The sequence below is a fragment of the Anaerobacillus sp. 1_MG-2023 genome (genome assembly GCF_030547345.1).
Taxonomy (GTDB): Bacteria; Bacillota; Bacilli; order Bacillales; family Guptibacillaceae; genus Guptibacillus; species Guptibacillus hwajinpoensis_B.
In genome coordinates, this window is the sequence record NZ_JAUORD010000001.1 from 575,379 (window position 1) to 633,049 (window position 57,671).

At 40.2% G+C, this 57,671-nt stretch carries 58 protein-coding genes (2 of these 58 cut by a window edge); 18 read left to right on the plus strand and 40 right to left on the minus strand.

All coding sequences use genetic code 11. From position 1 onward, the window contains the following. On the minus strand, positions 1-302 hold the 5' portion of the coding sequence (locus Q4550_RS03060) for an NUDIX hydrolase (RefSeq protein WP_303530262.1). The gene continues 97 nt to the left of window position 1, outside the view; 302 of the gene's 399 nt are visible here — the first part of the coding sequence; it begins with the start codon at positions 300-302; its stop codon lies beyond the left edge, outside the window. Positions 303-761: 459 nt separating this feature from the next. Between Q4550_RS03060 and Q4550_RS03065 the strand changes: the two genes are divergently transcribed. Continuing rightward, positions 762-1,424: a DUF4396 domain-containing protein gene (locus Q4550_RS03065; RefSeq protein WP_303530264.1), complete on the plus strand. Its 663-nt coding sequence runs from the start codon at positions 762-764 to the stop codon at positions 1,422-1,424. A 17-nt stretch (positions 1,425-1,441) separates the two neighbouring features. On the opposite strand, the gene Q4550_RS03070 is transcribed toward Q4550_RS03065, so the two are convergent. After that, the gene (locus Q4550_RS03070) at positions 1,442-2,365 is read right to left on the minus strand and encodes an aminoglycoside phosphotransferase family protein (RefSeq protein ID WP_303530265.1); all 924 of its coding nucleotides are present in this window, start codon (positions 2,363-2,365) and stop codon (positions 1,442-1,444) included. Positions 2,366-2,645: 280 nt separating this feature from the next. On the opposite strand from Q4550_RS03070, the gene Q4550_RS03075 reads away from it, so the two are divergent. After that, positions 2,646-3,926, plus strand: coding sequence for a histidine--tRNA ligase (locus tag Q4550_RS03075; RefSeq protein ID WP_303530267.1), 1,281 nt, complete (start codon positions 2,646-2,648; stop codon positions 3,924-3,926). 54 nt (positions 3,927-3,980) lie between these two features. Here Q4550_RS03075 and Q4550_RS03080 read toward each other — a convergent pair whose 3' ends face one another. The 4 genes from Q4550_RS03080 to Q4550_RS03095 form a co-directional block, all read right to left on the minus strand. Beyond that, a complete protein-coding gene (locus tag Q4550_RS03080) occupies positions 3,981-4,397 on the minus strand; it encodes an NUDIX hydrolase (RefSeq protein ID WP_308809525.1) in 417 nt (138 codons plus the stop codon). Between the two features lie 103 nt (positions 4,398-4,500). Further along, a complete protein-coding gene (locus Q4550_RS03085) occupies positions 4,501-5,280 on the minus strand; it encodes a TerC family protein (protein ID WP_303530269.1) in 780 nt (259 codons plus the stop codon). Between the two features lie 266 nt (positions 5,281-5,546). After that, positions 5,547-6,272 carry a class I SAM-dependent DNA methyltransferase gene (locus tag Q4550_RS03090; protein WP_303530271.1) on the minus strand — a complete coding sequence of 242 codons (726 nt, stop codon included), beginning with the start codon at positions 6,270-6,272 and terminating at the stop codon, positions 5,547-5,549. Between the two features lie 33 nt (positions 6,273-6,305). Continuing rightward, the gene (locus Q4550_RS03095) at positions 6,306-7,085 is read right to left on the minus strand and encodes a class I SAM-dependent methyltransferase (RefSeq protein WP_303530489.1); all 780 of its coding nucleotides are present in this window, start codon (positions 7,083-7,085) and stop codon (positions 6,306-6,308) included. A 208-nt stretch (positions 7,086-7,293) separates the two neighbouring features. Between Q4550_RS03095 and Q4550_RS03100 the strand changes: the two genes are divergently transcribed. From Q4550_RS03100 to Q4550_RS03110, 3 genes are all read left to right on the plus strand, one after another. Then, the gene (locus Q4550_RS03100; RefSeq protein ID WP_303530273.1) at positions 7,294-7,833 is read left to right on the plus strand and encodes a hypothetical protein; all 540 of its coding nucleotides are present in this window, start codon (positions 7,294-7,296) and stop codon (positions 7,831-7,833) included. Between the two features lie 33 nt (positions 7,834-7,866). Beyond that, positions 7,867-8,325 (plus strand): spore coat protein, encoded by a 459-nt coding sequence (locus tag Q4550_RS03105; protein WP_303530275.1) that lies wholly within the window; start codon positions 7,867-7,869, stop codon positions 8,323-8,325. A gap of 269 nt (positions 8,326-8,594) precedes the next feature. Beyond that, entirely contained in the window at positions 8,595-9,221 is a 627-nt protein-coding gene (locus Q4550_RS03110) for a DUF2642 domain-containing protein (RefSeq protein WP_303530490.1), read from the plus strand. A gap of 105 nt (positions 9,222-9,326) precedes the next feature. Here Q4550_RS03110 and Q4550_RS03115 read toward each other — a convergent pair whose 3' ends face one another. Further along, complete coding sequence (locus tag Q4550_RS03115; RefSeq protein ID WP_303530277.1) at positions 9,327-9,647, minus strand: YnfA family protein; 321 nt, start codon at positions 9,645-9,647, stop codon at positions 9,327-9,329. Positions 9,648-9,679: 32 nt separating this feature from the next. Then, positions 9,680-10,246 carry a hypothetical protein gene (locus tag Q4550_RS03120; protein ID WP_303530279.1) on the minus strand — a complete coding sequence of 189 codons (567 nt, stop codon included), beginning with the start codon at positions 10,244-10,246 and terminating at the stop codon, positions 9,680-9,682. Between the two features lie 216 nt (positions 10,247-10,462). On the opposite strand from Q4550_RS03120, the gene Q4550_RS03125 reads away from it, so the two are divergent. Further along, a complete protein-coding gene (locus tag Q4550_RS03125; protein WP_303530281.1) occupies positions 10,463-12,055 on the plus strand; it encodes an ATP-binding protein in 1,593 nt (530 codons plus the stop codon). Between the two features lie 290 nt (positions 12,056-12,345). On the opposite strand, the gene pruA is transcribed toward Q4550_RS03125, so the two are convergent. The 4 genes from pruA to Q4550_RS03145 all read right to left on the minus strand — a co-directional run bounded on the left by pruA (position 12,346) and on the right by Q4550_RS03145 (position 17,896). Then, positions 12,346-13,893 (minus strand): L-glutamate gamma-semialdehyde dehydrogenase, encoded by a 1,548-nt coding sequence (pruA, locus tag Q4550_RS03130; protein WP_303530283.1) that lies wholly within the window; start codon positions 13,891-13,893, stop codon positions 12,346-12,348. 30 nt (positions 13,894-13,923) lie between these two features. Next, positions 13,924-14,841 (minus strand): proline dehydrogenase family protein, encoded by a 918-nt coding sequence (locus Q4550_RS03135; protein WP_303530492.1) that lies wholly within the window; start codon positions 14,839-14,841, stop codon positions 13,924-13,926. Positions 14,842-15,644: 803 nt separating this feature from the next. Next, positions 15,645-16,931 carry a PucR family transcriptional regulator gene (locus tag Q4550_RS03140; protein ID WP_303530285.1) on the minus strand — a complete coding sequence of 429 codons (1,287 nt, stop codon included), beginning with the start codon at positions 16,929-16,931 and terminating at the stop codon, positions 15,645-15,647. Positions 16,932-17,104: 173 nt separating this feature from the next. Next, positions 17,105-17,896 (minus strand): SDR family oxidoreductase, encoded by a 792-nt coding sequence (locus Q4550_RS03145; RefSeq protein ID WP_303530287.1) that lies wholly within the window; start codon positions 17,894-17,896, stop codon positions 17,105-17,107. A 173-nt stretch (positions 17,897-18,069) separates the two neighbouring features. Here Q4550_RS03145 and Q4550_RS03150 point away from each other — a divergent pair, with 173 nt between their 5' ends. From Q4550_RS03150 to Q4550_RS03160, 3 genes are read left to right on the plus strand one after another with little or no spacing between them, the layout of a single operon-like run. Beyond that, entirely contained in the window at positions 18,070-18,435 is a 366-nt protein-coding gene (locus tag Q4550_RS03150; RefSeq protein WP_303530289.1) for a hypothetical protein, read from the plus strand. After that, complete coding sequence (locus Q4550_RS03155) at positions 18,425-18,961, plus strand: RNA polymerase sigma factor (protein WP_303530291.1); 537 nt, start codon at positions 18,425-18,427, stop codon at positions 18,959-18,961. Before Q4550_RS03150 ends, Q4550_RS03155 begins: the two co-directional genes overlap by 11 nt. After that, positions 18,942-19,190 (plus strand): hypothetical protein, encoded by a 249-nt coding sequence (locus Q4550_RS03160; RefSeq protein ID WP_303530293.1) that lies wholly within the window; start codon positions 18,942-18,944, stop codon positions 19,188-19,190. The genes Q4550_RS03155 and Q4550_RS03160 overlap by 20 nt, the downstream gene beginning before the upstream one ends. A 99-nt stretch (positions 19,191-19,289) precedes the next feature. On the opposite strand, the gene Q4550_RS03165 is transcribed toward Q4550_RS03160, so the two are convergent. Further along, the gene (locus Q4550_RS03165) at positions 19,290-20,054 is read right to left on the minus strand and encodes an alpha/beta hydrolase (RefSeq protein ID WP_303530295.1); all 765 of its coding nucleotides are present in this window, start codon (positions 20,052-20,054) and stop codon (positions 19,290-19,292) included. 144 nt (positions 20,055-20,198) lie between these two features. Then, complete coding sequence (locus Q4550_RS03170; protein ID WP_303530297.1) at positions 20,199-20,801, minus strand: TetR/AcrR family transcriptional regulator; 603 nt, start codon at positions 20,799-20,801, stop codon at positions 20,199-20,201. 289 nt (positions 20,802-21,090) lie between these two features. Between Q4550_RS03170 and Q4550_RS03175 the strand changes: the two genes are divergently transcribed. Next, positions 21,091-22,254 (plus strand): MFS transporter, encoded by a 1,164-nt coding sequence (locus tag Q4550_RS03175; protein WP_303530299.1) that lies wholly within the window; start codon positions 21,091-21,093, stop codon positions 22,252-22,254. 40 nt (positions 22,255-22,294) lie between these two features. On the opposite strand, the gene Q4550_RS03180 is transcribed toward Q4550_RS03175, so the two are convergent. Beyond that, on the minus strand, positions 22,295-23,704 hold the full coding sequence (locus Q4550_RS03180; protein ID WP_303530301.1) for an MBL fold metallo-hydrolase: 1,410 nt from the start codon (positions 23,702-23,704) through the stop codon (positions 22,295-22,297). A 545-nt stretch (positions 23,705-24,249) separates the two neighbouring features. Between Q4550_RS03180 and Q4550_RS03185 the strand changes: the two genes are divergently transcribed. The 5 genes from Q4550_RS03185 to Q4550_RS03205 all read left to right on the plus strand — a co-directional run bounded on the left by Q4550_RS03185 (position 24,250) and on the right by Q4550_RS03205 (position 31,610). Further along, a complete protein-coding gene (locus tag Q4550_RS03185; protein WP_194220421.1) occupies positions 24,250-25,644 on the plus strand; it encodes a sodium:solute symporter family protein in 1,395 nt (464 codons plus the stop codon). A gap of 43 nt (positions 25,645-25,687) precedes the next feature. Beyond that, positions 25,688-26,788, plus strand: coding sequence for a M24 family metallopeptidase (locus Q4550_RS03190; protein ID WP_303530304.1), 1,101 nt, complete (start codon positions 25,688-25,690; stop codon positions 26,786-26,788). A 221-nt stretch (positions 26,789-27,009) separates the two neighbouring features. Then, a complete protein-coding gene (locus Q4550_RS03195; protein ID WP_303530305.1) occupies positions 27,010-27,489 on the plus strand; it encodes a site-2 protease family protein in 480 nt (159 codons plus the stop codon). Between the two features lie 307 nt (positions 27,490-27,796). Beyond that, the gene (locus Q4550_RS03200) at positions 27,797-28,369 is read left to right on the plus strand and encodes a TetR/AcrR family transcriptional regulator (protein ID WP_483298550.1); all 573 of its coding nucleotides are present in this window, start codon (positions 27,797-27,799) and stop codon (positions 28,367-28,369) included. 73 nt (positions 28,370-28,442) lie between these two features. Beyond that, entirely contained in the window at positions 28,443-31,610 is a 3,168-nt protein-coding gene (locus Q4550_RS03205) for a bifunctional cytochrome P450/NADPH--P450 reductase (RefSeq protein ID WP_303530307.1), read from the plus strand. Between the two features lie 55 nt (positions 31,611-31,665). Here the strand turns inward: Q4550_RS03205 and dhaM are convergent, their stop codons facing one another. From dhaM to Q4550_RS03230, 5 genes are all read right to left on the minus strand, one after another. Then, a complete protein-coding gene (dhaM, locus tag Q4550_RS03210) occupies positions 31,666-32,052 on the minus strand; it encodes a dihydroxyacetone kinase phosphoryl donor subunit DhaM (RefSeq protein ID WP_303530308.1) in 387 nt (128 codons plus the stop codon). Further along, entirely contained in the window at positions 32,052-32,672 is a 621-nt protein-coding gene (dhaL, locus tag Q4550_RS03215) for a dihydroxyacetone kinase subunit DhaL (protein ID WP_303530309.1), read from the minus strand. The genes dhaM and dhaL overlap by 1 nt, the downstream gene beginning before the upstream one ends. A 12-nt stretch (positions 32,673-32,684) precedes the next feature. After that, entirely contained in the window at positions 32,685-33,683 is a 999-nt protein-coding gene (dhaK, locus tag Q4550_RS03220) for a dihydroxyacetone kinase subunit DhaK (protein ID WP_303530310.1), read from the minus strand. 127 nt (positions 33,684-33,810) lie between these two features. Further along, positions 33,811-34,446, minus strand: coding sequence for a YczE/YyaS/YitT family protein (locus tag Q4550_RS03225; protein ID WP_303530311.1), 636 nt, complete (start codon positions 34,444-34,446; stop codon positions 33,811-33,813). A 322-nt stretch (positions 34,447-34,768) separates the two neighbouring features. Then, positions 34,769-35,581: an STAS domain-containing protein gene (locus Q4550_RS03230; protein ID WP_303530312.1), complete on the minus strand. Its 813-nt coding sequence runs from the start codon at positions 35,579-35,581 to the stop codon at positions 34,769-34,771. Between the two features lie 478 nt (positions 35,582-36,059). Between Q4550_RS03230 and Q4550_RS03235 the strand changes: the two genes are divergently transcribed. Then, positions 36,060-36,260 (plus strand): cold-shock protein, encoded by a 201-nt coding sequence (locus Q4550_RS03235; RefSeq protein WP_098442444.1) that lies wholly within the window; start codon positions 36,060-36,062, stop codon positions 36,258-36,260. A gap of 63 nt (positions 36,261-36,323) precedes the next feature. On the opposite strand, the gene Q4550_RS03240 is transcribed toward Q4550_RS03235, so the two are convergent. The 4 genes from Q4550_RS03240 to Q4550_RS03255 all read right to left on the minus strand — a co-directional run bounded on the left by Q4550_RS03240 (position 36,324) and on the right by Q4550_RS03255 (position 41,829). Next, positions 36,324-36,689 (minus strand): cupin domain-containing protein, encoded by a 366-nt coding sequence (locus Q4550_RS03240; RefSeq protein ID WP_303530316.1) that lies wholly within the window; start codon positions 36,687-36,689, stop codon positions 36,324-36,326. Positions 36,690-36,927: 238 nt separating this feature from the next. After that, positions 36,928-37,749, minus strand: a complete 822-nt coding sequence (locus tag Q4550_RS03245; RefSeq protein WP_303530318.1) for an MBL fold metallo-hydrolase — start codon at positions 37,747-37,749, stop codon at positions 36,928-36,930. A gap of 213 nt (positions 37,750-37,962) precedes the next feature. Beyond that, the gene (gene ltaS / locus Q4550_RS03250) at positions 37,963-39,921 is read right to left on the minus strand and encodes a lipoteichoic acid synthase (RefSeq protein ID WP_303530320.1); all 1,959 of its coding nucleotides are present in this window, start codon (positions 39,919-39,921) and stop codon (positions 37,963-37,965) included. Between the two features lie 435 nt (positions 39,922-40,356). Beyond that, entirely contained in the window at positions 40,357-41,829 is a 1,473-nt protein-coding gene (locus Q4550_RS03255) for an MDR family MFS transporter (RefSeq protein WP_303530322.1), read from the minus strand. A gap of 327 nt (positions 41,830-42,156) precedes the next feature. On the opposite strand from Q4550_RS03255, the gene Q4550_RS03260 reads away from it, so the two are divergent. Both Q4550_RS03260 and chrA read left to right on the plus strand, forming a co-directional pair. Then, positions 42,157-42,465 carry a PadR family transcriptional regulator gene (locus Q4550_RS03260; protein WP_303530323.1) on the plus strand — a complete coding sequence of 103 codons (309 nt, stop codon included), beginning with the start codon at positions 42,157-42,159 and terminating at the stop codon, positions 42,463-42,465. Between the two features lie 12 nt (positions 42,466-42,477). Then, complete coding sequence (gene chrA / locus Q4550_RS03265; protein WP_303530324.1) at positions 42,478-43,665, plus strand: chromate efflux transporter; 1,188 nt, start codon at positions 42,478-42,480, stop codon at positions 43,663-43,665. 67 nt (positions 43,666-43,732) lie between these two features. Here the strand turns inward: chrA and Q4550_RS03270 are convergent, their stop codons facing one another. The 16 genes from Q4550_RS03270 to Q4550_RS03345 all read right to left on the minus strand — a co-directional run. Beyond that, positions 43,733-44,947, minus strand: a complete 1,215-nt coding sequence (locus Q4550_RS03270) for an NUDIX domain-containing protein (RefSeq protein WP_303530325.1) — start codon at positions 44,945-44,947, stop codon at positions 43,733-43,735. 75 nt (positions 44,948-45,022) lie between these two features. Further along, positions 45,023-45,208 carry a hypothetical protein gene (locus Q4550_RS03275; RefSeq protein WP_194220403.1) on the minus strand — a complete coding sequence of 62 codons (186 nt, stop codon included), beginning with the start codon at positions 45,206-45,208 and terminating at the stop codon, positions 45,023-45,025. Between the two features lie 139 nt (positions 45,209-45,347). Beyond that, positions 45,348-46,037, minus strand: coding sequence for a Na-translocating system protein MpsC family protein (locus Q4550_RS03280; protein WP_303530326.1), 690 nt, complete (start codon positions 46,035-46,037; stop codon positions 45,348-45,350). A gap of 142 nt (positions 46,038-46,179) precedes the next feature. Continuing rightward, a complete protein-coding gene (locus Q4550_RS03285) occupies positions 46,180-46,605 on the minus strand; it encodes an NUDIX hydrolase (protein ID WP_303530327.1) in 426 nt (141 codons plus the stop codon). A 6-nt stretch (positions 46,606-46,611) separates the two neighbouring features. Then, the gene (locus Q4550_RS03290) at positions 46,612-46,803 is read right to left on the minus strand and encodes a hypothetical protein (protein WP_303530328.1); all 192 of its coding nucleotides are present in this window, start codon (positions 46,801-46,803) and stop codon (positions 46,612-46,614) included. A 131-nt stretch (positions 46,804-46,934) separates the two neighbouring features. After that, positions 46,935-47,870: an aldo/keto reductase gene (locus tag Q4550_RS03295; protein WP_303530329.1), complete on the minus strand. Its 936-nt coding sequence runs from the start codon at positions 47,868-47,870 to the stop codon at positions 46,935-46,937. 64 nt (positions 47,871-47,934) lie between these two features. Then, a complete protein-coding gene (locus Q4550_RS03300) occupies positions 47,935-48,954 on the minus strand; it encodes a phosphotransferase enzyme family protein (protein WP_303530330.1) in 1,020 nt (339 codons plus the stop codon). Positions 48,955-49,053: 99 nt separating this feature from the next. Next, positions 49,054-49,977 carry a ribose ABC transporter substrate-binding protein RbsB gene (rbsB, locus tag Q4550_RS03305; protein ID WP_303530332.1) on the minus strand — a complete coding sequence of 308 codons (924 nt, stop codon included), beginning with the start codon at positions 49,975-49,977 and terminating at the stop codon, positions 49,054-49,056. A gap of 10 nt (positions 49,978-49,987) precedes the next feature. Next, entirely contained in the window at positions 49,988-50,941 is a 954-nt protein-coding gene (gene rbsC / locus Q4550_RS03310; RefSeq protein ID WP_303530334.1) for a ribose ABC transporter permease RbsC, read from the minus strand. After that, positions 50,934-52,424, minus strand: coding sequence for a sugar ABC transporter ATP-binding protein (locus tag Q4550_RS03315; RefSeq protein ID WP_303530336.1), 1,491 nt, complete (start codon positions 52,422-52,424; stop codon positions 50,934-50,936). The genes rbsC and Q4550_RS03315 overlap by 8 nt, the downstream gene beginning before the upstream one ends. A 14-nt stretch (positions 52,425-52,438) precedes the next feature. Beyond that, positions 52,439-52,831, minus strand: coding sequence for a D-ribose pyranase (rbsD, locus tag Q4550_RS03320; RefSeq protein WP_303530338.1), 393 nt, complete (start codon positions 52,829-52,831; stop codon positions 52,439-52,441). Next, positions 52,828-53,718 carry a ribokinase gene (gene rbsK / locus Q4550_RS03325; protein WP_303530339.1) on the minus strand — a complete coding sequence of 297 codons (891 nt, stop codon included), beginning with the start codon at positions 53,716-53,718 and terminating at the stop codon, positions 52,828-52,830. The genes rbsD and rbsK overlap by 4 nt, the downstream gene beginning before the upstream one ends. Next, complete coding sequence (locus Q4550_RS03330) at positions 53,711-54,700, minus strand: LacI family DNA-binding transcriptional regulator (protein WP_303530340.1); 990 nt, start codon at positions 54,698-54,700, stop codon at positions 53,711-53,713. Before Q4550_RS03330 ends, rbsK begins: the two co-directional genes overlap by 8 nt. A gap of 79 nt (positions 54,701-54,779) precedes the next feature. Further along, a complete protein-coding gene (gene nei, locus Q4550_RS03335; RefSeq protein ID WP_303530341.1) occupies positions 54,780-55,604 on the minus strand; it encodes an endonuclease VIII in 825 nt (274 codons plus the stop codon). Positions 55,605-55,767: 163 nt separating this feature from the next. Next, entirely contained in the window at positions 55,768-57,240 is a 1,473-nt protein-coding gene (locus tag Q4550_RS03340) for a potassium/proton antiporter (protein WP_303530342.1), read from the minus strand. A gap of 15 nt (positions 57,241-57,255) precedes the next feature. Then, on the minus strand, positions 57,256-57,671 hold the 3' portion of the coding sequence (locus Q4550_RS03345) for a tyrosine-type recombinase/integrase (protein WP_303530344.1). It continues 142 nt past the right edge of the window; 416 of the gene's 558 nt are visible here — the last part of the coding sequence; the start codon falls outside the window, past its right edge — the gene reads right to left on this strand; its stop codon occupies positions 57,256-57,258.

Below are 57,671 nucleotides of genomic sequence, written 5' to 3' on the forward strand. Positions count from 1 at the left end.
ATTTCTTTCACATCTTCTTCAGAATCGTCAAGAGAAAGCATGCCGCCTACCACATTTACTTCGTAATAATAGGTCGTCACATTCATTCCATTCACATCCTGATCTTTAACGAACAAAGGTTTCTCAATGGCTACTTGATACCCCGTCTCTTCCATCACTTCACGAACACAGCACATCTCAGGCGTCTCTCCTTTCTCGATCTCACCAGAAGGAACGGCCCATTCGTCACTTTCATTACGAATCATTAGTAAATCTCCCTGGTCATTGATACATACAGCAGCTGCTCCAAACCATTCCTGCATTCTACTCATCCTTTAGCTTCCATTATGTATTTAGGGGCTCGTTTGACTTTTAACGTGTTCTGAACTAGAAACCTGATGATTTGTTTCTTCAGGTGCTTTCATTCCATATTTTTTTTGGATGATATAACCAATCATTAGAATCGAAGCGATCAAACCCTAGAAAATCCAACCGATTAACGTCAATTTGTCCCCTCCTCCATTAAACTCTCTGATTATTCTACGATTCACGGCGCCTTATTGTTTCAAATAGTTACTAAAAAGTGCCTATTTACTAGAAAAATTTATAAACTCTATAATGGGAAAGTTGTAGCTAAAATCGAACACGAATACCCCATTGAACTCGCTCTCTTTCAAAAAGTGCGAGTCTTTTTATGATCATGGATCATTGGAGTTATCCGTTTACCGTATACCCCCAGAGGGTAACGGATATGTACATACTTATTTTCGAGGTGAGATGATTTGACTACTTTACAGCTTATATCCATTCTTGCACTATCAATTGGACTTCTTTCTTCCATCGTCATTCTCATTGACATCATTCGTCATCCTCAAATGATGAAAATCATGAATGTGGTCTGGCCAATAAACGGATGGTTTCTTGGACCTTTCGCTATCTGGGCCTATTTTAAATGGGGCCGTTTGAAAGCGAGGAATTTGGATTATGAAGACAATCGCGGAAAGTCTGCCAAGGTGTTTATGTCCACAAGCCATTGCTCTGCCGGTTGTACACTTGGTGATGCGGTAGGCGTGCCGATCGTTGCCTTAACAAGTTTTGCGCTGCTTGGTTCCATTCTCTATACTCATTATCTTGTCGAGTTCATTCTTGCATACGGGTTTGGTATTCTATTTCAATTCTATGCCATTTACCCGATGAACAAAGAGAATGGTGCGTGGAATGCGATTAAAGAAGCTGCGAAAGCCGACACGCTTTCTTTGATCGCTTTTGAAGTTGGCATGTTTGGTTGGATGGCGATCGTTCATTTTGTTTTATTTACCGAGCCACCAAAACCCGACTCAGCTGTCTACTGGTTTATGATGCAAATTGCGATGATTCTTGGATTTGCGACAAGCTATCCTGCAAACTGGTGGTTAGTAAAGAAAGGTATAAAAGAAGCGATGTAACTGAAGAAAGCCAGGCCCTAGGCCTGGCTTCCTTCATACCATTTCGGAATTGTCCGCTCAAAGCCTTCATACATCTCCCATACATACTGAATGGCCTCTTTCGCTTGAGGAAGATCTTCTGGAAAGTAATCCGTTGCCCAATTCATATGGTAGATCAGAAGCTGAGCCATATGAACCGACCGGATTTTCCAAAACAGTTCAGGAACATGAACTTTGAAGTAACCATGAATAACCCCTTTTGAGAAAGGAATACTTAAACGACTTGAGAATAATTCTAGCTTATCAAACTCCGAATTGGCCGTATTTACACCGCATCGATTAAAATCAATCACCCCAGCATATTTATTCTTATGGATAATCAAATTCCCTGCATGAAAGTCATGATGAGCAAAGACGAGCCTGCTTTCACCGATAAGGTGGATATGGTTTCTTACATAGTCAATGATCTTTCTACCAAATGGGATTGGTATATCAAGTCTAGAATACCGTTCTACCGCTTTCTCAAATTTCCCTTGAATAAAGGCCACATGTTCAGGCATTGACGCTTCAATTCGAAGTTGGTGCATATAATCGAGATCTAATCCTGCTTCGTAACCAGCAGCATACTGTTCCTCCGTTGTTAATTTCGCTAAAGCAGCTTCGCTATCTTGCCCTTCAAGAAAAGAACAAATCGTATAGCAGAAGTTCTCTTCAGGAACTTCACCGAACGCATATACTTCCTGACAGCGGACTCCAAGTTTCTTAAAAGCCTTCATCTTCTCAACCTTCTCTTGAACCCGCTCACGTAAATCCACCTCATATAATCGAAGCAATACGTCCTTTCCATTCCACTTTGTTACGTATTTCAAATCAAAAGAATACCCCTTAGTAATCTTTCTTAATGTAACATTCGATAGTTCAGGAATATGCGATATGACTTCCTCTTCCGTAAGACTTCTCAAACAATTCCCCACCTTTCTATAGGAAATATTATCCTATTAAATCTTCAAAAAAAAAGAAATATTGCCGAAATAGTTTTCATGTGCTACCATATTTTGAAATAAGAGGTGAGCGATATGAGACAATTATTCATCGTACAACTTCATCATCACAGCTAGCCTTGCTATCCGATTGCAAAATGATCGCGAATAGGAAGGCTATTACTCGTAACCGTATGAATTGAGAAGAACATTTCTCCAGTTCATGCGGTTTTTTGTATTCAAAAACGAAAGGATGAGGACTATGAAAAAGCTGAAAGATCAGAATGTCAAAGGAACGATGGATTATTTACCTGAAGATGAAATCATACGGCGCAAAGTAAGAAGAACAATAGAAGACACATTTGTTCAATACAACTGTTCTCCACTTGAAACACCGATCCTTAACGATCGGAAATTGATGGCTTCAAAGTATGCGGGTGGCGATGAAATTTTAGAAGAAATGTACTCCCTCTCTGATCGTGGAGAGAGAGATCTCGCCCTTCGATACGATTTAACTATCCCATTCGCCAAAGTTGTTGCGATGAATCCAGCTTTACCTATGCCCTTCAAGCGTTATGAAATCGGAAAGGTGTTTCGAGATGGACCCGTTAAACCCGGGCGGTTTAGAGAATTCACTCAGTGCGATGTGGATATAACCGGCGTGAGTTCACAAATGGCCGAAGCAGAATTAATGGAGATGGCTCTCGATCTTTTCAATCAACTCGAACTTGATGTGACGATTCAGTATAACAACCGTAAACTGCTTGCAGGTATGCTAGAGTCGATCTCTATTCCTACACCTCGCTTAAATGATGTGATTCTCACGATGGATAAGCTCGAGAAAATTGGGATGGAAGGCGTTAAGCAAGAGCTCTTCCAAAAAGATATCTCCTCTAAAGCCATTAATAACGTTGAGCGCTATGCAAAAGAGTGGATCAATCAAGACCTCTCCTATTTTGAACAGTTCGCCTCTGTGAATTCAACTGTACGTGAGGGGTTAAATGAACTTAAAGAACTCACTTCTTACTTGGATGGACTTAACCTCGTTCAAAAATGTCAGTTCAATCCTTTCCTTGCAAGAGGGCTCGATATTTATACAGGGACGATTTATGAGATTTTCTTAAGTAACCAATCCATTACATCCAGCATTGGAAGCGGTGGTCGCTACGATAGTGCGATCGGAGGTTTACTCGGTAGTGAAGAGCCTTTTTCAACAGTTGGGATTTCATTCGGCCTAGATGTAATATTAACCGCATTGAAACAGAGTGGTACTTCACTTGTGACAAATGAAAAGCCTGAATATGTCATTATCCCTATTAGTGCCAAACGTGAAGCCTTGATCGTGGCGTCCGCTTATAGGAAATTAGGATGTCGGATCGAGGTGGATATGAGTGAGAAACGGATTGGTAAATCGATCGAACGCGCAAGTAAAAGAGGAATAGAAAAAGTGATTCTCGTTGGGGATAAGGAAGTTGAAAACAACGAAATTGTCGTAAAAATATTAGATCAAGGAACGGAGGAGCGTATTCCCTTCCAATTTTAAAACTGTTATAAATATAGCCTTAAGATCCCCCAAGGATCTTAAGGCTACTTGACATTATCCCTGTAAGACGTAAGGAATTGAAGTATGAAGTAAGCTCTCAATTCCCCCTTGATGATAAGGCATCCATTTGTCTGCTTCTTTTCTGTTCATCCACTTGACGTCCGCTATTGTTTCCGTATCTTGAATAGATAAATGTCCACGCGATATTTTTCCTTTAAATGTAAAGAAGTGGACATGGTAATTCGTCATAAACGCTTCATTAACACTCAATAAATTTTCTACTTCTACGGTTAATCCTGTTTCTTCTCTCATTTCGCGAATAGCAGCTTGTGCAAGGGTCTCTCCATCTTCCACCGACCCACCTGGTAATGACCAGTTATTATGTTTGATATTTTGAACCATTAACACTTGATCCTCTTTTTCGTTATAAAGTAGCGTATATACCACATCAACTCTTATTATTTTGAACACTCTCCCTTCTAATCAAAAATCAACAAAGCGCAAAACCATTTTTTACCTTTATAGTTTACCAGATCCCTTTCTCACAATGGGAAAAAGATTGAGATGCATGTTTTTACAGTGTTTCTCCCTTTAATGCTTCAGTTTTTTTCGAATTCGATAGAAACCAGCCACCGGCTGCAATCAAAAGTAACACCGTATAAAACGTTATTTTCCATCCTGGAGACTTAGCAAATGCTTCAGGGAGCACCCCTAAATCAGGATGCGAGAGTGTATATACTGATAGTTTAATTCCAACCCATCCTACAATCATAAACGCAGCAACCTCTAAACCTGGCCTTGCTTTTAATAGCTTCACGAAATAATTTGCTGCAAATCGCATTATGACTAATCCAATTAATCCACCAGCGAAAATAACAAGGAATTTCCCACCATCTATACCACCAATTTGCGGTAGAGGTGTATTCGGCAATGTGACGGCTAATGCAACGGCTGCTAAAATGGAATCTACGGCAAAAGCGATATCCGCTAGCTCTACCTTAAAAACAGTCCCCCAGAAGCCTGCCTTTTTCTTATTCTGTTTCTTTGGTGCTTCCTTACCTTTGTGAATCATCTGTTTTCGAACGATATGATTGATCGCAATAAACAAGAGGTAGAACGCACCGATCGCCTGAACTTGCCATACGTTGACTAGAAAAGAAATAGCAAATAATGAAGCAAATCGAAAAACAAATGCACCGGCAAGACCATAAAATAGAGCCTTTTGACGTTCCTCATCTGGTAAATGCTTCACCATAATCGCTAAGACAAGTGCATTATCTGCCGCAAGCAGCCCTTCAAGAGCAATCAGAAGCAGCAAAACCCATCCATATTCTAGTAACATTGAAGCATCCATCTATACATCCCCCTTTTTTCATCCATACTGCTTTGTTCTTCACAAAAAAACCTTTGCCTAATTGGCAAAGGTTTTTGATGCAAATAAAGACCTCTACCGTAAAAGTAAAGGTCTTGCTAACAACACGAATGTTGCCAACAAAGCCGAGAGCAGTGAAGCTCTGGAATGACGACTTTGCTGTAAAAGCTACTCCCCTTTAGGAGTTGCAGTATGAAATTTTTATTATTTGAAATGATCATAATCTAATATTCTATCACTGTCAATTATTATTTTATACAAGAAAGTAGAAGAAATAGCGGAATGCGCTGTCTTCGTTCATACTCATCCTGATGTTGAAAGTTTTCTCGTTGCGGCGTTCCCTCTCTAAGACCTTGAATCGTAAAACCAGCTCGCTGCAGAAGTAAGAAGTACTCCTCAATCGTGCGATGATATTTCACAACGCTCTCTCCAATCCAGGGCTCTATTCTTCTCCCCGTCTGGAAATAATCATCTACAATCCAATCGGTTCTTTTACCTGTCATACTTTTGAAAGAAGCTGTCATAACCGGATGCAATACGCTAAATACAAATTCTCCACCAGGCTTTAACGTCTCGTATACTTTCTTAACAATGTGATCAAGGTCTTCTATGTAATGAAGAACTAATTGTGAAACGACACAATCGAAAGTCTCTAATGGATAAGCATACGACTCTAGATTTGACTGGACAACGCTCCCCTTCGTTCCCTTTAACTTCAATTCTGCTTGGTGACACATGTTTTGTGAACCATCAATCCCGACATATCGCTCGCACTGCTGCTTTAGTAATTCTTCTCCGAGCGAAGCATCTCCACAACCAAGATCAAGAATGGTCTTCTCCCGAACATCGCCTAGTAATGTCATAAGAGCAGGATACTCGATGACTTTATTCGGGCTTTCTTCCCTATGTCGTCTAGCCATATAGTTCTCAAAAAAATCGTGATCATCATAAACCCGCGAACCGCTATATTCCATTTTCAGTATCTCCTTTATGAATAAGTGACTAGTTCAACCTGTATTTTTTATCGCCTTTGTTGCTATAAAGGTTTTAATATATTGATCGATTAGGCGACTCCCTCCAAAATCATCTTCATAAAAACCGTTAATGACAAATCCTGCATCAATCTGTCCCTGTATTTGATCTTCCAGCGTATGTCCGAACTCTAGGGCCAAGTTACTCTCTTTGTATTTCTGAAGTTCGTCTTTCGTTAACATTTCAAGAGGAGAGTATGGGATGCTATTCTTCACATCGAGAATTCCTTTCTCCTCTTGCTCATCATCAAAAAGATACAATAGTGGATTCGTAAATCCTGAAATAAGTGTGCCCCCTTCCTTCAGTACTCTTGCCGCCTCCTTCCAGACAGGTAATACATTTTCAACAAATACATTTGAAACAGGATGCACAATCACATCAAATGACTCATTTTCTAAAAAGGATAAATCCGTCATGTCTCCTTTAACAACAGTTAACTGAAAGTTATCCCTTTCAGTTACAAATCTGTCCTGTTCTAGCTGTTTCTCAGAAAGATCAACAACAGTCACTTCCGCCCCTGCTGCTGCAAGAATAGGACCTTGTTGACCCCCACCAGATGCTAAGCAGAGAATGCGCAAGCCCTTCAGATCAGCTGGAAACCAATGACGTGGAACAGCTTTCTCCGTCGTAACAGTAATACGCCAATTTCCTTCCTTACTTTCTCTGATCATTTCTTGAGTGACTGGCTTTGTATAAACGACTTGATCTTCAACCTTTTGATCCCAAACTTTACTGTTATACTCATTTGTTTTCATTCTTTCCCCCCACTTAACTAAAATCACTCTCGTTCTCCTATTCTGCTCAACTGGCAAAAAACCTGCTTCTTATTTTCCAATGTTTAGGCTTTTATCTAGGTGGACAAACACACATTTTCCAAATGATAGACAAATATACTGATCTTTGTCCCTCCGAGATACATACTATGCCATTACAAGCGTTTATATAAAAAGGAAGAAAGGATGCATGAATGTGCAAATGAACTTTTCACAACTTGAGAGCTATATCGGTAAGAATGTTCGAATTAACCGTGGAGGACCTGAAAGTCAGGAAGGAAAACTTCTTGAGCTTAAAGAGGATTTCTTAACATTGCTTGGACAAAAAAATACCGTTATCTTTTACCAGGGCACTCACATCAAAAGTGTCACAATTAACACGAAAGAGGAAGTAGAAGTTATTGTACCAATCGAAGAACCTGTTTTTGAATTTGTAAGTGGAGAAAGCTTCAGTGAAGTTCTTGATGAATTAGTCTTTAGTACGGTTCAAATTAATCGCGGTGGCCCTGAGAAAGTAGAAGGTGTTTTACTTGAAGTAAACGATGACCACATCATCGTAGGAAAGGAAGCAGAGTTGGTACACATCGCACTGTTTCATGTAAAAAGCGTTAGTAAGGTTGTTAAAATGACTGAACAAGAAGAGTCTAGTAACAATCAAGAAGACAATGCAAAAGAAAACCGAAGAGAAAACCTCTTTTCTAACTACTGGCAGCCTGTTTCAAAAAAATAAAAAGCGAATGCTTATGAAAGGTTAGGATATATGATGGCATATTTAAATAGCGATACGATCGCGCCATTGTTAGGTAAGCAAGTAAAAGTTAATCTAAAAGGCCCTGAAGCAAAAGTAGGCATTCTCTTTCATATTGCAACGGACCACTTTATGCTACAAACAGAGAAAGAAATGATTTATTACAATCTAGATCATGTTAAATCAGTTTCCGTTGATACAACAACTAATCCAGAAAGCATTGTAAATACGTTTTTTGATCCAATCCGAGGAAGCTCTATAACAGAAGTGTTAGGGGCGCTCCATTATAAATGGGTAAAGATTAATCGTGGCGGTCCAGAGCATGTTGAAGGTATTCTCATCAATGTAGCAAGCGACCATATTCTTCTATTAGTGAAAACTGAACTTGTTCGCATTACACTTTTCCATATTAAAAGCTTCAGTACTATCGAAACAATGATTAAGGAAGTTCCTGAAAAAATCGTCGAGGCTTAACTCGTATTCTTGAGAGGAAGAGAGAGCCATGATCGTCTATATCTCTCCTTACGCATTTCAAAAGTTAGTTCATGTGATGAGAAAATGACTCGCCTTTAATTTCATCGTTATCTACGCAGTCATCTTTCTCCTCACACTTATTTTTTTATGTAGATATGATTGTTCTATCAGAATCACTTGTTAATATGCCACAGCTGTTCTTCTCATTTGAAAGGAGGTTAATAGTGAGAAATTCATCAGATTTAACGAACGAAACCATTCGATTAAAAATGAACGGCACAAAAGACATTATCGGTGTGCTAATCGACTCTGGAAATGACATTCTTGTCTTATATAACGGCAAAGACTTCATCTATGTCTCTCAATACCATGTTCAGCATTATGATGTGTGTACGAAAGAAGATGAAAAAATTTCACTTCCAAAAGAGTCGCTATTTGAAGAACCTGAAACGTTAAATTCGATTTCGCTTCGTAAAGCACTCCAAGAATCAAAAGGAATGTTTACAGAGATTTATGTTACTGGCCATCACTCTCTTCATGGATACATCACAAGTATTATGAACGATTACGTTGTTTTCCAAAGTCCTATTCACAAAACGATGTATCTATCCATGAAACATCTAAAGTGGCTAATCCCTTATCAAGGTAACGAAAGACCATATCACTTAACGCAATCAGAATTCCCCGTTGTACCGATTGGACTCTCCTTATCACGCACATTAGAAGAGCAGCTAAAAAAAGTAACCAATCAAATAGTGATTTTCGATATATATGAAAATCAAAACAAAATAGGGAAATTAACAAGTATTCAGGAAAACCAGGTCACGTTAATGACGGCAAAAGAGGGTCAAGTTTTTATCAATTTCCACCATGTAAAATGCGTTCATTTCCCTTAAAGTCACGACTTCGATTCTCTCATTCCTTATAAAGGTGCTAGAATGCCAGTCTTACTCGTCCGTTCCATGAAAACGGGCTTTTTATTATGTTTTGATGAAATCCCCCTAGTTCCGCGGTAAGAGCATCACCGTTACACCTACTAAGCAAATGAACGCTCCAATTAAATCATAGCTATCAGGGACTTCCTTATCAATCCCCCATCCCCAAAGGACAGACATCACTATAAATACTCCACCATACGCCGCATAAACGCGACCGAACTCCGGATATACTTGCATAGTCGCAATCACCCCATAAAGAGCTAAAGAGATCCCACCAGCTAGTCCAAATATGCTCGAGTACCCTTCACGAAGCCAAAGCCAAATTAAATAACCACCTCCAATCTCTGCAAGCCCAGCTAAAATAAATAAGAGAATTGTTTTCATTTCACCTAACCTCCTTCACAATGCGATAAATGTTAAAAATACAAATCAAGCGCTAGTGTCATCCCGATCATCACTACCTTTTCTTCATAACTAAGATGACGAATATCAAGAAAATAATGATCTTCTTTTAAAAGATTATCTTTCATGGATTGATAAACAGCAGATCGTTTCTTAATCGTACCAACACACTTAACTGATTCATCGCTATACACAGAAAAATCTGTCGCACCAAACTTTCCAAGGGCTTTCAAAATGGCTCTACCCTTTTTGTCAAAAACCGTCATTTTGGGCGATTTTACTTTTACTTCAGGCTGGATCGTTCCAATCAATTCGCTTGCTGAATAAAGGAAGATGTCTTTGTAGTAACCGCGTGATTTATATAGAAGTAAATCTGGTTCGTTATCACAACGTATATGTACTTCACGACTAACAGCCTGGCGCAAGGTAAGAAACTTTAATAACCAATTCCATGGGCTCTTTGAAGGTATTTCTTCAATTGAACCTATTCCTTTTTTATTGCTCAATACAGTATACAATAGTCCATTCCCCGTATGATGCGTCTCTTTTCTAACTTCGATTTCTTCTATATACTCGAGCACGATTTATCCTCCCACCTAAATGGCTTCATTATAATGTATCTGCGAATGCGATTACAATTTCCTTCAACCACATCAAGTAGAATCATGTATTACTAATGGTAAAAACTAACCAGCAGGGACCAAAGTATGATAATCTATAAAAAAATGATTCTATTAAATGTAATATAAAAATTTTTTACATAAAAACATCACTACTCCAGGAAAAGAGGATGCCTCATGACGCAACGTGAAATTCAAATCCAATATTCTAAAAACACATGCGAACATGTCTATCAATTGGATCCAAACTCAATTCCTGTTCTTCACGTTTTACTTTCAGAAGAAGAGTTAGCGCTTCGTTTACAAAATTACTCATGTTCCCTCTCCATCATACAAAAATTCATGAAAAAGCTCCTTAGCTTTTTATCTGACACTCCAACCGTCGTGGTAACAACTGATCACGAGGGCTATGTATTAGATTCATATGGCGATGAATCCTTCGAACAAATGACAGCGTCACTCGGCATTCAAAAAGGCGTTAAGTTTGATGAAGCAACGGCTGGTACGAACGCCATTACACTTGCCTTAAAATACCAAGAACCGATTCATCTCATTGGGGATGATCATTATCACTACTGCTTTGAAGATGTGGCTTGCTACTCAGCACCATTCGCTTATCATAATGGGGAAATTATCGGTACGATCTCCCTCATGACAACTAAGAAATATGCGTCTCAATTGCATCTAGGCTTGCTTTCATCTTCTATAGATACGATTGAACGGGAGATCCAGGTTAACAAGCAGAACGAACAGCTCCATCTCTATAATCAGATGCTTATGCGTGCCACTCCAATCGGGATTGTCATTTCTGATCAAGATGGACAAATAAAAGAATTCAATCGAAGCGCTGAAAAACTAACGGGACTTAACAAAACCAAAATGATTGGCTATCCAATTACCGACATCCCTACTCTTAAACCGTTTTTCGATCATGTGCTTTCGAAAAAAAAGGGCATCGAAGACATCGAAATCACTTTTTTCAAAACCGATGAACGTAAATGCTTACTCGATATTTTGCCTCTTTACGATCATAACCAACAGCTAAGCGGAGCTTTCGCTCAATTCCGAGATATGACTTCTTATTATCAACTACAAGAACAGGTCATTCAATCTGAGAAGCTTTCTGCAATCGGAAAACTAGGTGCTGGTTTTGCTCATGAAATCCGCAACCCACTTACATCAATCATTGGCTTCACACAACTTTTGGATGTAGATGAAGAACAAGCCAATTACATTAGTATCATTAGAACTGAACTCGAACGCATGAAAAATCTTGTGAATCAATTTGTTATGATGGGCAAACCGACGATCAGCAAGCGAACGCTCAACGAGTTAAATCCCCTTGTATTTGAAACGGTTGAATTAATGAAAAGCAATGCTCACTTACATAATGTCCAACTTGAATTCGATGCGAACACTGAGAATATTACGGTTTGTATGGATTCCTCACAAATCAAACAAGTGCTTATTAATTTTATCAAGAATGCGATCGAAGCTATGCCTGAAGGCGGGGAAATCTCGGTTCATTTAACAAAAAATGAGGAAAATGCTGTTATCTCTATTGAAGATGATGGCAAAGGAATGAGCGAAGAAGAAGTGAAACAGCTAGGTACCCCTTTCTTTAGTACGAAAAGAAGCGGGCTTGGGATTGGACTATCGATTTGCTTTGATATTATGGAGGCTCATAATGGAGAAATTTCCATTGATTCAGAAATAGGAAAAGGTACAAAAGCCAGGCTCATTCTCCCTTACCATAAAGGAGAGAACTGAGCTTCTCTTTTTTCCTTACATGCTCAACACACCGATAACGTAAGGAGTAAAATCCAAATCACTAGTGCGTCTCCTCCATACTTTTCTCATGCTAATAGGCTCTTGTCTTTTAGTTCTAACCAAGAAGGATAGAACAAGGATAATACCGATCGTGAAGACAATGTCATCCATAGTTTTCAAATAGATACACTCTCTTTTTCACCCATGTTTCACGTCCTAGCTATAACCAAACAAAGGCTGTTCCCCTCTGCTAGGGGGAACAGCCTTTGTAAACTAATCATCTTTCCTAATTAATACATTTCTGAGACAGTTTTTGCTTGCATGTGAAGTCCAAGATAATCCGGTCCACCTGCTTTTGAATCTGTACCAGACATTTTAAATCCTCCAAATGGGTGGTACCCAACAATCGCGCCCGTACAGTTACGGTTAAAGTATAGGTTACCTACGTGGAAGTCCATTTTCGCTTGCTCAATGTGTGCACGATTATTCGTGATCACAGCACCAGTTAAGCCGTACTCCGTATTATTCGCAATTTCAATCGCTTCATCGAAGTTATCTGCTTTCGTTAAGCAAACAACTGGCCCGAAAATTTCTTCCTGCTGCATGCGTGATTTCGGAGCAAGGTCTGCAAATACAGTTGGCTTGATGAAGAACCCTTTCGAATCATCGCCTTCTCCACCAGCAACGAGGCGGCCTTCTTCTTTCCCAATTTCAATGTAGCTCATGATTTTATCAAATGATGCCTGATCAATAACTGGTCCCATGTACACATCTGGACCTGTCGTTTCACCTAGTGTAAGCTCATTTGTTAATTCCACAACGCGATCACGAACCTGATCATATACCTCTTTCAAAATGACCGCACGGGAGCCTGCAGAACATTTCTGACCTGAGAAGCCAAATGCTGAGACAACGATTGCCTGTGCAGCAAGTTCAAGATCAGAATCCTTATCCACAACGATCGTATCTTTACCACCCATCTCAACAATCACTCGCTTCAAGTGTTGTTGACCTGGCTGTACTTTCGCAGCGCGCTCATAAATGCGTGTACCGACTTCACGAGAACCAGTAAATGTGATGATCGATGTTTTTGGATGATCAACGAGATAGTCACCCACTTCAGCTCCGCTACCTGGCACAAAGTTCAATACACCTTTAGGGAGCCCCGCTTCTTCAAGCACTTCAACAAACTTCGCTGCAACAACCGGTGTTGCACTTGCCGGCTTAAGAAGTACTGTGTTTCCTGTAACAAGTGGCGCTACTGCTGTCCCTGCCATAATCGCAAACGCAAAGTTCCATGGAGGGATAACAAGAGCAACTCCGCTTGGCGTATAAACGTAACGGTTTTGCTCACCTGGACGGCTTTCAATCGCTTTCCCTTCCCCTAGCTCGATCATTTGACGAGCATAGTATTCCATGAAGTCGATTGCTTCTGCTGTATCAGCATCCGCTTCTTTCCACGGTTTACCTGCTTCATACACGAGGTAAGCAGAGAATTCATGTTTACGGCGACGGACAATCGCAGCTGCGCGGAATAGAAGTTCAGCACGAGAGCGAGCCGACCATTTTCTCCAGCCTTCAAATGCTTCATCTGCTGCTTGAATCGCGCGTTCCGCATGCTCTTTCGTTGCCTTTGATACGCGACCAACGATTTGTTCCTTGTTCGCAGGGTTAATGGAAACAATTTTATCTTCCGTGCTAACACGCTCACCATTGATGAGAAGATCATGGTCTTTTCCAAGTTCTTCTTTCACTAGTTTAAGAGCCTCTTCAAAAGCCTTTTTATTTTCCTTAACAGTAAAATCAGTAAACGGTTCGTGTTTGTATGGTACTACCATGAGTAAATTCCCCTTTCAAATTTATGAAGTTTATTTTTTAAATAATCCATTGAAAGCAAAGGCGATGTTCGCAGGTCGTTCCGCCAACCGCCGCATAAAATACCCATACCAATCGTTCCCATAAGGTAGGTATACTCTTACCGCATAACCTTCAGCAAGAAGATCTAGCTGACTCTGGCTTCGCATGCCGTAAAGCATTTGAAACTCAAATTGATCTTTCGGAATATCATGTTCTTTCACGAATTCTTTCGTAAAGTTAATAATGGCATCATCATGACTAGCGATGGCTGTAAAATTCCCATTCAATAAATGTTTCTTTATCAGCAGCTTCAAGTTATGATCCACATCTGATTTCGCTGGAAAAGCAACTTTCGCGGCTTCCTTATACGCCCCTTTCACAAGACGTAAATTCGGCTTTACTTCATTTAAATCATCTAAATCTTGTTCAGATCGGTATAAATAGGACTGAACAACCGTTCCAATATTGTCGTACTTTCTCTTCAGGTCCTTATAAAGCTGAAGCGTTGCCTCTGTTCGTGTCGAATCTTCCATATCGATCGTGACGAATACATCATGCTTCACCGCTTCTTCCATAATCTCAATCATGTTACGCCATACAAGATCATGGCTAATATCAAGACCAAGTGAAGTGACTTTCAAAGACATCTGAGAATTTAGTTGATGAGCACTAATCATGCGGATTGAATTGATGCACTCCTGAGTTCGCTCCTTCGCTTCTATTTCAGAAGAAACAAATTCCCCAAGATGATCCACCGTTACCCGAAGCCCCTGACTATTCAAATTCTGAATAAGAGGCACCGCATGCTCAAAAGTCTCACCCCCAACAATCTTATCCGCCCCAAACTTACTACCCCATCGTTTGGCGAGCCGATCAAGCGAGGGCCTACTAGCGAGAAAAAGGAAAAAACTCTTGTTGATGGCTTCCAACTCTACCACGCTCCTTTTAACCCTATATCTCCAATCATTCATAAAGCTTACTCCAAAGAAAGTTTTTGTTTTCTTGTGAAAATTATATCGATTTCAACCCCCATCTGGCAACGTGGTCAAAACACAATAGTTTAGCAGAGATTTTGTGGTTTAAACACAATGAATAAAGCGGAGACGAGCGTTTAGAAACGGAGATATTGGAACTCTTGAACTAGAACACGCTTTTTGTGTTCTGGTGAAAGAGTGAAATATCGCAGTTTCTGCGAGTCGTAGCTGGATCTCAGGAAAAGCGAAGACGAGCGTTTAGAAACGGGGATATTGGAACTCTTGAACTAGAACACGCCCTTTGTGTTCTGGTGAAAGAGTGAAATATCGCAGTTTCTGCGAGTCGTAGCTGGATCTCGGGAAAAGCGAAAGTGGGCGTTTAGACACGACAGGCACTGCAGCTGGATCTCACGAAAAGCGGAGCGGGCCCATTTAAATCCGCAGGATGTTGGAGCCCATGAGAGTGAAACGCTTTTTGTCTCATTCGATTGGGTGAAACAGCCGGAGGATTTGGCCCGCGCAGTTAGGGGCGTTTAGACACGACAGGCACTGGAGCCGTGAAAAGCGGAGCCCCCGTTTAGTGAGGGGAATTTCCGGTTTGGCCAATATATTTCCGATTTGGACAATAAACCACTCTCTCCCCCACGAAAACCAGCTATTGCGCCACACTTTCCAGCCCTAAACGACAGAAAAGAAGCTGCACAATGTGCAGCTTCATAGGTTAGTCAATAAAAAAGCTCCCAGCCCAATCAAATAGGCTACTTCGCAGTACTTTTCTGTTCCTCTACGGCAGAAAGGTACCGATTATAGTAAGACGGTATGTTGTTTAGCAACAACAACTCGATATATATGTGACTTTTCATATTAAAATCATCAAAATCAATGTCGGTTAGATCCTGAATCTGCTTCATGCGATAGTTCAGCGTGTTTGGGTGGATAAACAGCTCAGCCGCGGTACTTTTCCCCTTACCGTTGTTCGATAAATACACTTCTAGCGTCTTTAACAGACTGGAATGACTAACTGAATCCTTTTCCATCAAGTTAAGCAAATTCTGATTAAAATAATGCTCTGTATTGTTTTTCTCATAAAGGGCAGCAAGATACCGGTAGACGCCAAGCTTTGAGAACTCACGTGGCATGACATCTGGCCTTGGACCAATGAAGTCAGCTGTCTCAATCACTTCTAATGCTTCCAAGAAGCTCTTCCTCATCTCAATGAGCTCCGTATATTCTTTCCCAATCCCAATCAAGAAGGAATAAAATTCTTCATGAGTTAACGCACTCTTTACATACTCTATAAGCTCTCGGCTATTTTCAATCGCTGAGACTTTTCTATTTTTATCACCTGAAATAACAGCAACGATTTGAAGCTCAGTTTTCAGAACTTGAATTTTATGCCTCTTAAAACGGGATAAAAGCTCAAGAACTTCATTTAACAAAGGCTCCTGAGTAGGCTCAGCAATGGACATGACAAGTACGGAAAAGCGCTCAGGTAATGGCAAGCTCGCCACCTGGGCTTTACGCCTCATTTGATTTTCACTTTCGTATTCATGAAGGAGTACGTTCCAAAGCAACTTCTCCTGCTTCCCTTCATGTTCTTTCCCTTTTTGATAAGAATCATGAATAAGCTTTCCAATGTGAGGTGTGATTTCAGTAAGAAAAGCAACCTCTTCTTCAGTCAGAGGACTATTCGTTTCTTGAACCCAGAGATATCCCATTATCCGCTCTTCATAAATGGCTTTCACAACAATGCGTTGATAAAAACCAATTTCCTCAATTGGAGCAATTCGGATCGGTGCTTCGTTGTTCTCAAGCTGCTGGACGATCCCTTCTTTTTTCAATCGATCAATAATAAACACCGGGCATTTCTTATAGAGAATCGTCTTTTGCTGCGTTTGATCAAAGCTCTCCGATGCCGTGCTATATGAAATGAGTTCAAAGTTTTTGTTTTCAATAATGACCGGCTTATTTGTTGCGACACTGATCATCTCAGTCGCTTTATGAATATCGGTCGCTTCAAGAATGCGCTCTTTTGCTTCTACCATTATTTAACCCTCCCCTGTACCGCCAATTACATTAAAACCAAAGGGTTTAGCAATACCAGAATTAGTAATTCTTCATCTCCTTCTATTATATCGGTTTCTTCCTAAAAGAAAAATGATTAGCGCAGATTCACAAAGAATAAAGAACGCACCAAATGGATGCGTTCTTCTTCCGTTTAAAGTGCTTTTACAAGTCCGCCGTCTACAACGAGCGATTGGCCTGTCATATACGTATTTGCTCCTGAAGCAAGAAAAACAACTGTTTTCGCAAATTCATCAGGCTCCCCATATCGTTTCATTGGGATTGATTGCTCCACCTGTCCTTTGAGATCAGTCACATCCATCCCTAACTGATCTGCCTTGATTTGATCCAACTGTTCAACTCGATCCGTCCCAATACGTCCAGGACCAACCGTATTCACAAGAATATTGTGCTCGGCATATTCTTGTGAAAGACTTTTTGCTAGCCCTACGATACCCGCACGAAATGTATTTGATAAGATCAAATTATCTAGCGATTGCTTTATAGAGGAAGAGGCAATATTAACGATCCGCCCCCAGCCCTGTTCTTCCATAAAAGGAATAGCGGCCCGTGACGTTCGAACGAAGCTTAATAAATTTAGTTCAAAAGCATTCTGCCAATCTTCATCGCTGAAGTCCTCAAACTTACCAGCTGGAGGCCCGCCTGCATTATTAATTAAGACATCTACACTACCGTATGTTTCAGCTGCAAACGTCATCAATCGATTGATCTCATCCGCTTTTGTAACATCACAAACTCGAAATGTGACCTGATCATTTCCCGTCTCTGCAATCATTTCTTCGCACGCTTTCTTAAGTTCTTCTTCACTTCGACTAGAAAGAATAACATTTGCGCCTTCTTTCACAAAAGCCAGTGCTGACGCTTTTCCTAGTCCTTTACTTGCCGCTGTTACAACTACTGTTTTTCCTTCTAGATTGAGATCCATCCCTAACTCACTCCATTTTGAAATGTCATTTTCTACTATTCTAACACTATGAAATCGATGAAGTTAGGCATACACCTTTTATGCCGGAAAATAAATCTCAACAAAAATGAACTTTATCATCCTAATAATTGTATAAATATGTGAAAATAAAGAAATGAGAGGTGTGGATAAACATGGCTATCGGTTGGGTAATGGGGTTAATCGCAGCTGGGGTACTTGGAACTCTGTTTGCCGTCTTAATTGCAACGCTTCAAAAACATGTTCACAAAACGAATGGGAGAATTGACTTTCAAAAAACAAATCTTTATTTCTACTGGTCACGCTGGGATTATGTCATGATTGCATCGTCCATTTACTCATTCCTATGCATTACTGGGCTATTTGTTTTTCTAATTAAAGGTGAGAATATCGAAAATCCATTTGTTCAGTTCTTTCTACATCAAACGTTTGTCTTTCCACTTATTACGTTTCTGTGGTTTATTTTTCGTCTGGCTTACACGTATAAAGGGATAAAAGAGCGCTGGCCGAATGAGTTTTAAGGAAAGTGGCGATTATTCCTTAGAAGCAACCGTATCTATGACATTTGAGACTATTTATCTTATATACAAAGACCCACTTTATCGATTTATCTATCGTTATACGCGGGATGAGCAGTTTAGCATCGACATTGTGCAGGATACATTCGTTAAATTCCATAAATACCAGGATCGCTTTGATGGTACAAGAGCATCGCTTAAAACGTATCTATTTAAAATCGGTTATCAGCTGATGATCAATAAAATTAAACGGAGAAAAAAGTGGCATTCACTCATTCCCTTTCTAGTCAAGGGAGAAGAAAGTTTCTCTAGTGATACTGTTGAGAAAATGACAATTCAGTGGGCTATTAAAGAACTTTCTGAAAAACATCGGTCGGTTATCCTTCTCATCTATTATCATGATATGACTCAAGAAGAAACCGCCAACGTTCTAGATATCCCCGTTGGAACCGTTAAATCAAGATTATCTAAAGCGATCAAACACTTAAGAGAATTATTGGAGGGGCAAAATGATGAAATCACACTATAAGCACGACCTACCTAAAGAACTCCGTGAACAGCTCGACCAGTACACTGTCGATGTTCCTCCTATCCCCTTTAAACAGAAGAAAAGCGATCGTCTAGCTGATTTTTTAGCTACGCCAGTACAAAACCCACTAGAAAATCACTCCATGACACCTGGTCTTTTACTAAAGATTCAATTAGCTCCTATCGTCGTAACCATTGCTTTATCGGCAGGTTTCTTAATCATTCTTTAGATATCAATTCGAAAGGGACCTTCTTTGAAGGTCCCTTTCCTTTACTTCAACAATTTCCGTCTTTTACTAATGAAGTGTTAGATATAACATTCATTCACTTTATCTCTCATTCATAAAAAAACTCATCAAATCAGCCGTTCTGGTACGAAATGATTCATAGTTATGCTCCCCATCCTTTATCAACTGAAATTGCACACATGAAGCTTTCTCCTCGAGCATTTGATATATTCGATCATTTGAATTCAGAAATGCTTTATCAATCCGCTCGTCTCCAGATTCCTTATCACCGCAATCCAAATAAATACAACTACGATCTGTTAGTTCAGACTCCAAGATAAATTTCTCCAACTCTTCTTGGTTTCGAAAAAAAGCGGAAGAGATGCCAGCTCCTTTACTGAAAACAGTAGGATAACGACAGAGGGCATATGTAGTAAGTAATCCCCCTAAAGAAATTCCCGCCATAAAATTTGTGTTTATAAGAGTTCGATATGTAGCGTCGATAGCTGGCTTTAAATCTTTTACGATATATTCGAGATACTCTCGACCCTTCGCTTCTACGATGTCACTTTTACCTGTTAGCTCTTCACTTAACTGGCCATGCTTCCATAAGCCATACTCTTCCATTCGTTTAGCTCCTGAATCAAAAGCAACAACAATAAGCTGAAACTTTTTTTGCTCCAAATAGTTTAACAACCTCAGCGAACTTCCACCAACTGCATCCTGATCTTCAAATACGTTTTGTCCATCATGCATATAAAGAACCGGGTAGCTTCTATCTGTATGAGCGTACTCATGAGGCAAATAGACGCGAATGATCCTCTCTTCTTGAAACACCGGAATCCAATATTTACTTTTCACTAACATTTTTCATACACCCCCTCCGCTTCCTTTCCTTTTCTATCAAAATCTAACGGTTCCTCTATTAACACTAAAAAAGCTAGTCTCCTTTTCCAATTGGAAAAGGAGACTAGCTTTACCATGATGTTTAATTTGCTCAGGAAGGTACTCCTACTCTCGCTTCCTCACATGCATCTTCAAAATCCCAGTCGGCCCCTTTTGATTCAACTGAATCATTTGCTCAGCCATTTCTTCCGGTGTGTATGGCATCTCATTTTCTAGCCACCAGGAAATCATTCCTGTATACGCAGAAGCGATATAGCTTGCGATCACCTCACTTGGTAATGGCAAAGGTTCGAACCTCCCCTTTGCAATGCGGTTATCGTAGAAATCAAAAAAGAAGCTGCGCATATGATCCAGAAAATTTGGCATCCCTTTCTTGATTAACATCACGTGGAAAAACTTATCGTATTCGGCAATGCTCGAAAAGATGTGCTCTGCAATATATCGCTGCAATTCATCAATCGGCAAATTGCCAGGTGGAATGGTTAGTGCTTCACCAAACAGCTGACTCAGCATTTCATCAACCGTTTGCAACAGTAATTCTTCTTTATCCTGGTAATGCAAATAAAAGGTAGCTCGGTTAACCGTTGCTTCTGTTGTAATATCTGCAATAGTGATTTTCTCGTATTCTTTTACTGACATCAGGTGAATAAATGCATTCTGCAAAAGCTTTTTTGTTCGTGTTACCCGTGGATCCTCTTTCTCTCTCATGAAAAATCTCCTTCAAAATTAACTTTTTATCAACGTTTATATCACATGTGTTGTTTAGACTACATAACTCAATAACTTGATTATTGCTCATTTTCATCACTCTGTTACACTATTTTACGACACTTGTTGTATAAAGTGAAACTTCCATCAGAGGGGGTTTTTTCTTCTTCCCCTCTGATGGTTAGATGAACCAATCTGACCTTTAGGGGAAGTTGCCCCCACCTTAAGGTGAGATAGATAACAACCGTTGTTCTTGTTATGAACGATTCGTAATAGGAGGTTAAGTTTAATGAATGAAAAGAAATTCACGAAAGCAAGATGGATAACGATCGCCGCAACCTTCCTTGCGTTTATGGGTATTGGGATTGTCGATCCGATTCTTCCAACGATCGCAGAGCAAATTGGAGCGAACCACTGGCAGGTTGAAATGCTGTTTACTGCTTACATTTTGACAATGGCGGTTATGATGATTCCAGCCGGTATTTTTGCAAGTCGATTTGGTGATAAGCGCATGATGGTATTTGGTTTATTTATCGTTACGGTCTTTGCACTGCTTTGCGCTCTTTCAAATGGAATCGCTAGCCTATCTATTTTTAGAGCAGGTTGGGGATTTGGTAATTCTATGTTCTTCGCGACAGCTATGACGCTTTTAATCGCTTTATCTAAAGACCCACAAAAAGCCGTTGGCTACTATGAAGCAGCTATTGGACTTGGAATGGCGGGCGGACCACTTGTAGGTGGTGTTCTTGGTGGTTATTCATGGAGATTCCCTTTCTTTGCAACGTCCATCTTAATTCTAACTGCATTCTGCCTTGTTCTATTCTTTGTGTTTGAACCAAATGGCAAACAAAAACGCAAGCCTGTTGGAATGAGTGAGTTAAAAGGACTTTTCTCATACAAGCCATTCCTAACTTCCGCTCTTGCAGCAATGCTTTATTACTATGGATTTTTCGTAGTTCTGGCTTATACGCCACTGATTATCGGACTTAATGCGATTCAAATTGGATTTGTCTTCTTTGGCTGGGGATTAATGCTCGCTTATGGATCAGCCATATTAAGTCACCAGCTTGAGAAGAAGTTTCTACCTAAGAAGATTCTTCCGTATAGCTTATTGATTTTTGCTACCTTACTAGCCTTACTATTTGTTGTTCCATCAACACCTCTTCTGATTACTGTCGTGATCGTCTCAGGTCTTGCTTCCGGACTAAATAATGCGTTATTTACAAGCTACGTTATGGAGGTTTCTCCATATGAAAGAAGCATTACGTCAGGAGGATACAATTTCCTCCGCTGGCTCGGTGCGGCCATTGCTCCTGTTCTTTCCGGTTTGATTGGTCAAGGAGTATCAGCTCACGCACCGTTCCTCGTTGCAGCTGTCCTGAGTGCTGGAGGAATCGGATTAATGCTAATGAAGCCTAAGCCGGCTACGTTAGATACTGAAATGAGTGCATAAAAAAAGCGTAAAGCAGTGTCTGCTTTACGCTTTTTTTTGATTATTTTTCGATTTTATCTCCATCTTTTTCCCACGCAGCAAATCCACCGCTATAGTTTAAAATGTCCTTGAAACCGAGTGATTGTAGTAAACTTGTTCCGATTGCTGAACGAGTACCAGACTGACAGTGAACGACGATTGTTTTATCTTCTGGAATGTCATTCGCCTGTTCTTCTAAATAGCCAAGCATGTGATGATTAGCTCCAGGAATATGGCCTGCGTTCCATTCATTTTCTTTTCGAATATCTACAACATAAACATCTTCTTTGTCATATACATCATTCAATTGTTCCGTTGAGATAAAGGAATATCCCTCTAGATCATCCCACTGGGAAAGAAGTTCTGGACTTGCATAGCCACGTATATGGTCGATCCCAATCGAATGGAAGGCCTTCACAATCTCGTCTTTCTGCTCATCGTCTGCAATGAGCAGAAGATCGTGATCATAATCTAGAACCCAGCCTGACCAATTCGTAAAGGCTTTATTAAATGGAAGATTAATCGCTCCATCAATATGTCCTTCTGCAAAATCCTGTGCAGGACGTGTATCAACGATTGTTGTGTTGTCCTTCCGTGCAAGCGCACGGAACTCGTCAACATTCATAATCTTCTCGAGTTCTTCCCCTGATAACACGTTAGGTCCTTCTTTATTGACCTTTTTCATAACGGCAAAGTATGTTGGGGCTTCTGGCTGTTCATTTAATAGTTCTTTAACGAATTCCCCTTCGTTCTCTTCTTTCAAAGCCCAATTATTTCGGAGCTCATAGCCCACTGTTGATTGCGGCACAGCACCAAGAGATTTCCCACAAGCACTACCTGCACCGTGTCCTGGCCAAACCGTTAGATATTCTGGTAGCTCTTTAAATTTTTGAAGTGATTGGAACATCGCCTTCGCTCCAGTTTCCGCTGTGCCTACAGCACCTGCGGCTTTTTCAAGCAAATCCGGACGACCAATATCCCCAACAAAGACAAAGTCTCCTGTGAAAATGCCCATTGGTACTTCTGAGCCACCACCGCGATCAGTGAGTTCGAACGAAATACTTTCCGGGGTATGGCCTGGGGTATGCATCACGCGAAGTTCTACATTACCAACGCTAATAATTGAACCGTCCGTTACTAGTTCGACATTTAATCCTTCTAGATAACCGTATTTCCAGTCTTGATCTCCTTCATCTGATAAATATAATTTCACATCATGCTTTTCAGCTAATTGTCTCGCGCCTGATACAAAATCGGCGTGTATATGCGTTTCAGCTGCGGCCACAAGATGAAACCCTTCTTTTTTCGCTGTTTCTAAATACGGTGTCACGTCACGCGCAGGGTCAATCACAAGCGCTTCACCAGTTCGTTGACAACCGATCATATAAGAATACTGTGCCAATTTCTCATCAAAGAAAGTACGTAAATACATGATTTAATCCTCCCGAAAACGTATTATTAATTACCCCACAGGGTATTTGATTTCATCATAAACTTTTTTAAACTTTTCATCAACCTTCTTGCTTTATACCCTGAATAACTAGTTCTCTAAAACATCATTTTCCCCTTCTAAAGAAAAAGAGAGTGCTCTTTATTATTTTCAATCTTGAACACAATAAATAGCTCTTAACAGAACGCCATTTTCTAGTGTTTACTTCAATTCACATGTTTATCGATCTTTAAATTGTTTAAATTATAGTAAAAATCCAAATAATAGCGCTTTTATTTAATCTACAAAGTTTTTCGATTCAGTACTATATAACTATTTTAATTGAATTATTTTCTACTAAATACAAATAATAACCAATAATACGCGAATAAAGTAGTGTGTATTTAGATTCTCATCCGTTATATTCCCAAAGTATTCCACATAGATTATTTCCCGCTTTTTTTATTACACAATTTGTTGTGATAGCATATTTAACGGTGCGCACCTAAGAAAAAACACAACTAAGACAAGGAAGTGACGTTTACGTAATGGAAATTACACACAATCCTAACCTTCTATGGTTTGTTATTGCTTATGGCATTCTCATGGTGGGACTTGGAATTTATTTCTCTAAAAAAGTGTCAAATAGTGAGGATTTTATTCTCGCTGGTAAAGGACTTGGTGCTCTAGTATTAACGGGTACACTGCTAGCAACTTGGACAGGTAGTGGAAGCATCTCAGGTGGCGAAACATCCATGGCCTACAGCTATGGCATTATTCCTGCGTTTCTTATGGCCATTCCAACGATAGTAGGTATCTTGATTCTTTATATCATTGCTCCAAGAATCCGAGCATTTGGGAAATATACAGTTTCTTCTATTCTTGAAGAAAAATACGGTTCATTCGCGAGGACGCTGGCAGGCATTATCATTATTCTTGCCTATGTAGGAATTGTTTCCTATCAAATGAAAGGGTTTGGTTTCATTCTGAATCTGACAACAGGTATTTCAGTTGAAACAGGTACTATTATCGGTGCCGCTCTTATCATCTTCCTAGCAACGATTGGTGGATTACGCTCGGTAGCTCCTACTGATGCTGTAAGTGCCATTTTGATGGTTGTAGGGCTAGGAATCACGTTACCAACCATATTTATTATTGCTGGTGGTTGGGACAGCATCCTGGCGAATGTACCAAAAGAACACTTAACATTTAGCGGTCAGTTATCGAACATTCAATTATTAGGTTATTTATTACCTTCTCTCTTTCTATTATTGGCTGACCAGAACATGTACCAACGGTTGGCTTCATCAAGTGGAGATCGTTCATCGAAAAAAGCTCAAATTGGTTGGCTTGTGGCGATGCTTCTGATTTCTCCAACAATTAGTTTAATCGCTTTTGCAGCACGTTCTATCTTCCCTGATATCGATCCAGGGATGGCACTGATGGCAACAACTGTCGTGATGCCAACGTTTGTCGGGGGAATTTTATTAACAGCAGCAACAGCATTTATCATCACTACAGGTAACTCTTACCTTCTTTCTGCCGCTACAAACGTCACGTATGATCTGTACGGAAAATATTTAAAAAAGGATGCGACTGATAAACAGTTGTTAGTCATGACCAAATGGTTCATCGTCATCCTCGGGGTTCTTGCTTATGTCATTATTAGCTTCTTCCCTACAGTATTATCTGTTCAAATGTATGCTTATACCGTTTACGGAGCTGGTATTACTCCTGCCGTATTAGCTGTCTTCTTCTGGAAACGAGTTAACCTTTATGGCGGTGTATCCTCTATGATCGCCGGTGTGGTGACAACGCTTGTTTGGGAAATCCCACTTGCAAAACCATTTGAACTAAATAGTGTTCTTTTCGCTGTTCCAGTAGCTGTTATCGTATTAATTGTCGTTACATTATTAACAACAAATAAAACAAAGTCTGTATAAATCAGTAGTCATATAAATTTTAAAGAACAGGTTGTGAGAAAAAATGAATCATCGTTTAGAGAACTTTTCGAATTGGCTAGAAGAAACTGGACAAACCTTTGCGTTTGTTCATTCTTCTTCCAATGTATTCTATCTTTCCAACTTTGAATGTGAACCACATGAACGACTATTAGGTTTATTTATTTTCCCGGATGCAGAGCCATTTCTAGTTTGTCCGGGAATGGAAGTATCTCAAGCAAGAGATGCAGGATGGAAACATGAGATTATCGGACATGGAGATGCCGATGATCCATGGGAATTTATCCATAATGCCTTGAAGAGTCGTGGTATTAAAGAAGCGAATCAGGTAGCTATAGAGAAAGAGACCCTCTCTTATGGACGCGCTGAACAAATTATGAAACGTTATCCATCTGTTTCATTTACAAGTGCTGAAGAGAAACTTCACGAACTACGTTTGATTAAAGATGAGCAAGAATTAGAGATCCTAAGAAGAGCTGCTGAACTAGCAGACTTCGGAGTTGAGACGGGAGTTAAAGCGCTCCAAGAAGGTTGTACTGAGATGGAAGTTCTTGCAACGATTGAGTACGAACTTAAGAAAAAAGGAATTCGTGAAATGTCCTTTTCAACAATGGTGCTTTTCGGTGAAAAAGCAGGACAGCCACACGGTAACCCTGGCGATCGTAAGCTAAAAAGAGGCGACCTTGTTTTATTCGACCTTGGTGTGGTGCTAGATGGTTATTGTTCAGACATTACGCGAACAGTTGCTTACAAAGAAGTGAATGAAAAGCAAAAAGAAATTTATGATGTCGTATTGAACGCGCAGCTTGAAACGCTCAATATCTCTCAACCTGGAACAAGACTTGGGGATCTTGATAAAACGGCGAGACGAATCATTGCAGACGCTGGATATGGAGACCAGTTCCCTCATCGCATCGGTCATGGAATTGGAATTGAAGTTCATGAATATCCATCTATGAGTGAAAACAACGACTCTCTTCTAGTTGAAGGAATGACATATACGATCGAACCAGGCATCTATGTACCTGAAGTAGGCGGAGTTCGAATTGAAGATGATGTTCTTGTTACGAAAACAGGGTATGAAACATTAACAAAGTATCCGAAAGAACTTCAAATTATTGAATAAGCTCCCAAGGAACGCCTTTCATAGGGCGTTCCTTTTTATATGATGAATTCCTTCTCGTACATATGATTGTTTTCTAACCTCCATCATTTACGTAAGCTAAACTTTTTGATAAATAGAACATCTTCTAATCGTGTTACAAACACATCAGATACGGGAACGCTCTTCTTACAGCACTTTATATTTGGTCATAACTCACCACAATACTACTTTGGAGGTTTTAAATGTTTACCTTAAGCGATATCCCAATGTTCTTCGTGAACTTTTTCATCATATTACCGATCATTACTCTACTACATGAAGCTGGTCACGTTCTTGTTGCAAGGATTTTCGGAGGAAAAATTAAATTCTGTATCGGCACTGGCAAGACCATTTTTAATATCGGACCTCTAGAAGTTAAAAAGAAGTACTTTATGGAAGGATGGTGTCAGTACGAGGATCTCACTTACAACAAGACATGGGCACACGTTGCCATCTATGCGGCAGGTAGTTTATTTAACATCATTGTCGTTCTTATTATGAACGCATTGATTTATGCGGAAGTCCTTCCAGTAGACCTATTCTTCTATCAATTCACTTACTTCTCCATCTACTTTATCTTCTTCTCTCTCATGCCTTATCGAAATGATTCTGGTAAACCAAGCGACGGCATGGCTATTATTGATGTACTTCGCTACGGAAAAGCAGAAGATCCAATCGATTGATCGATGACATAACTTTCATAGAAATAGCTACTTTTCGTCCGAAGAGTGGCTATTTCTTTGACTTGAGAACCTTCCTTCTATGATGAGGGGCATTAAAGGAAAGATAATCCTCTTTAAATATCACATCATGATTTCAAAAGATTATTTTTCCAATCATTTGCATATTCATGGGTTTTAAGACCCTTTAGTTAACAAGATCTTCAATCTTTTTAGGTCCTCTGCTTTATTGTTAAGCTTTTCCAATAGGTTTAAAATAGAAAGGGAATGAATGTTCATTCCGTATGTTGTGTAAGAAAGGGGGATGCTTGTGACGACCCAAAATAAACGGGAAAACATTATGACAAGCGCTCTTGCTTTATTTGCCGAGCGAGGTTTTGATGCGACTACCGTGCCAATGATTGCCACCTCAGCTAATGTGGGTGCTGGCACGATCTACCGTTATTTTGAGAATAAAGAGGTGCTCGTTAACACCCTTTTTCAAGATTATGTTCGAACATTTACAAAGACGATTGAGGATCAATTTCCTTATCATCAGTCCGTTCGTGATCAGTTTCATCATATATTTAAAGCCATGATTTTGTTTACAAATCAAAATGAACATGCGCTCTATTTTATTAAAAAGCATAGTGCCGCACACTTTCTAGACAGTCAAAGTCAGGAAGATTTCACACAGCTGCTTAATCTATTAAGAAGCTTCTTTGATATTGGTAAACAACAATCAGTAATTCGAAACCTGCCTTCTGAAGCCTTAATCGCCATCCTTTATGGAGCTTTTCTAGAACTTCAGAATCTTGTAAGAGCAGGTGAACTTCATCCCGACCTAGAGCTTCTTTCAGGTATTGAGAATAGCTTATGGGATTCCGTAAGATCACATTCGTGAAGAGCATTTGCTCTTCATAAAGCGAAATGAATGAACGTTCATTCCGCTAATTAACAGATGAGGTGATTTAAACATGACTACTAAGAAATCGTTCCCACAACCCCGAACATATGGACCTTTAGGAAGCATTCCTCTTATTGATAAAGAAAAACCTATTCAATCGTTTATGAGACTAGCAAAAGAATTTGGTCCAATCTACCAATTTCAATTTCCTGGCCGCACAAGTACATTCGTGTCCAGCGCAGATCTTGTCGCTGAAATTACCGATGAGAAGCGGTTTGACAAAAAAGTAGGACCCGCCCTCCAAAAAGTTCGTGCTTTCGGTGGAGATGGTCTATTTACAAGCGAAACGGAAGAACCAAATTGGAAAAAAGCCCATAATATTCTTCTACCAAGCTTTAGCCAACAGGCCATGAAAGGCTACCATAACAAAATGGTTGATATTGCTACACAGCTTATTCAAAAATGGGCACGATTAAATCCAGATGAAGAAGTCGATGTATCTGAAGACATGACTCGCTTAACGCTTGATACTATTGGTCTTTGTGGATTCGACTTTCGTTTTAATAGCTTCTACAGAGAGAATAATCATGAGTTTGTCGATGCTATGGTTCGTGCGCTAGATGAAGCAATGAATCAATCACAACGTCTCGGCGTTCAAGATAAGCTAATGGTAAGATCTAAAAAGCAATTTCGAGAAGACATTGACTATATGTTCAATCTTGTCGATGACTTAATCGCCGATCGTAAGAAAAACGGTGATCAGGGTGAAGATGATCTTCTATCTCATATGTTAAAAGGAAAAGACCCAGAGACAGGTGAACCTCTTGATGATAAAAACATTCGTTTCCAAATTATTACCTTTTTAATAGCCGGGCACGAAACTACCAGCGGTCTGCTTTCATTTACCCTTTACTATTTAATGAACAATCCTGACAAACTAGCCAAAGCACAGGAAGAAGTCGATCGCGTTGTTGGAGATGGCATTCCTGACTATAAGCAAGTGAAACAGCTTAAATATGTCCGAATGATTTTAAATGAAACGCTTCGGTTATGGCCAACGGCTCCCGCGTTTACTCTTTATGCGAAAGAAGACACCACGTTAAACGGTGAATATGATGTGAAAAAAGGGGATGATTTTACCCTTCTCTTACCAGAACTTCACCGTGATAAATCCATCTGGGGTGAAGATGTCGAATCATTTATTCCAGAGCGTTTTGAAGACCCATCTTCTATCCCGGCCCATGCTTTTAAACCATTTGGTAATGGACAGCGTGCTTGTATCGGACAACAGTTCTCTCTTCACGAATCTACGCTTTTGCTTGGTATGATCATCCAGAATTTCGAACTGATTGATCATGCGAATTATCAGCTAGATGTGAAAGAAACATTAACATTAAAACCTGACGGCATGAAAATGAAGGTGAAACCACGAAAAGAATCGATTTCTTTTGTAACTCAAGCTTCTGAGCCTGTTCAAAAAGATAAGAAAACTGCGCCAACACCCGTTGAAAATGCGCACGGCACTCCTCTTCTTGTCTTATATGGTTCAAACCTCGGATCAGCTGAAGGTATTGCACGTGACCTTGCTGAGACTGGTCGACAACAAGGCTTTAGCTCTCAAGTTGGACCACTGAACGATTATGTGAATGAACTTCCACAGGAAGGGGCTGTTCTGATTGTGTCTGCTTCCTATAACGGAAATCCTCCAGACAATGCGGATGAATTTGTACAGTGGCTCGATGAGATGGAAGATGGAGCAGTAAATGGTGTGCAATATGCTGTATTTGGTTGCGGTGACCGTAACTGGGCAAACACTTATCAACGTATCCCTTCTTTCATCGACGAGCAATTATCTCAAAAAGGTGCAAAGCGAATGGCTGAAACTGGATTTGGTGATGCAAGTGATGACTTTGAAGGCGATTATGAGAAATGGGAAGCAACGCTTTGGCCAAATCTCGCAGAAGCGATGAATATAGAATTAAATGAAAATAATGCAGAAAACAGCGCGATCTCTATGAGCTTCGTGAGTGGCGTAAGTGATACGCCTCTCGCTAGAACACATCATGCTTTCACTGCTATTATTAATCGAAATGTAGAATTACAGCATACAGAGAGCGGTAGAAGCACGCGTCACATTGAACTGATGCTTCCTGATGGCGCTTCATACCAGGAAGGTGATCATGTTGGTATCCTTCCACAAAACAGTGATAACATGGTTAATCGCGTCCTCGAGCGCTTCTCTTTAAATGGTCATGATCACGTTCTACTGACTGGAGATTCTGGTAAAGCAGCGCATCTTCCTACTGACAAACCAGTGAAACTCCAGGAACTTCTTTCTTCTTATGTAGAGCTTCAAGAACCAGCAACCCGTTCTCAAATACGTGCGCTCGCTGCACATACAGTTTGCCCACCGCATGTTGTGGAGCTCGAGCAATTACTTGAAGATGACACATATAAAAAAGAAGTTCTTGAGAAACGCGTTACGATGCTTGAACTCGTTGAGGAGTACATGGCTTGTGAGATTCCATTTGAGCGATTCATTGCACTGCTTCCACCATTGAAAGCTCGCTACTACTCCATTTCTAGTTCTCCGCTTTACAAAGAGCGAGAAGCGAGCATGACTGTTAGTGTCGTTCGAGACACTGCATGGAATGGTAAAGGAGAGTACAAAGGTGTTGCCTCTAACTACCTGGCAACGTGTGAATTTGGTGACAAAGTGGCCTGCTTCATTAACACGCCACAGTCCAACTTCCAGCTTCCAGAAGATCCAGAAACGCCAATGGTCTTAATTGGACCTGGAACTGGCATTGCGCCATTTAGAGGGTTCATTCAAGCACGTCGCGAATTAAGCAAGCAGGGCGTCAAGCTTGGTGCTGCTCACCTCTACTTCGGCTGTCGTAATCCTGAACATGATTACTTATACCAGGAAGAGCTAGAGCAAGCTGAAAAAGATGGACTTGTTACCCTTCACACTGCTTTCTCTCGTTGCCCTGGAAAAGAAAAAACGTATGTTCAACACCTTGTATCCGATAACGCTACAGATGTTATCCCACTTCTAAAAGATGGTGGACGCTTGTACGTTTGCGGCGACGGTAGCCACATGGCTCCTGAAGTTGAGCAAACGATGATCGCAAGCTATCAATCGATGTATGAAACAACTGAGCAAGAAGCAATTCAATGGCTAGAGGAACTTGAGCGAGACGGCCGATATGCGAAAGACGTATGGGCTGGCGCTTAAAATACAGAAAAACAGCGCATCCAGGCGGATGCGCTGTTTTTTTCAACTTCTCATTTCACTGCACTTTCTTCATATCTTTTGCATGAACTGCTGATTGCACCACTTCATCTAGTGACTTGCCAAATCCAGCTTCCATAACCGCACTATAGGCGCCCTCGATCAATGGCGCATCTGCAATCTTGACGGAATGAGCATCTTCTATTAACTCGACCGCCATCTCTGCATTCATGACTGAGCTTCCGAAATCCACGAGAATAACAACGCCATCCCCATGATCAGCCTTTTCAATAGAGGTTTGAATCTTAATAGCACTCGTTCCCATTTCACCATCATCTGTTCCTCCAGCATCGAGCACAGTAACTTCAGGCTGTGCTTCATCAAGCATCTTTTTCAATCCCTTTGAAATATCAGGACTATGTGATACCAGGACAAGACTGACCATTAAGCTTCACCGTCCTTATCTAGAACTGTCGCAAGGGATTCTATGAGATAATAAGAAGACTGCGCCCCCGCATCCTGTTTACCTTTTGATTTTTCTTTGTAGTAAGCCGCTCTGCCTTTCTTGGCTTCATACTCTTTTACATGCTCAAGCGCCGCCTTCGCCTTTTCGATCAAATGAGTAGGTGTAAGTTCATTTCCCTTCTCTTCCATTAACTCAATGACAGGTTCAAGTAAGTCGATCATCGTCTTCTCTTCACGCTCAGCCTTACCTCGTTTCTTCATTCCATCCACGCCAACTCGAAGACTTGAAGAAAGGTCGCTAAGCTGCACTTCTGTTCCTTCTAACTGATTTCCAGCTTTCATGAAAAGAGTCCCGTAAAGCGGTCCTGAAGCACCGCCTATCTTAGACAACAGACTCGTTCCAACAGCCTTCAGTACTTTCCCTGGTTCATCCGTCTCTTCATTCAGCTGTTCGACAGCCGCCTTAAAGCCTCTTGTCATGTTAAGCCCATGATCTCCATCTCCAAGCACCTGGTCAAGATCAGTTAGCTTTTCTTTATTCGATTCTATCTTTTTAGCAGACTCTTTGATCCATTGTCTAGCCATCTCTGCTGTAAACATACATGATCCTCCTTAGTCGTTTATCGTCCATGCAATCGTCTGACATGGATTTGTCACGTATTTCTTTAGTTCATTCGTTAATTTTAGAACTGTTAAAGAAGCACCTGCCATTTCAAGGGCAGTCATATAGTTGCCAACTAACGTCAATTCCGATTTAATGCCTTTTTCCTTTAAGAGATCATGAATACGATTATTTAGAATGTACAGCTCCATTAAAGGAGTTGCTCCCATTCCGTTCACAATGACCGCTGTTTCATCGCCTTGTTTTAGTTGTAGTTCGGGTAGTACTTCTTCTACAAGACGCTCTGCCAATTCATCTGCCGAAACCAGTCCGATCGTTTCCATCCCAGGCTCACCATGAATACCAATCCCAAGCTCCATTTCATTTTCTTTAATATCAAATCCTGGATTTCCTGAGCCCGGAACCTGGGCCGGATGAAGCGCTGCCCCCATTGATCTGACGTTTTGAATCACTTCATCAGCAAGCGCTTTCACTTCTTTCAGTGTTTTACCTTCTTGTGCAGCTGCCCCTGCAATCTTATGAACGAAAATAGTTCCTGCTACGCCTCTTCGACCTGTCGTATGAGTACTATCCTCTACCGCAACGTCATCATTAACAATCACCTGTTCGACATTTATGCCTTCGTCCTCCGCCATCTCGGCTGCCATTTCAAAGTTCATAACATCACCAGTGTAATTCTTTGTAATAAGGAGAACTCCAGCCCCCTGATCAACCGCCTTAATCGCTTCTAACATCTGATCTGGTGTAGGGGACGTAAACACTTCTCCACTAACAGCTGCATCAAGCATACCTTCTCCAACGAATCCCGCATGTGCAGGTTCATGTCCACTTCCTCCACCGCTAACAATACCTACTTTGTTATCCGAAAGATTTTTTCTGACGAGGACAGTTGTACCTTCCAGTCTTTGATAAGATTCGGGATGTGCTTTCACCATTCCGTCTAGCATTTGGCTTACAACGTCATCTGGTTGATTAATTATTTTCTTCATCAGTTTATCCCTCCCAGAATGGTTATACCCGTGTTTTAGATTTCGCAAAAGTCGAAATAAAAGGAAAGGCCTCTATCTATAAAAAAGACGCTTCTGTTTTTCACAAAAGCGCCTTTAACATATGATTTTATAAATATTCTTCATGTGGTGCTTGCGCTGGGTATAGCACGTAATACAGCGGATAAGCTCTTTCATACCAGAACTGAATGATTGGGCCAAGCAAAAATACAAGTGCAATGGTCCCAACGCCGACAGGACCTCCGATCATTAGAGCAAGCGAAGCCATAACAACGGCGACAATTGTCTGTCCCATTTGTAAGCTAAGATTAAATCTAGAGCTAATAACGAGAAATAGCTGATCAAACGGTGCACGTGGAAACTGTGGCAATATATAGATGGCCACTCCTAGCCCAATCGCTCCCATCCCTGCAATAAGAATCGCTATTTTTGCCATCAGCGGTGCTGATGCTAACTGAACGGATGAAAATACAATCTCTAACCAGAAATCCAAAATAAAACTTTCTAAAATAATTGGTAGGATCGCTCCATACTCTGGCTTTTGTTTCATTAAATTCCCATTTAGGAATATAACCAGTATTTGAAATAAACCATACCAGAAACCAACAGTTAACCCAGCTAAATCGGAAAGACCTATAAAGAACGAAGTCCAAAATCCTGCGCCAAGCGTTGCATGAATAACTAGTGCAACACCAAAGAAGTTAATAAACATACCTAGAAGATAAACCGTAATTCGATAAACCATTACGACCTCCTCCCTTCCACTAAAAATAAAGAAAATCTGATAGCATGACGCTTAGAGAAAGCATCTTAATTCCCTCTTCTGACTGGCTAATCCAATCAGGCGTTGCATACCGCCTGTCCTTTGAGACGACATGTTCATACTTTTTGGAAGAGAGGATCTTACTAAGATTTTTCGAGACCATTTTATTAGCGATTGACTTCAACGTCAATCGCTTTTACTTTTAAAAAACATTCCAATTTTTTCGTTAGTTACAAAAAAATACTGCCCGTATTGGACAGCATTACATTATGGATTATTTTAGTATGATCTTGCTCATCTATTCTTAAAAAATATGCTTGGCTAGAGCCTGTTTTAACGTACTGTGAGTTTGGATAGAAGAAAAATCGATTCCGAGATGGATCATTGTTTGAGCGACTTCTGGTCTTATACCTGCTAAAATCCCCTTGACTCCTAGAAGTTCAAGTGAATAAATAATGTTAAAGATGTTATTTGCGACCATTGTATCCACGATGGTTACGCCAGAAAGATCAATAAATAAATGCGTTAATCGTTTTTCCGTTGATTCTCTTAGAGCTGTTTCCATCAGAAGACTCGCACGATGTGTATCAATATCGCCAACAATTGGTAATACTGCAACACCATCAAGAATCGGAACAACCGGTACAGAAAGCTCAAGAAAAACTTCCTGTGCATGGCTAAGCGTACTCTTAAATGATGCCACGTATGCTGTGCTATAGGCATAAACAGCATGATCAATCAAGCTATCTATGATTTTCCCTACTCTAAAAACACTTTGGACAGTATGATTCGCTTCGATCGTAACAAGTTCAACCACCGCCCAAATAGCCTGTCGAACTTCTGAAGTATTTTTTAGTGACTGATCTAACTCAGAGCCGTATTGAACGGCAAGCTCCCCTGTTTCTCTTCCCCACTTTGTTAAACGCGGCATTGTTGTTTCTAAACCACTTAGAATCGCATCAGCGCAAAGCTGAACAAGCTCAGTATGTAATTGCAATGCTTCTGCGTTATCAGCTCCTGGCTTAAGTAAGCCTTTGGCAATATCTAACTTTCTTGCTTCTAGCTGCTTCCCAATCATTTGAACTTCCTGTTCAATGATCGATTCTTGAACTGGCATATTTTAACCTCCGATAATAAATCGAATCTCTTCTTTATAATAGATGAACCTATTTCATTTTACATTAAAAACTTCATTCCATCTTCATTAATATTTAAGGGTACGATCAATATTCACAGTTGATTGGAGTTTCTTTTAAAACCCGTGACAATTAATTGCTTCACACAAATAATTTTCAAATGGGGATTTCCATCAAATCTTCAATGCTAGAACGACACTAAACCCCTGTTTGATCACTGTTTTTCAATACCTACAAGTATTCAAACTTATTGATACGAACCTTTGTATGGAAGTTAAAAAGAACGATTTTTCAGAAGAGGTTTGCTTTTTTTGGGAGACGTGTTATACTAAGGTTAATTATTGTTGTTCGGTACTGATTATTAAAGAGCAGGCTACTTTAGGAAGTACTTACATCTCAAATGATTATGTAGAGCAGTAATAGTAATATTTGTGCAAAATGCACTTGGAGGATACACACATGAACAAAGGTACAGTAAAATGGTTTAACGCAGAAAAAGGTTTTGGCTTCATCGAAGTTGAAGGCGGAGACGACGTATTCGTACATTTCTCAGCTATTCAAGGCGAAGGTTTCAAAACTCTTGAAGAAGGTCAAACAGTTACTTTCGACACTGAGCAAGGTAACCGCGGACCACAAGCTACTAACGTAGTTAAAGCGTAAATCATATAGAAAAAGCTCTTCCCCGGTGGAAGAGCTTTTTTATTATCTTTTTGTTGTTCTTCCTTACGCTTCCGGTTGCTCCTTCTCCTTCATAAATAACTCTGGATCCACTTCTCCTTCAATCGCAATGGCAGTCAATCCGTTCTCTGATGTGGTCTCATGCCATTCATCTTTATTCCAAAAAACAGCATCTCCTTCTCGTACTTTTATTAACTCATCCTCCTCTCCTCTCACAATACCTTCCCCTTTGATAATTAACAATAATTGAGGCGTCACAGCTTGATGGAACCCTATTATGCCTTCTTTGTCTAAATACATAACTCCAATATGTACACTTCCATCTGTTTGTGAAATTCGGGACATAATGAAGTTTGATCCGAACTTCGTTATTTCTTTTCCTGCCGATTTCCCAAAATGATAAATTTTCATATGCGCTACCTCCTCATATAGACCTAGCACCTTCATTTTCTCTACAGTAGCTTTGAAGGATTGTTCTATATTACCATAGTAATGTTTCATTTCCACTTATTCCTATTTCGAAACCTTCTTAGATTACTCATTTCCCTCCTCAATCAGTCATTCTTCTAACCGTATTCGATTTATAATGGGATTTCCCTGCTAATTTGTTTTCACAAAAGAAACCCTCCTTTATAAGGAGGGTTTCTCTTCACGTATGAAACAGTTTACCTTCAATCGCTTTTATATATCGAGTCGCGGATAGCTGAACAGATTGATCAGCATTGAATTTCACACTACGATGAAACGCATTGTATAGTCGATCATATTTTAGCAAATTCACCTTTCGCGCCATCTCTTCCACCTTTGATGCAGGCAATGGGATTAGATTTGGATAGCTATACATAAAGCTTACCCACTCCTGATCAGCTACAACTTGTATAATGTCACCTGTTAATAGCAAGCCCCTTCCTTCATTACCTTCTGGTACATGAAGAACTGCTCCTCCTTGGAAATGGCCGCCAAGGCGATAAATTGTTAAATTAGACGTTAGCTTTAATTCCTCCCCACTCCAAAAACGAATCATTTCAGACTCTCTCATCACCCACTCAGAGTCATCTTCATGAATGTAAATGGGAACGTTAAAGGCTTCAGCCCATTCGACTTGCGCAGAGTAATAATGGGGATGCGAAAGAGCAATTGCATCTAAGCCACCAATATCATTGATCTTTTGGATAGTATCCGAATCAATGTAAGAAATGCAATCCCAAAGCAGATTAAAATCTTTACTCTGAATGTGGTAAGCTGTTTGTCCAATCCCAAAGGTAGGTGCTGTCGTCACACTATGTAGTCCTTTTTCTTCCTCAATGATCTGGTTTTGGAATTGAGCTGCTTGCATTTCCTCCAGCGTTGTCCACTCTTGCCCTTCAGGGTTAACGTATTGCCTTTCTTCTTTACATATGAGGCATGTATCTGGATTCTTTTCCATCAGCTCATATTGCGTCCCACAAGTGATACAGATCGGTCGCTTCATTCCTATCTCCCTCTTTCCAAAGATTGATATCTATATGGAAATGATAACCTACTTAAAGAAACAAAAACTCTAGCTATTTACTTATTTTCATCTACAACTTTAGATGGAGATAGGCTATGTTTAACTTGAATAAGCCAAAATTGTGATTCACCAGCATGCACTAATCTTGCATATAAAAAAGCAACCCGCCACATTAGGCAGGTTGCTTTGCGATTATTTCTGTTCTTTTTCTTGAGCTGGATCTTCTTGTACTGGTTCCATTTGATCCACAGTATAGTTGTAATCGTTACGATCAACAGGAGTGAAGCCTTCAGGTTCATAGAAACGAAGTAGGTCACCATAGACGACTTTGTCTGATAGTTCCAGTGACTCTTCGACAAACTGTCCTGCCTGCTCACATGCCTCTGCGTCTACTTTTTCTCCTGTAGGATTCGCATAGCACTTCTCGTTGACAGATGTTACTTCTGGTGTTACAAAATCGCCATTTCGGAAAGGTACAATCTCACGGTGATCTTCTGACAGAAGATCAGATCCAAATGAGATGAAATCATCTGTTTCAACACCTAATAGGTGAAGAACGGTATCACGAACGTCCATATGACCACCATATTCATGTACTTGCTTTCCTTCTACACCAGGGGCCGTAATGAAAAGAGGGACTCGCTGTAATTGAGCATTTTCATATGCGCCAACCTCTTCTCCCATTACTTCTGACATTGCCGTATTATGGTTATTAGAAATACCATAATGGTCACCATACATGACGATCATTGTATTATCGTACAGACCTGATTCTTTCAGATCATTAAAGAATTGTTCAATCGACTCATCCATATATTTTGCTGTTTGGAAATAGCCATTTACGACTGAGTCATTTGTTTCAGGTGTTGGGAAATCCACATCACCTTCGTCCATTGTAAACGGAAAGTGGTTTGATAAAGTAAGCATTTTCGCTTCAAACGGTTGTTCTAGACTTTCAAGATATGGAATGGATTGTTCAAAGAACGGCTTATCTTTAAGACCATAGTTATGAACATCTTCTTCATTCATATCGTAATAACTTGAATCAAAGAATTTCTGAATACCAAATGACTTATACATTTCATCACGGTTCCAGAATGTTTTCCCATTACCGTGTAGGGAAGCTGTTGAGTAGCCTTTTTGTTCAAGAATCGCAGGCTGTGCCTGGTAAGTGTTACGCGCTTTTTCCATAGCTACAGATCCACTTGGTAATGGATAAAGAGAATTCGCCATCATAAATTCTGCATCAGACGTTTTTCCCTGCCCAACCTGGTGGAAGAAATTATCAAAATAGAACGTATTCTGATCTTCAATAAGACTATTTAAGAATGGTGTAACTTCTTGACCATCAATTTCTTTCCCGATCACGAAGTTTTGAAGTGATTCTAATGAAATGTAAATCACATTCATCCCTTCAGCCTTACCGAAATACTCAGGGTTTGGTTCTGTACGGTTTGCCTCTACGAAGTTTCTTACATCTGTTAAATCATCGCTACTTGCGAAAGCACTCTGAGAGCTTGATTTAACAGTCGTAACGACGTCAAATATTTGATAATTAAATTGTCCAAGGTACTTTACAATGTACGTGCGGTCAAAAGCACGCGTTAGAAGTTCAGGACGATCGGCTTCAGCAAGCCCAAGGTTCACTGTAAAAAACACAGCTGCTGACGCGAATACAAGCGCGATTTTTTTCTTCTTCATTGCTACTTGTGGTTTGATAACTTTAAACAAAATCAAGCTAAGGATAATCAATGTATCAATAAAATAGAAAGCATCTGAGAACTGCATTAAAGCAAAAGCACTATCTTTTAATTCACCTGCATCGTTTGTATGCATCACAGTCGGTAGTGTAATAAAGTCATTAAAGAATCGGTAGTACACAACGTTTGCATAAAGAATAAATGAAAGTACAAAATCAATAATGAGGATCGCCCATGCTCGTTTACGTCCTTTAAAGAACAGCGCAAATCCAAAGAATAGAAGTAATGAACTAATTGGGTTTAAGACTAATAGGAACGATTGCATACCATTTTGAATTCCAAGATCAAATTCAGTCTGATAGACAGTGTACATTTTTAACCAGAATAATAGAATCACGCCAAAGAACAATGTCCATGGCTTATTAATCTGACTGCTTAGTTTATTTCGCATGTCAGTTGAAGACCTCCTTATATGTGATACAAATAACTTTTTTATCTATTTTAATTGTAAATTTGTAAATTCTTTTTAAATCCTAATACTTGAGTATAATACTCCCTAGAAAATTTAATGTCAACTTCCACTACAGGAGAGCATAAATCATTGTCTTTCTATGAAAACGTTCTTTTAACACATTAGTAAAGTTATCTTGCGAATCGTAACCCTACTGTTAAAGATTAGAGAAAATAAGGGAAAATACATACATTATTTGGAATTTAAATGAAAGATATCTCCATTAATTTCCCTCTCTTTCTTATTCCCATTTTTTTCACCAACATCTTTTCAATTATATTACATTTAACTTTTTCTCGAAAAAGCATAAAGTAGGATATTTCGTTACAGAGTTGTGACAAATAAAAAAGCGTCCCATTAAAGAGACGCTTTTTCTTATTCATTCACAGCTCGACCTGTTTGATCTTCAGGTAGTGCTTTTCGAATAAAGAGTGACACAAGAAAACCAACTATAGCAAACCCAAATGCTACAAGGTAGACAAGCTCAACTCCTGATACGAGAGATTCGCTAATCGTCTGTGCGTTTGCTGGATTTGAAGCATTATTAAGATATGTCTGTTGTCGTGTTGTCATGATACTAATGAAAACAGAAACACCGATCGCTCCTGAAACAGGTTGGAGCGTGTTCATAATGGCTGTGCCATGCGGATAAAGTTTTTTCGGAAGACCGTTTAATCCATTCGTTTGAGCTGGCATCATGATCGCTGAAATGGATAGCATTAATAACATGTATGTTACAACGATTAACGCAATCGATGTATTGATCCCTACTTTACTAAATGTAAACATGACTCCTACCAAAACAAAAGCTGCTGGAATGATGAGTTTTCTTGGACCAAACTTATCAAACAATTTCCCCATAACCGGTGACATTAACCCATTTAACAGTGCGCCGGGAAGAAGAATTAACCCTGCTGTTTGAGGAGATAATGCTAGCGGCCCTTGCATGTACATCGGAAGGATAATTTCAGATGAGAACATGGCCATAATGATGATGATAAACAATAATACGGCTACAGTGAACATCGGATATTTAAAAACCCGCACATCCAGCATCGGCTCTTCTAATTTCAGCTGCCTGATCACAAAAATAACGAGGGAGATAACTCCAATAACGAGAGGATAAAAGACTTGTGGTGCTAAATAGCCAACCTCTCCCTCTCCGGCAAAGCTAAACGCTAGAACAATTCCCCCAAATCCAATAGTAGATAAAAGGATGGAAAGCACATCTACTTTTGGCTTTGTTACTTCTCCAACATTCTTCAGGAATTTATAGCCAAATGCGATTGAAAATAACGCAAAAGGAATAACCGTAATAAAGAGATAACGCCAGCCGAGCTGATCGACGATAATGCCTGAAAGAGTTGGCCCAATTGCAGGAGCAAACATAATAACAAGCCCAACTGTCCCCATTACAGTACCGCGTCGTTCTGGCGGGAATATAAGAAGAAAGGTGTTAAAAATAATTGGAATTAATAATCCAGTACCAACTGCTTGTAAAAGTCGTCCGCTTAAGAGAACTCCGAAAGTTGGTGCGATCGCACATACGAGCGTTCCTATTGTAAATACGGTCATCGTACCGATAAACATCTGTCTCGTTGTAAACGACTGAAGAAGAAGAGCCGAGATCGGAGTTAATATCCCCATCACTAGCAAGAATCCAGTAGCCATCCATTGAACAGTGGCAGGCGTTACACTAAATTTCTCCATTAAAGTGGTTAATGCGATATTCAAAAGTGTTTCATTTAAGATGGCAAAAAACGCTCCAATAATAAGAGAGATCATGACTGGTTTGACGTTGAAATTCGGATCGTCAGCCAAAAATTCGTATGTTTGTTTTTCCTCCATCTATTCCCCTCCTTTTTCTATGACGGTTGCGTACTAAAAGCTGTATTTCTATTAGGATTTACCGTTCAAATGTCTTCTAAACAACAGTCCATATCTTACTATACCTGAAGAAGTAATAAAAGAAATTAGCTTATTTTTTCCTTTAAGGTTAGGATTCATTGCATCACCTTACTGCGCCATCACTCCTACTCTCATCAAAACGAAATATTAAAGGTTTGTAAATAAGATCGGCAAGTGCTTGTTTAACTTTCTACTCCACTATACAATAATACCGATATCAATATCGTAATTCGATATCGACTTTAGATATCAGAGAGGTGGCTGCTTTTGAATAATAAAATTCTACGAAAGCTTTTTCTAGGCTTCATTCAAATCCATATTCTCCATCATGCAAAGGAAGAACCGATATATGGAACGTGGATGCTTGAAGAACTGCGTGAACATGGCTATGAAATGAGCTCAGGGACCTTATATCCGATCCTTCACAGTATGGAGAAGGACGAACTGCTGACCAAAGCTGAAAGCAACGTAAATGGGAAAATTCGAAAATACTATCGCACGACTGATAAAGGTGAACTAGTCTTAGCAGAAGCTCAAGCAAAAGCCTATGAGCTATTTAAAGAAATTAAAGACTAACGGAGGACCAACATGCCTGGTAAACATAGCTTCAAAACATTTATTGAAATACTTCTTGTATCATCGCGACTTGGTCTTACTTCATTTGGAGGACCAGTTGCTCACCTTGCCTATTTTAAAGATGAATATGTCGATCGAAAAAAATGGCTTGATGATAAAATGTACGCTGACATTCTAGCTCTTTGTCAATTTTTGCCAGGACCTGCTAGTAGTCAGGTAGGAATAGCAATTGGAATGATGCGCGGAGGTATGCTCGGTGGCTTTCTATCCTGGTTTGGCTTCACGATGCCATCTATCCTTATTCTTGTCACTTTCGCCATGCTTTATCAGACCTTCTCACTCGGAGATGGGACATTTATTCATAGTTTAAAAATTGTCGCGGCTGCTGTCGTTCTACATGCCATCATTGGCCTAGGAAAGAAACTCACACCTGACCGAACGAGAATCGCGATTGCATTAGCGGCAGCACTTATTATGCTCCTCTATCCCTCAGCATGGATGCAACTACTTATTATCGGAGGCGCTGGACTGCTTGGGTTACGTCTTTTCAATGATAAGACAGAAACTAACGTAAAACCGTTTCCTGTTTCTTTATCAAAAAAAGTTGGTGCATGTGCTTTTGTCCTTTTAGTAACGCTATTAATCGCTTTGCCTATACTCAACCAGTTTACTGATAACGCCCTGCTTCATTTATTTGATATGTTCTTTCGAGTTGGAGCACTTGTATTCGGAGGTGGCCATGTTGTGCTTCCGATGATCGAACGCCAAATTGTTCCCCAGGGACTCCTCTTAGCTGATCAATTTCTAGCTGGTTATGGAATGGCCCAGGCTGTTCCAGGTCCACTATTTACGTTCGCTAGCTATCTAGGTACGATGTTAGAAGGGTTTACAGGTGCTATTGTCGTCACAGTGGCGATTTTCTTACCGTCTTTCCTTTTGATCACGGCAGCACTCCCTTTTCTAAACGAGTTACGAAAACGCGCTGCTTTTCAAAAAATATTAATCGGCGTTAACGCGAGCGTTGTTGGAATACTATTGGCTGCCTTTTATGATCCCGTTTTCAAAAGTGCCATAATAAAAGGAGAAGACTTTGCCCTTGCAGCGATTTTATTCGCACTTCTTTCAATTTGGAAACTCCCAGCATGGATGATAGTTTTAATCGGAGTTTTCGGTGGTTATGTGATTCAGCTTATAAGTTAATGAAAGAAGACGTCGCAATAGCGACGTCTTCTTTCATTAACCATCGTTACTTCCATGATAGCCTTTATTAATCACTTGGCATCAAACCATCTTCAACTATGGTAACGTCCCACGCTAAAATCGTCGTACTATCTCTTACATTCTTTTTCTTTATTTCCTGTAATAACCTATGGATATCCTCCTTAATCAAATCGCTCTTCAATCGATCGGTCACTTCCACCGGTTGATGAAAATTCGATTCCGGACATTCAAGTAGTCCATCCGTTGTTAAAAAGATACGATTTATACCTTTTCTCAGCTCCTTTGTTCCTGTGCTAAAGCATGGAACGATTGTATCAAAAGTGTTCACCTCACCAACCCACTCATAGAAACTGCGATGGTTTTGAACCGCTTCCCCAAGCCCCACTAAATCTGCATGCATCAGAAACAACAAACAATCACCAACTGAGAACCACCATAAATACTTGCCTTTTCTAACAACGAGTAAACATGCCGTTTCTCCTTCTACTTCCCTGCATTTTTGTTTAAAATCTTCATCTTGGAAAAGCGCTAAGACTGCTGGCTGCAATTCACTCATCGCTTCTCTCGTTTCTTTGCCTATAATGCTTGAGATAATCGAACGGTTTCGCTCAAACTCATCTAGAATAAGCACTGCACTACTGGCGGTTTTATGCGCATCTAAAACCATGGCTAATTCCCAATCACCGCCACTCCAAACAAGACATCCATCTTCGTTCTTCGTTTGTCCAGCTGATGAACTTCCACCAAATCGCCCTACATGAACGCACCCAACCTGAGAACACGATGGCTCGTCTAGATATGCTTTCTCACTTCCTACCCATCGTAAATGGTTTCCTTCCCTCCTGTTTTTCTCAAGTTGCTCCGTCTCACCCTTATTGATCTCAAGAGATTGGACCAGTTCTTCCGGATATACATTCAAAGTCTTTAATTTATCTAACGATACCCAAACAGCCTTATACGTTCCACGATGATGAGCACCCGTCGTAAATTCATCGCCTGTTCCGCTTCCAAAACCACCCTGAATGATACTAGCTTTATAGTAATAATCTTCTCTATCCTGAAGGGTACAGTATAGCTCTGACAGCTGCACCTCCACCCCAAGCTCTTCAACAGCTTCTCTTCTTGCAGCTTGTTCAGGCGTTTCGTTAGTCTCAATCCCGCCACCTGGAATCACATAATATACTTTCCCATTTCGCTTTCGCTCTATTAACGCGATCTGATTATTCTCGATAAGAATAACTCCCGCTCTTTTTCTTAACACTAATGTTCCCCCTTAATCCGACTGCTTTAACATACTTACAACATTCGTAACTCAAGGGGGAACCTCCTTCTTTCTTTATTGAAGACTCCCCTTACAAAAACTGCATATTTCATAAGATTTTTTTTCAACCAGTTTTCGAAGATACAAAGGGTCATGTGTCCCCTCCCTTTCTTGAACAGGAGTAGTATGGAATTCACATTGATCTCCAGCGAAAGGTGTGCGGTGAATCACTCGTTTTGAGTGATCAATTAAATATTTCATCATTTTCCTCCTTGAATAATTTTCGGATGATGAGTACTTAACAAACTAGAAAGAAAATAAAAAAAGCCGAAAAGAACCAGGGACCTGGTTCTTTTCGGCTTATCACTGGTTCTATCGCCCAGTTTATTTCCACCTAATCTTAATTTGGTTTCATAATAATTGTAATGTAGCTTTTATCTAAATTAAAATCCCAGTCTACAAAGATATCCTCCACTTTTGCGGAAAGAATTGATTCGAATTGGTGATCATGAAGCAACCCTTTTTCAAGCCGCCTTTTTGTTAGCTTTAGTTCCTCTTCAAAACCGTCGCGAATTAACTCTTTTTCAATCCGGACGAGAATACCTTCACGAAGAACAACTAACGTACGATCATTCAGCTTACAAGAGTCTACGTTTTCAGGCGCTTTTTCTGCAAGCTTACTAACGCGAATGATCTCATCATGAACTCGTTCTTTTTCTTTATATCCTTCAAGTTCGCGTCCTTCAAATGAGTTTACGTCTTTCATCACACCAATAATGATGCCTGATCGGTTATGAAGCGACCAATCATGGTAGAATAACTCGATTTCAAGATCTGCCATCACCCGGATGGACGCCTTAATCTCAGGTATTAATCCCTGCATGAGAAGATCTCTTGTTTCTTCAACACGCATATCTTCTTTCTGATCGACTAGAACACGCTCCATTGGTGCTAGAAAGTCACGAAAGTAGATTGTCATATATGGCTCTTGGATCGACACATATACGGACGCTGGCCCTTTACCAAAATTATCTCTTAGCAGTTTGCCAACATAGCTTGCAATCTCAGCTTCATTTGATTTACGTTCCATAATGTTCATCCTTTGTTTAGACAGAGACATATTATTCCCCGTCCATTAATCATTATAGTAGTCTTTCCTAACCAATGAAAGAATATGGATTGATTTTGATATTTCAATTAGATGACAAAGCGTTGTGGACGAAAGACAATTCCTATCTCAACTGATTCAACACATGATCTAATCCATTAGGATAACAGTATTCTTTATCATTTAGTATGTCTTCGACCGCTAGCCACTCTGCCACGGCTTCTTGTTCGATAAAGGAGAATTTTTCTTTCATATAATGAGCCTCATCTATAAACGATACCGTATACAATTGAATCACTTCATGAGTCCATTTCTGATCGATTTGATACCTATTTTCGAGACAAGTTATGTATTTCTCCACTTTTATATCGATACCTAGCTCTTCTTTAAATTCTCTCACAACCGTTTCATTGGAGGGCTCTCCTAATTCTATATTCCCACCTAATGGACGAAAGTAACCTCCTAAACCATTTGAATGATTTCCATAAAATGCTTCAACAAGGATCTTATCTTCTCTAAATAGAAGGCCGAGCGCTTTCACTTTAATCACATCGAGTTACCTCCTTTTTTGATTCTTCTTTTTCCTCTTCATCACTAACCAGACGACGCGCTGAAATACCACAGCAAGGGCACCGAGAGACATGATCATCCCAGGACGTGCCGCTCGATCATCTTCAAATAGGAAAATAAGCAGGATAGCAATGAGAACGAGAGAAAGAGTAAGAGTAAAGAGCACGCCTCTTTTCAATTCGAAGTCCTCCTTTTAGGTGAGTAAGGTGACCGCAGAAAGAATCCACTTTCACATAAACATTACCACTTAAAGCACCTTAATGACACTGAAAAACCAGAGGACATTATATCCTCTGGTTAATCCCTCTCTTACTTAAAAATTTGATCGATTCGCTGTACTTCTTCACTCGTTAACTTCACATCAAGAGTTTTCAAGTTATCAACGACCTGCTCTTGACGTTTGGCTCCTGGTATCAGGACATCAATGCTATCACGAGTTAAGTACCATGCCAGCACCATATGAGGAACCTCAACGCCTTTTGCGTTTGCAATTTCGCGAACCTGGTCAACCTTTCTAAGATTCTCTTTAAATGCCTCTCCCTGGAATAAAGGATCCTTAGCACGAATATCATCGAAGGTTGTATTCTCATCATACTTACCAGCTAGAAGTCCTGAGGCAAGTGGGAAATATGGAACGAAAGAAATGCCCTGTTCTGCCGTATAAGGAAGGAGATCCTTCTCAGCTTCGCGATGGAATAAGTTATAGTGACTCTGAAGAACGTCAACATATCCATCTTTATTCGCTTCTTTCAACTGCTCCAAGTTGAAGTTAGATACACCAATTGATTTAATTTTGCCTTGATCTTTCAACTCCTTTAGAGCTCCTACTGCTTCGGCTTTCGGAGTATCTTCGTCAGGAAAATGAATGTAAAATAAGTCGATGTAATCTGTTTGGAGACGATTCAAGCTATTCTCAACGGATTGCTTCAAGAAGGCTGGTGAATTATTTAAAATAACCTCTTCACCCTTAAATTCATGAGCCCCTTTCGTAGCGAGGACGATATCGTCGCGACTGCCTCGCTCTTTAATAACTTGACCAACGAGCTCTTCTGATCGCTCTGGTCCATATATATAGGCAGTATCAAGTAAGTTAATGCCATTATCAAGTGCTGCCCTTACGAGATCTTTCCCAGTTTCTTCATTTAAGTTCGGATAAATGTTATGTCCACCAACCGCGTTCGTACCTAATCCGATCGGATTTGCTTGTAAACCTGATTTTCCAATTTGTACTTTTGCCACTTTCATTCATCCTTTCTATTAAAAGCTTCGCAAAAGTACATTACCACTTCTTACTAATTGGAAAACATCGCTACGTGTTTTCAATACGATTTTCTAATTCTTCAAAAGCTGGTTTCGCTATTAATTCAGATCGCATCAAACGCGAACGAATCCCATCCAACATCCCTTTCTCCTTTACACTCATCAGTTCAACATCAAACTTTTTATGAAACACAGTATAAAGCTCAAAGTCTCTTAATCGCAGGAAGTAAGGAATGGTCTTGAGCCACTCGTCTGAGACATGAACTTCTTCTCGATATCCTCTCAAAAATGAACTTAAAAATTCAGTCGCAAAGGTTGAACGCTCCGTAAGCGAAGCTGTTCCACACTTTTGCCAGACAGCATAATAAACAGGGATCGCAATATCACTAATATAGTAGTGATACATACTATCGTCGAAATCGAATAGATGAATACTCTTACCATCAAAATGAAAATTGCCATGATGGACATCTGAGTGAATGAGACCAAACGTTTTTCCCGTTTCATGAAAGGTTTGTATCTCTTCGATTAATCTCTTACCTTCTATAATGATTCGGGCATCCTCTGTTTTTGAAAGATACCGATCGAATTGAAGCAGGTCACCTGCATCCCACCTCTGTCTCTTAACTGAAACCTTATTTCTCATCGAAATGTCGTGCAGTTTCCCAATTTCCTTTCCCCATGCTTCGAACAAGGGAGATCCAAATATAGGATCCTCAACTTTAACCGCTCTTCCAGGTACTTTATTAAATAGACAGGCAAAGAACTGCCCATTTTCTGACGAAAAGATCTCAATCATTTTATTATATTTTGAAGGATAAGCGCGCGCTACATGAGCGCCTTCATCGTATAAATGATTGACCCATACGAGTTCCGACTTCACTTCTTCTATTGTGCGATGTGAGCTATGAGTAAAGCGAAGGATCCAGGAGATGTTTTTTTCTTCTACTTCAAAGACATAGTTTTCGAAATCCCCTAGCTTTTTCACACCTATCTTCTGAATACCAAACCGATCAATCGCTTCATCGACAAACGTTTGGGAGAACATTGCTTCAATCCACGCTTCCATCTCCACAACCTCCTTGTTTTCTACTATAAACAATTTCGACTCTCGTCTCACATTTCCTTTTAAACAGAATAACGCCCCCACTAGTGGGAGCGTTAACTGTTATTCTGTCTCTTCTGTAACAAGTTTCAAAGGCACTGGTCTCGTCTCGTCTACTTCGTTTCCTTTTAGTACGTCGACGCCAGCCTGAACAGCAAGGGAACCGATCTCTTCAGGTTGCTGTGCCACTGTTGCAGATAGCTTCCCATCTTTAATGCTATTAATCGCATCTTCGTTTCCATCAAATCCAACAACTAGAACATCTTTACCTGAACTTTGAATTGCCTGAATAGCGCCTAACGCCATCTCATCGTTATGAGCAAAAACGGCTTTAATATCCGGATTACCCTGAAGCAAGTTTTCCATCGTATTTAACCCTTCCGTACGATCGAAGTTCGCTGTTTGTTTTGCCACAACATCAAGCTTTTCATCCGCAATATTATGGAATCCTTGACCACGTTCACGAGTAGCGGAAGCACCCGGTACACCTTCAAGCTCAGCTACTTTAGCGCCTTCACCCAGTTGTTCAACAAGAAACTCTCCAGCCATCTCTCCTCCTTTTTCATTATCAGAGGATACTAGAGTCGCCACATCACCTTTTTCAGCTGAGCGATCAAGAGTAACGACGGGAATACCGAGGCTATTCGCTGATTGTACAGCTGTTGAAATCGCAGCTGAGTCAGTTGGATTAATTAATAGAACGTCGACTCCTTGTTGAATAAGGTCTTCTACATCGTTAATCTGTTTTGCCGCATCATTTTGCGCATCGACAACAACAACATCCATTCCATTTTCCTTTGCTTCTGCTTCGACACCATCTTTCATCGAAACGAAAAATGGATTATTTAACGTTGAAACAGATAAACCAATTTTAATATCTTCTATATCCGTTTCCTGACTCGGTTTGGCCCATTCAGGTGGCTGAAGCGAACACGCTCCAAGCACAAGCAGTGACAAACTAAGCAGAAGTGGCAATAGCTTTTTCATAGTAATCCTCCTAAGCTGCTTTTTTACGATCAATTAGCACAGCAATGATAATAACAATACCCTTAACAACCATCTGGAAGAATGAAGATACTCCAAGTAGATTTAAACCATTGTTTAACGTACCGATAATTAAGGCACCGATTAACGTACCAACAATTAATCCTCGTCCTCCGGAAAGGCTTGTCCCCCCTAGCACTACGGCCGCAATAGCATCAAGCTCATAAGATGTACCTGCCGTCGGTTGTGCCGAATTCAATCTAGACGTTAGAATCGCCCCCGCAAGAGCTGACAATAAACCTGCAAGTGAGTAGATCATCACTTTAATTTTATCGACTTTAATGCCTGAAATAAGGGCAGCTTTCTCATTACCACCAATGGCATAAGTTTTTCTTCCAAATGGTGTTTTATGAAGGATAATCCAAAGCACGGCGAAAGAAAACAGCATCGTAATCGCTGGAACCGGAATACCGAGGAAATAACCTCTTCCAAAAAGTTGGAAAGCATAGCTATCGCCAAGACCTGTAATCGGATTTCCATCCGTGTACACTAGCGTTAACCCTCTGAACATCGTCATCGTTGCAAGCGTTGCAATAAATGGTGCCATCTTTCCCTTTGTAATCAATAGTCCGTTAACCATACCCATTAAAGCACCAAGCAATGAACCAATGAGAATAGCTAGAATCGGATCAATTCCGGATACCATCATCCCTGCCATAAGCGCACTTGATAGCGCTAGAATCGAACCAACAGATAAATCAATCCCACCTGTTAAAATAACAAACGTCATACCATAAGCAATTAAAGCATTGATCGCTACTTGTCTAAGTAAATTCAATAGGTTCAGTGGTTCTAAAAAACTCGGGTTCATGATGGAAACGGTTACAACTAAAACGAGTAAACCTAATAGCGGTCCAAGTTTCTGCATGATATTCCCAACATGGTTTGTTTTTAGCGCATTATTCATCTTCCTGACCTCCTGTTGCCAGCGTCATTATTTTCTCTTGCGTTGCTTCTTCTTTTGATACTTCGCCTGTCATATGACCTTCACGGAAAACAAGAATGCGATCGCTCATTCCGAGCACTTCAGGTAACTCTGAGGAAACCATGATAATCGCTACTCCTCTATCAGTTAACTCATTCATTAACTGATAGATTTCTCGTTTGGCCCCGACGTCAACACCTCGTGTTGGTTCATCAAGAATGAGGACTTTTGGACCGATACCAATCCATTTCGCAATAACTACTTTTTGCTGGTTACCTCCAGAAAGGTTTTTGGCGCTTGTTTTAGCTGAATCCGTCTTAATCGTTAGTCGTTTAATCAACAGCTCAACAAAATCTTCTTCACTTTTCTCATTGATTAACCCTTTTGGTGCGAAGCTATAGAGGCTTGGTAAAGCAATGTTATCTTTTAGCGAGAAATCGAGCACAAGACCTTCTTCTTTCCGATCCTCCGTAATAAAACCTAGCCCCAACTGAACAGCCTGGTGAGGACTTTTAATAACAACTGGTTTTCCATTCAGTAGAATGTCACCAGTGTATTTCCCATCCAGTCCAAAAATGGTACGCATGATTTCCGTTCTTCCTGCACCCATTAGTCCAGATACACCAACAATTTCCCCTGATCTTACTGAGAAACTAACATTCTCAAACACACCTTTTCTGGATAAACCCTTTACTTCCAACATCGTTTCTCCTAGCTTAGGTGACCGTTCAGGGAAACGATCCGTTAATTCTCGTCCTACCATTTTGCGAACTACCTCGTCAAAGCTCGTTTCTGAAATAGGCTTTGTATCGACTGTTTTTCCATCTCGCATAACCGTAATGCTGTCACAAATGGTGAAAATCTCTTCCATTCTGTGAGAAATGTAGACGATGGAAACACCGCTTTTCTTTAGAGACCGAATAACCTGGAACAACGTTTGTATTTCGCGTTCTGTTAACGCTGCAGTCGGCTCATCCATAATAATTACTTTTGCATCTGTCATTAACGCTTTGGCAATTTCAATCATTTGCTGTTGCCCAACCGAGCATTTCCCAGCTTCCTGCTGAAGAGGAATCGAAATCGCTAACTTCTTAAATTGCTCATTCGCAATCGCTTTCATTTTTTTCGTATGAATGAGTCCAAAAGATGTAACCGGTTCCTTATTGATGAATAAGTTCTCCAACACCGTTAACTCTGGCCAAATGTTCAGTTCTTGATGAATAAAAGCGACACCGTTTTCTTCTGCTTCTTTCGGGTTATCAAAAACGCGTTCTTGTCCATCTATCACGATTGTTCCGCTGTCTTTCTTATGAAGTCCTGTAAGAATGTTCATGAGCGTCGACTTCCCTGCTCCATTCTCTCCCATGAGCGCATGAACTTCGGCATCCTGGATGTCAATGTTCACACCTTCAAGTACTTTATTTGCGCCAAATGCTTTATGAATTTCCTTCATGCTAATTTGCATGCTGCTCACCTCGTTTAAAAGATTACCCCTGAATGAAGAATACAGTTGGCATATGGCGTTGTCTCGCCTGTTCGGATGACAACTTTTGCTTGCTTCGTCTTCTCCTTAAATACTTCATGATCCACATAATCTTGTTCTGTATCTTGAAGCTTACCTTTTAGCCAATGATATACCTTCTGATTGCCTTCTATTTCTTTAGCAAGCGTGACACGTTCAACAACCATTTCATTAAGAAGTTCGTTCACAACGTCAGTAAAAGCAGGCATCCCTGGTTTTAAGGCCAGATCGATTTTCTTCACACCGGCAGGTACCGGGAGACCAGCATCTGCAATGACAATCTGATCTGTATGCCCAAGATCTGCAAGTACTTTCGAAATATGACTATTTAACATTCCTCTTCGTTTCATTCTGATAGCTTCCTTTCAACTTCTTCACGGGTAGGCATGCCACCCTGTGCTCCAAAACTAGTAACTGATAGAGAAGCAGCACGATTGCCAAACGTAATGCTTTCTGTCAAATCCTTGCCTTCTGCGATCGCTGTACCAAACGCTGCGTTGAACGTATCCCCTGCCCCTGTCGTATCAACAGCTTTCACTTTAAAGGAAGGAACTAGAACCTCTTCTTTTCCATTGAAATAGCGTACGCCAGCTGCCCCTTCCGTAATGAACACTTTTCCAGGATAAGTACGTAACGATTCACTAAGAGGCTGACCATTAAAAAGAACGTCCGCTTCATGTTCGTTAGGTGTGATATAGGTTGCACCGTCAATCACTTTTTGTGAGATTTCCCTTGCAGGTGCTGGATTAAGTAGCAACGGAACTTGCTTTTCCTCACATAGCTCTGCCACATATTCCACCGTTTCTTCAGGTATTTCTTGCTGTATCATCACTAGATCACAGCTATCAATGAGCTTAGCTGCTTTAGTGATATATGAAGGGGTAATATGATCATTCGCTCCTTTGACAACAACAATACTGTTATCACCTTCTGCAAGAATGATATGAGCTGTTCCACTCTCGACTCCTGTAACCGGTTCCACATAGTCCGTTTTAACACCATTCTTCTTAAAGTTATTTAAGATTGCCTCACCGTAATGGTCATCTCCTACACAGCCAATCATATAAACTTCTGCACCAAGACGTGCTGCAGCAACGGCCTGGTTAGCCCCTTTCCCACCTGGAACAGTTTTGAATGATTCTCCTAATACCGTTTCTCCCGCTCCTGGACGTTTCTTAGAAGTAACTACTAGATCCATAGATGAGCTTCCGATGACGGCTATTTTAGCTTTACGCATTTGGATCAACCTTTCTTGTCGTATTTCGTTCTATTAATGTCACTGGTAATTGAATCGTTTGATCAATTTCTTTTTCTTTGCGGATCATTCGCAAAAGTAACTTTGCTGCTTCTTTTCCCATTTCGTATGCAGGCTGCCTGATCGTTGATAATGACGGATAGGACAGGCTACTGAATGGAATATCATCGTAACCAATCAATTGTAAGTCGTCAGGTATGCTTCTTCCGAGACGAAGAGCTTCATGCAAAATCGCAATGGCAACAATATCATTACTTGCGATCACTCCGTCCGTATCTGGATGTTTTGCAAAAAGCTCTTCAGCCCATGTGCCCGCATCATCAAATGCATAAGACGTTGTCGAGAGAACAGAGAAATCAACTTCCGCTTCACTTAATTCTGCAAGTGCTCCTTGAAAACGATCCATCGCAGGCTTTACATGTGCAGGCCCTTTAATAAGAGTAATTCTTTTCGAGCCTCTCTCAACTAGTGCTCTCGCTGCAAGCCGCCCTCCTTCGATTCCATCAGCATAAACAGATGGATGTTGTGTTGACACACGATCTAGAAAGACGACAGGTAGATCAAGATTTGTATAATTCTCATTGTCTGTATTGTTTGTTGCTGAAATCATGCCAACAACTTGATTTTGTAAAAAGGTTTGAATGTAATCCAACTCTTTCGTTGCTTCTTCATCGCTATTTCCAAGTAATAACCTAAATCCTGCTCGATTAACTTCATCCTCTATACCCCGCGCTAGCTGAGGGAAAAAAGGATTCGTAATATCTGGTAGAAGCAGTCCGATTAGTCGTGATTCTCGTTTAAAGAGTGAGCGCGCTACTTCATTTGGACTGTAGTTCAAGCTTTTGATTGCATCCATCACGCGTTTTCTCGTATCTGCACCAACGTAACCATTATCGTTTAATACACGAGAGACGGTAGCAACAGATACGCCTGCTTGCTCTGCTACATCTCGAATTGTAGCCATTTGCTTCACTCCTTCAACATTGTGTAACCGGTTACAGATAATTTACCACAAGCATGAATCCGCTTGCAAGTTTTTTTTCTTATATTTTCGACTGACACGTAGGACAGAAGTATAATCTTCTTGATCCCGCTTTGATTTTTTGAATCTCTGTTCCATCATTTCGGCACGGCTCTCCTTCACGATTAAAGACCCAGTGCCTGTATTTCGAACGCGTCTGTCCTTTTTCTTTTAACTTCATAGCAAGATCAATATCGTTTGTAATCCCGTTATGCCTATATGACCGTTCAACAAGAGTGATCGTTGCCTCAGCAGCTTTTTCTAATTGCTGATCTGTGCAGTCCATTGGACGTAAATCAGGATGAATTCCTGCAAGAAAGAGAATTTCACTTCTTAAATAGTTACCAATTCCACCTATAAATGATTGATCTAATAATAACGATATCCACTTTTTTCTACGAAACTCCTTTGATTCAAATCGTTCCTTCAATTGTTCAGCGCTTACTTCCTCACTAAGCAAATCCGGTCCAACTTTTGCTATAAATGGATGAAGAGGCACTTCTTCATCGCGTAGAACTTCAATATCCGATGCACTATAAAGCAAAGCTGACTTCTTCTCATTATGTAGCGCTAAGCGAAGCTGCCGATTTGTTTTTGGATAGTTGTAGGCATTACGGATCACCCATTTTCCATATAGCTGGTTATGGGAATATATTGTATAGCCGTTATCGAAACGAATAAGCATTGCCTTTCCTTTCGTATCGACCCTCTTTACTTCCGCTCCACTTAATAAGGATTCATAGCCCTTCAGCTGTTCGAATGCAAAGAAAACCTCCATCACGCGTCCTTTCATTAATGCTTTTTCCACCTGATCTGCAGCTCTTCTAATTTCTGGACCTTCAGGCATAATCTATGACCTTCTTTCTGAATTCGTAGATTTTTTCATTTGATTTAAAGAGGGATGGTTTAGGAACAAAATCCTTCAATGATAAAAATTTTCCCCTTCCTTCTATAAACTAAACGGCTGAAGGGGCTCTCCAATGGAGAACCCCTTCAGCCGTTTAGTTTTTTTATCCACCAATGGTCTTTCTGATCCCTAATACTTTTTCTAACTCTGATTTCTTTTGATTCTCCACGAGAATATAAAGCACATCGTTGACTTTGATTTTAGTATCTCCAGATGGCGCAATCAGCTCATCTCTTCGAATAATCGCACTAACGAGCACTTTATCCGGGAAGGATATATCTGATAGTTCTTCTCCAATCAATTTAGAAGAAGAAGTAATCGTATAGGGAATCATTTCTGCATTTACCGTTGTCGATGAAACCAGTTCTAGAGAATGAGAAGGCACATGTACCTCAGGACCTGTTAAACCTAACTTTTTTCCCACAAATGGAATGGTTGCCCCTTGAACAAGAGCTGATGTAAGGACAATAAAGAATATGAGATTAAAGAAAAGCTGGCTATTTTCTAACCCTTCAAGTAGTGGGAAGGTTGCTAACACAATGGGTACAGCCCCTCTTAATCCCGCCCAAGCAAGGAAGCTTTTTTCTTTAATTGTAAATTTAAACGGAAGACTTGAAAGAAATACGGCAATCGGACGAGCAATAAAAATCAAGATGAGAGAAAGAGCTAATCCTTTTAATACAATCCAAGTTGAAAATAATTCAGAAGGATTTACAAGGAGACCTAGCATAATAAACATCAATATTTGCATCATCCATGCGATCCCATCATGAAACCGGAAAATCGCTTGCCCATACGGAAGGCTTTTCGTATTACCAAGTACAAGGGCAGCAGCATAAACGGCAAGCAGACCGCTTGCGTTAATCAAATCTGTCGCACTGTATGTAATTAAGGCAATGGCAATCGAAAGAACAGGATATAAACCGTTCGATCCCAACTCGACTTTCTTCATTGCCCATGATGCTAAATATCCAAACAGCACGCCTAATAAGAGTCCAGCTCCCATTTGCCAGAAAAATGAAAGAATCACGGATGCACCAAATGTTTTCTCTCCGATGGCAAGTTGTAATAAAGCAAGTGTTAGAAACATCGCCATCGGATCATTCGAACCCGATTCAGCTTCGAGCGTAGATTGTAGTTTCCGCTTAATGTTTTTCCCCTTCAATACGGCAAAAACGGCGGCAGCATCTGTTGAGCCTACAATCGCACCTAGCAGCAGCGCTTCATTCCAATTAACATCCAGAATCATTTTGGCAGCTACACCAAATAAGCCTGAAGTCACAAGAACCCCTACTGTTGCCAATGATAATGAAATGGGAAGAACAGCCTTTGTACGACGCCATTCGGTTTGCAAACCACCATCAAATAGAATGAGTACGAGTGCTAATATCCCAAGTGACTGCGTGAGTGACGCGTTATCAAAATAAATATACCCCAGTCCGTCGCTACCAAATATCATTCCAACGATAATAAATAATACGAGTGCCGGTACGCCTAAGCGAGAAGAAAACTTCGCCATGAAAACTCCGCCAATTAAAAAGATGGCGCTAAATAAAATGACTATATTCGTCTCCATCGATTTCCCTCCCTTCTATAAATGAACATCAATTTTCAGTTTCGGAATCTGAGCAGAATTTATACCAATATATTTTAATGTTTCACTTCTAGTTGCATGGCCATATATCTTCTGAATTAATGACACAGCAACTCCCTGTTGAAAGGCATGATAACCAAATGTTTTCCTTAAACTATGGAAGCTAATCGGTTGATCTAAGCCCGCCTCTTTCCCAGCTTGAGATAAGATTCTATGAACTTGCTGTCTTGTAATGGGGTGTGTCGGGTCTTTTTTCGTATGAAATAGATAATAGTTTGTCTTTTGAGATTGATTATCCATGTAGCGTGTAAGCGCCCGCTTCACTTCAGTATTAATATAAATGTCTGTTGTTTCGGTGATAGAGGATTCAAGATAATCTTTGAAAGACTCATTGTCCATAACATCATGAAGAG

Excerpts from the sequence above, each read along its gene's own strand:
- Q4550_RS03075 (WP_303530267.1), top strand. The coding sequence starts at position 2,646 with ATGAAAAAGCTGAAAGATCAGAATGTCAAAGGAACGATGGATTATTTA.
- Q4550_RS03085 (WP_303530269.1), bottom strand. The coding sequence starts at position 5,280 with ATGGATGCTTCAATGTTACTAGAATATGGATGGGTTTTGCTGCTTCTG.
- Q4550_RS03090 (WP_303530271.1), bottom strand. The coding sequence starts at position 6,272 with ATGGAATATAGCGGTTCGCGGGTTTATGATGATCACGATTTTTTTGAG.
- Q4550_RS03095 (WP_303530489.1), bottom strand. The coding sequence starts at position 7,085 with ATGAAAACAAATGAGTATAACAGTAAAGTTTGGGATCAAAAGGTTGAA.
- Q4550_RS03100 (WP_303530273.1), top strand. The coding sequence starts at position 7,294 with ATGAATGTGCAAATGAACTTTTCACAACTTGAGAGCTATATCGGTAAG.
- Q4550_RS03105 (WP_303530275.1), top strand. The coding sequence starts at position 7,867 with ATGGCATATTTAAATAGCGATACGATCGCGCCATTGTTAGGTAAGCAA.
- Q4550_RS03110 (WP_303530490.1), top strand. The coding sequence starts at position 8,595 with ATGAACGGCACAAAAGACATTATCGGTGTGCTAATCGACTCTGGAAAT.
- Q4550_RS03115 (WP_303530277.1), bottom strand. The coding sequence starts at position 9,647 with ATGAAAACAATTCTCTTATTTATTTTAGCTGGGCTTGCAGAGATTGGA.
- Q4550_RS03125 (WP_303530281.1), top strand. The coding sequence starts at position 10,463 with ATGACGCAACGTGAAATTCAAATCCAATATTCTAAAAACACATGCGAA.
- pruA (WP_303530283.1), bottom strand. The coding sequence starts at position 13,893 with ATGGTAGTACCATACAAACACGAACCGTTTACTGATTTTACTGTTAAG.
- Q4550_RS03140 (WP_303530285.1), bottom strand. The coding sequence starts at position 16,931 with ATGGTAGAAGCAAAAGAGCGCATTCTTGAAGCGACCGATATTCATAAA.
- Q4550_RS03145 (WP_303530287.1), bottom strand. The coding sequence starts at position 17,896 with ATGGATCTCAATCTAGAAGGAAAAACAGTAGTTGTAACAGCGGCAAGT.
- Q4550_RS03150 (WP_303530289.1), top strand. The coding sequence starts at position 18,070 with ATGGCTATCGGTTGGGTAATGGGGTTAATCGCAGCTGGGGTACTTGGA.
- Q4550_RS03155 (WP_303530291.1), top strand. The coding sequence starts at position 18,425 with ATGAGTTTTAAGGAAAGTGGCGATTATTCCTTAGAAGCAACCGTATCT.
- Q4550_RS03160 (WP_303530293.1), top strand. The coding sequence starts at position 18,942 with ATGATGAAATCACACTATAAGCACGACCTACCTAAAGAACTCCGTGAA.
- Q4550_RS03165 (WP_303530295.1), bottom strand. The coding sequence starts at position 20,054 with ATGTTAGTGAAAAGTAAATATTGGATTCCGGTGTTTCAAGAAGAGAGG.
- Q4550_RS03170 (WP_303530297.1), bottom strand. The coding sequence starts at position 20,801 with ATGAGAGAGAAAGAGGATCCACGGGTAACACGAACAAAAAAGCTTTTG.
- Q4550_RS03175 (WP_303530299.1), top strand. The coding sequence starts at position 21,091 with ATGAATGAAAAGAAATTCACGAAAGCAAGATGGATAACGATCGCCGCA.
- Q4550_RS03180 (WP_303530301.1), bottom strand. The coding sequence starts at position 23,704 with ATGTATTTACGTACTTTCTTTGATGAGAAATTGGCACAGTATTCTTAT.
- Q4550_RS03185 (WP_194220421.1), top strand. The coding sequence starts at position 24,250 with ATGGAAATTACACACAATCCTAACCTTCTATGGTTTGTTATTGCTTAT.
- Q4550_RS03190 (WP_303530304.1), top strand. The coding sequence starts at position 25,688 with ATGAATCATCGTTTAGAGAACTTTTCGAATTGGCTAGAAGAAACTGGA.
- Q4550_RS03195 (WP_303530305.1), top strand. The coding sequence starts at position 27,010 with ATGTTTACCTTAAGCGATATCCCAATGTTCTTCGTGAACTTTTTCATC.
- Q4550_RS03205 (WP_303530307.1), top strand. The coding sequence starts at position 28,443 with ATGACTACTAAGAAATCGTTCCCACAACCCCGAACATATGGACCTTTA.
- dhaM (WP_303530308.1), bottom strand. The coding sequence starts at position 32,052 with ATGGTCAGTCTTGTCCTGGTATCACATAGTCCTGATATTTCAAAGGGA.
- dhaL (WP_303530309.1), bottom strand. The coding sequence starts at position 32,672 with ATGTTTACAGCAGAGATGGCTAGACAATGGATCAAAGAGTCTGCTAAA.
- dhaK (WP_303530310.1), bottom strand. The coding sequence starts at position 33,683 with ATGAAGAAAATAATTAATCAACCAGATGACGTTGTAAGCCAAATGCTA.
- Q4550_RS03225 (WP_303530311.1), bottom strand. The coding sequence starts at position 34,446 with ATGGTTTATCGAATTACGGTTTATCTTCTAGGTATGTTTATTAACTTC.
- Q4550_RS03230 (WP_303530312.1), bottom strand. The coding sequence starts at position 35,581 with ATGCCAGTTCAAGAATCGATCATTGAACAGGAAGTTCAAATGATTGGG.
- Q4550_RS03235 (WP_098442444.1), top strand. The coding sequence starts at position 36,060 with ATGAACAAAGGTACAGTAAAATGGTTTAACGCAGAAAAAGGTTTTGGC.
- Q4550_RS03240 (WP_303530316.1), bottom strand. The coding sequence starts at position 36,689 with ATGAAAATTTATCATTTTGGGAAATCGGCAGGAAAAGAAATAACGAAG.
- Q4550_RS03245 (WP_303530318.1), bottom strand. The coding sequence starts at position 37,749 with ATGAAGCGACCGATCTGTATCACTTGTGGGACGCAATATGAGCTGATG.
- ltaS (WP_303530320.1), bottom strand. The coding sequence starts at position 39,921 with ATGCGAAATAAACTAAGCAGTCAGATTAATAAGCCATGGACATTGTTC.
- Q4550_RS03255 (WP_303530322.1), bottom strand. The coding sequence starts at position 41,829 with ATGGAGGAAAAACAAACATACGAATTTTTGGCTGACGATCCGAATTTC.
- chrA (WP_303530324.1), top strand. The coding sequence starts at position 42,478 with ATGCCTGGTAAACATAGCTTCAAAACATTTATTGAAATACTTCTTGTA.
- Q4550_RS03275 (WP_194220403.1), bottom strand. The coding sequence starts at position 45,208 with ATGAAATATTTAATTGATCACTCAAAACGAGTGATTCACCGCACACCT.
- Q4550_RS03280 (WP_303530326.1), bottom strand. The coding sequence starts at position 46,037 with ATGGAACGTAAATCAAATGAAGCTGAGATTGCAAGCTATGTTGGCAAA.
- Q4550_RS03295 (WP_303530329.1), bottom strand. The coding sequence starts at position 47,870 with ATGAAAGTGGCAAAAGTACAAATTGGAAAATCAGGTTTACAAGCAAAT.
- Q4550_RS03300 (WP_303530330.1), bottom strand. The coding sequence starts at position 48,954 with ATGGAAGCGTGGATTGAAGCAATGTTCTCCCAAACGTTTGTCGATGAA.
- rbsB (WP_303530332.1), bottom strand. The coding sequence starts at position 49,977 with ATGAAAAAGCTATTGCCACTTCTGCTTAGTTTGTCACTGCTTGTGCTT.
- rbsC (WP_303530334.1), bottom strand. The coding sequence starts at position 50,941 with ATGAATAATGCGCTAAAAACAAACCATGTTGGGAATATCATGCAGAAA.
- Q4550_RS03315 (WP_303530336.1), bottom strand. The coding sequence starts at position 52,424 with ATGCAAATTAGCATGAAGGAAATTCATAAAGCATTTGGCGCAAATAAA.
- rbsD (WP_303530338.1), bottom strand. The coding sequence starts at position 52,831 with ATGAAACGAAGAGGAATGTTAAATAGTCATATTTCGAAAGTACTTGCA.
- rbsK (WP_303530339.1), bottom strand. The coding sequence starts at position 53,718 with ATGCGTAAAGCTAAAATAGCCGTCATCGGAAGCTCATCTATGGATCTA.
- Q4550_RS03330 (WP_303530340.1), bottom strand. The coding sequence starts at position 54,700 with ATGGCTACAATTCGAGATGTAGCAGAGCAAGCAGGCGTATCTGTTGCT.
- nei (WP_303530341.1), bottom strand. The coding sequence starts at position 55,604 with ATGCCTGAAGGTCCAGAAATTAGAAGAGCTGCAGATCAGGTGGAAAAA.
- Q4550_RS03340 (WP_303530342.1), bottom strand. The coding sequence starts at position 57,240 with ATGGAGACGAATATAGTCATTTTATTTAGCGCCATCTTTTTAATTGGC.